Raw genomic sequence first — 56,638 nt, forward strand, 5'->3', positions numbered from 1 at the left:
AATTCTCAAACCCAGTCACAAAGACCAGGCCGAGGATAATTTGGCATTTGACAAGTGCACGCTGTTGAGTTCTCAAGGATCAGACGCACCCAGCCCCACGACTCCCGCCGTGGCCCTCCGGGGCAACCATCCACCCCCCGCAACAAGACCAGAAGCCTCGAACCGGGGAGTTATGTTTTGTGTGTGTCGCTGACCTGGGGCGGGGAACCTTCCGGCTCAACCTCGCTGCTTGGCGGCGACAAGAGACAACATTACGCTCAGCCCCCCACCCCCGCAAACCCACCAGGCCCCCGGGCGTGTCGCGCCGGCGGTGTCCGAGCGGCAGCGCGGACACCGGCCCCCGCTTCCGCCTCCTCGCACCTTCGCGCTCGGACAGCGTCCGCCACGCGCGGGCCCGGAGCGACGGCGCAGTTTCAGAGCCTCCGCGCTGCCTGCAACCGACTGCGCAGCCGACGAGCGACGCGGCAGCCTCGGAGCGACCGCGGGCACTCGAGTGCAAGCACCGCGCCATCCCGCGCGCTCACTCCCGACCTGCACGGTTCACGCGCATCCCGCGTGCGGCCGCGCTGTCTCAGAGCGGCCGCGCAGTCTCAGTGCGGCCGCGCAGTCTCGGATCGGCAGCGCGGTCTCCGACCGGCAGCGCGGTGATCGAGGTAATGCGCGACCACGTGAGCAGCACCCCGCCGCGCGAGCGAGCAGCACCCCGCCGCGCGCGAGCAGCACCCCGCCGCGCGAGCGAGCAGCGCCGGGTGCGCGAGCAGCACTGCGGTCCTGAGCGGCGCCGCAGCCACCCGCTTGTGCCTTGCCTCCTCGGAGCCCGCCGCCGTAGCGCCTCGTCCACCGCGGGGCACACTGGAGGGCATGGACGCCTCCGCACTCGCATCGGTCGCACTCGAGGTCGGCGAGCAGTTCCCTTCCGTCGCCCGAGAGCAGCCGTTCGGCCCGGACGTCGAGGTGCTGAAGGTCCGCGGGCGCGTGTTCCTTCTCGTCATGGGCACGGCGGAGCGTCCGCTGGTGACCCTCAAGGCCGACCCGTACGACGCCGAGCAGTTGCGCACCGCCTTTCCCGACATCGCCCCCGGCTATCACATGAACAAGCGCCACTGGATCTCCGTCTCCCCCGGTGGCGATGTGGACGAGCAGATGCTGGGCGAGCTCGTGACGGACTCCTACCGGCTCGTCGTCGCCGGACTCCCCGTGCGTGAGCGTCCGGTCGACCCGGAGAGGTTCGGCCTGCCCGGGTGATACGCGAGATGGCCGCCCACGTGGTGGGCGGCCATCCTCGAGGGCATACGTCAGTACGCGGCGGTGAAGCGCGCGCGCTGGTGACGCGGGTTCTCGATCTCCTCGACGATCGCGAGCGCGAGGTCGGCGCCCGAGATGAACGACTCCCCGTCCTCGTCGACGAGCAGCACGTCCCCGCCGAGACGGTACGACCCGGTCTCCTCGCCGGGGTTGAAGGCGCCGAAGCCCGCGGCCGGGCTGACGAAGAACCAGTCGAGCTCGTCCGAGCGGCCGCGCAGCGCCTCGAGGACCTCGGTCATCTCGAGCGCCTCCGGCTTGAACTCCTCGGGGAAGCCGGCATCCAGAAGGCGTGGACCGTCTTCGGAGACGAACAGCGATCCCGCCCCGCCGATGACGCCGAGCCGGACCCCCGCCGCACGCGCCTCCTCGGCGGCCTCGGCCAGCGCGGGTGCCACGCGCCCGGCCATCTCGCCTCGGGGCGCCACGGCGCTCACCACGACGTCCGCACCGGCGAAGGCCTCCGCACGGGTGTCGGCGTCGAGAAGCGAACCGGTCCGGTACTCCACACCGGCCACCGGCTCGGCGGGCTCAGACCGGCTGTAGGAGACGGCCGAGTGACCTCGCTCTGCGGCGATGCGGACGATGTGCGAGCCGGCGAAGCCGGTGCCGCCGAAGACGACGATGCGTGTCATGGAAGATTCCTCCTGAGGTCGATGCGGCCTCGATCGAGGCCATTACTCACTCTAGGAGAGTCGGTTACTGTGGGAAACCAGGCACTTTCCGGTGCCCTGGTCACCCCGAGGTAAGCGAGGCGGCATGGACGGGAAGCAGGACTGGGACCCCTACGCACGCGACTGCCCGAGTCGGCAGCTGCTCGACCGCATCGGCGACCGCTGGACCGTCCTCGTGCTCGGCACCCTCGAGGATGGCCCGCTTCGCTTCTCTGAGGTCGCGCGCCGAGTGGAGGGCGTGTCTCAGAAGATGCTCACGCAGACCCTGCGCGCGGCCGAGCGGGATGGGCTGGTGACGCGCACCGTCTTCGCCGAGGCCCCTCCCCGCGTGGAGTACGAGCTCTCCGCACTCGGTCGGAGCCTGCGCGAGCCGCTTCGCGCCCTCGAGAACTGGGCGACGACTCACATGCCGGACGTGCTCGATGCGAGATCCCGCGCGGACGTGTGAGCTCAGACCTCGACCCCGCGCATCCGGGGCTGCGCGAGCAGGTCGCGCACCCGCTCGGCGGCCTTGAGGCCGGAGCCGCTCAGCATGACGACGGTCGTCTCGTCCGCTCGGATGGCGCCGCGCGCGACGAGCGCGTCGAAGGCGGCCGCCGCCGTCGCGCTCGTCGGCTCTACGAAGAGTCCGTCCGCGCACAGCCGGCGCAGCGCCGCGACGATCTCCTCCTCTCGGATCGCGACCGCGTCGCCATCCGTCTCGCCGATCGCCTGCAGGATCTGGGCCATCCGCAGGGGCGAGCGGATGGCCGTGCCCTCGGCGATCGTCGGGGCGACCGGCCGCCCTCCCTCGCCACGCAGCTCCGCCTCGACGGGCGAGCAGTTGCGCGGCTGCGCGGCGAAGAGGCGGGGCAGCCGCGCGATCTGACCGGCCGCGCGCAGCTCGCGGAACCCGAGCCAGCAGCCGAGCAGGCTGCTGCCGGCGCCGACCGGGACGATGACGTTGTCGGGCGCGCGGAACCCCAGGTCCTCCCAGAGTTCGTACGCGAGCGTCTTGGTGCCCTCGAGGAACAGTGCCTGCCAGTTGTGGCTCGCATAGAACGCCTCGTCGGCGGCGCGGATGGCCGCCTCCTGCGACGCCTCGCGCGGCCCGTCGACGAGCTCGACATCCGCGCCGTACGCGCGCACCTGCGCGATCTTCGCCGGCGAGGTCGATGAGGGCGCGAAGATCCGCACCCCCATTCCGCCGGCAGCCGCGTACCCGGCGACGGACGAGCCGCCGTTGCCCGAGCTGTCCTCGAGGACGGACGCGACGCCGCGCTCGCGCAGATACGACAGCATGACGCTCGTGCCGCGGTCCTTGAAGCTGCCCGTCGGCTGGAACCAGTCGAGCTTGAACAGGGGGCGATGCCGGCCGCGCTCCCGCTCGATGAGCGGCGTGCATCCCTCGCCGAGCGTGATCGGCCGTGCGATGTCGACCGGCAGCGCGGCGCGGTAGCGCCACAGCGACCGCTCCCGCGTCGCGATGTCGCTGCGCGAGATGCCCGGCTGCGCGGACACCATGAGCGGCCGCCCCGCGTCGGAGCGCCAGCGCGGCTCTGCGAGCGGGAAGGTGCGTCCGTCGACCGGATCCACGTAGGTCGCGACCATGGGCATCCCCTCTCGGATGGCCGCTGGCGCGACCGAGGACGATGCTCTCACGCGACGTGCTCACGGCACCGACCTCGACCATCCGCCGTCAACCCCTCGCTCAGGCCGAGCGCCGCGCCTAGCGTGAACGGCATGACGGATCTCACCGCGCCGACCGGGCGCGAGCCCGACCTGCGCGCTCAGCCCCGAGCCGACGGATCGGCGCCGCGAGCGCTCGTGCTGGGCGCCACCGGCTACATCGGCGGGCGGCTCACGCCACGCCTGCTGGCGGCCGGCTACCGGGTGCGCGTGCTCGCGCGGGACGCGGCGCGGGTCGCGGCGTTCCCGTGGGGGAAGGACTCCGACGTCGTCGAGGGGTCCGCGGACGAGGCGGAAGCCGTCGCCCGCGCCTGCGCGGACGTCGACGTGATCTTCTACCTCATCCACTCGATGGGCGCCGGCCGGGACTTCGAGGCCGCCGATGCCCGTGCCGCGAGCACCGTGGCGAGCGCCGCCGCGACGGCCGGAGCCGGGCGCATCGTCTACCTCGGCGGCCTGCATCCGGACGACGCCGAGCTCTCACCGCACCTGCGCTCGCGCGTGGAGGTGGGGCGCGCCTTCCTCGAGTCGGGGGTGCCGACCCTCGTCCTGCAGGCCGGGGTGGTCATCGGATCGGGCTCGGCGTCGTTCGAGATGATCCGGCACCTCACCGAGGTGCTTCCGTACATGCCGGCGCCCCACTGGGTGCGCAATCGGATCCAGCCGATCGCTGTGCGCGACGTGCTGCACTACCTCCTCGGCGCCGCGCGCGTGGACCCGTCGGTCAACCGCGCCGTCGACATCGGCGGCCCCGACGTGCTCCGCTACGGGCAGATGATGAACGGCTACGCGCTCGAGGCCGGGCTGCGACAGCGGGCGATCGCGGCGCTCCCCGTGCTGACGCCGGGTCTCGCGTCGCACTGGGTGAACCTCGTGACCCCGGTGCCGCGTGCGATCGCGCGGCCGCTCATCGCGTCGCTGCAGAACGAGTGCGTGATGAAGAGCCACGACGTCGACGCGCTGATCCCACCGCCCGACGACGGCCTCACGCCGTACCGCAGCGCGGTCGCCCTCGCGCTGGGTCGACTCGAGAACGACCTCGTCGAGACGAGCTGGAAGGACGCGGAGGTGAGCGGCGCGCCGAGCGACCCGCTTCCCAGCGACCCCGACTGGGCCGGACGCACCGTCTACACCGACGAGCGCGCCGTCCAGACGGATGCGAGCCCCGAGGACCTCTGGTCGATCATCATCGGCATCGGCGGCGACAACGGCTGGTACTCGTCACCGCTCCTCTGGGCGGCCCGCGGGTGGATGGATCGGCTCGTCGGCGGCGTCGGTCTCCGGCGCGGGCGCCGCAGCCGGAGCGAGGCGCACGTCGGCGACGCCATCGATTTCTGGCGGGTCGAGCAGGTCGAGGAGGGCCGGCTGCTGCGGCTGCGGGCGGAGATGAAGGTGCCCGGCGACGCGTGGCTCGAGCTGCGCGCCGAGCCGGATGGCCGGGGTGCGCGGTACGAGCAGCGTGCGGTCTTCTTCCCGCGCGGACTAGCCGGGCGCCTCTACTGGTTGAGCGTGCTGCCGTTCCACGGCGCCATCTTCGCGGGGATGGCCGCGCGCATCGCGCAGGCGGCCGAGGCGCTGAACCGGAGGGAGCGCGTCAGGAGCTGAGCGGCGCCAGAGTGCGGAACGCGCGGTCCACGTACACGACCGTGTCGCCATCCTCACCCTGGATGACGTCGAGCACCTCCGCGAGGACCAGCGACGAGTCGCCGACGGGCGTGATGTTGAGCGGACGGCAGCGCAGCGCGTACCGGGCGCTCGGCAGGTGGGGCTCGCCGGTCTCGAGGGTCGCCCACCCCTGCTCGGGGGTGAAACGGGGCGCCCCGGAGATGGCGAAGGCCTGCGCGGTCTCGACGTCGCGCGCGGTGATGAGGTGCACGAGGAACGTCTCCGCGCGCAGGATCCCGCCCGCACTCCCCCGGGCGCGCGTCACCGAGAAGGCGAGCGCAAGCGGGTCGACGCCGACCGAGGCGACGCTCGACGCGGTGAGGCCGACCGGCCCCTCGGGGGTGCTCGCCGTGATGAGCGCCACGCCGGCGGGGTGCAGGCGGAACGCGGTCTTGAAGGCATCGACGGAGGAGCTGTGCATGCCTTCGACGCTAGATGCTTTTGCGAGCTCCTCGTCGCATCGACGGCGGCTGTCGAAGAGGACGCACAGGAATCGTGCGCCCTCTTCGCCCCCGGATCCGGGTGTCAGTCGTTGGAACGGCCGGTCTTCTCCTGCAGCCGGTCGATCTGCTCGGATGCCTCCGCCTTCGTCATGTCGGCGGAGATCTCCTCGCCCGCCTCGCGAGCGAGGGTGTCGATGTAGCTGCGCTGCGGCGCGGTCATGGGCTCGTCGCCCGTGACCCACGTCGACGGATCCTTCTCGGCCGAGCTGTCCGCGTCTCCGGTCGCGCCGAGGGTTTCGCCAGTGGGGTTCGTGTCAGACATGTCGGCGATGCTACGCGGCGGCGCAGACGAGCCCACGGGGGTTGACACGTCCCCGCCGAGGTCACCCACCTAGCGGGGTTCCCTCCGCTCGTCCAGCCGCTTCCTGTGGTCGGGCGCTCGCGCCATCCTGATCTCCACGCACCGCCCCGCGGAACAGGAGAACACCATGGCCACACTGCCCCCGCCGAGCGAATCGGCGATGAAGACCGCCAAGCACCCCCGCACCGCCCTCGCCGGCCCCTACGGCCACCCCTTCCACGCCATGATGGTGACGATTCCGATCGGCGCGTGGACCGCCGCGATCGTCTTCGACATCATCGCGCTCGCCCGCGACGACGAGGCCTTCGCCACCGGCGCCTTCTGGCTCATCGTCATCGGCATCGCCGGCGCCGCCGTCGCCGCGGTGCTCGGACTGATGGACTTCACGGTGATCGCCAAGGGGACGCGCGCCCACAAGGTCGCGCTCACGCACATGGTGCTCAACACGCTCGCCCTGCTGCTCTTCGTCGGCAGCGTGCTGCTGCGCCTGCGCGAGCCGGACGAGCCGAGCGTCTGGGGCTTCGTCGTGGCGGTCGTCGCGTTCCTCGTCGTCGGCGCCTCCGGATTCCTCGGCGGCGAGATCGCGTACCGCTTCGGCGTGCGGGTGGCCGACGAGTCCACGCAGCGGACCTACTTCGAGCCGGTCCAGCGCGACGAGCCCTGACCCGACGGGATCTTCAGGAGCGAGGCGCCGCCGACCTCAGCAGGTCGGCGGCGATCGCGCGAGCGCGCCGGAGGCGACTCGAGTCGCCGTCCACGCCCTGGTGCGCGATCGCGCCCTCCAGCAGGAGGAAGAGGTGCTCGGCGAGGACGGTCGGCTCGACGATGCCGTCCTCACCGAGCAGCTCCTCGATCCGCGCGCGCACGCGGCGCTTGTGGTCGCGGATGATCACGAAGCCCGCGTCCGCCGGGGAGAGCTCGGCAGCCGCGTTGAGGAACGCGCAGCCCCGCCCCGACGGCTCGGCATCCTCGACGTACGCGTCGAAGACGGTCAGGACGCGCGATGCGCCGGCCGCCTCCAGGCGCTTCTCCCAGCGCGCCCACCACTCCTCGTCGCGCCGACGGAGGTAGGCCGCGACGAGCGCGTCCTTGGACCCGAACCGGTCGTACAGGGTGCGCTTCGTGACGCCCGACTCCGCCGCCACGGCGTCGACCCCGACCGCGTGGACGCCGCGCTCGTAGAACAGCGTCGTGGCGGCGTCGAGGATGCGGCGAGCGCCCGGTGTCATCGCCGGCTGCGTCTTCGTCATCGTGCCACCTCCCTTGACTTCACCGATCAGTGTACTAGCGTGGCACTTCACAGGTCGGTGAAGCAGGAGGAGGTGCGCATGACGGACACCTCCGCGCTCTCGCACCGCGGCACCATCCGGATGGCCGCGGCCGGGCTGGCGCTGATCGCCGTCTGCTACGGCCTGGCGCGGTTCGCCTACGGGCTCTTCGTCCCGAGCTTCCGCGCCGCGTTCGACCTCGACGCGGGCACGGTGGGCCTCATCGCCTCGGGCAGCTATGTCGCCTACTGCGCGGGAGTGACGCTCGCGACCGTCGCGACCCCGCGCCTCGGATCCCGCCTCACGGCGGTGAGCGCGGGCGTCGCCGCCACCCTGGGCACGGCTCTCATCGCCCTCGCACCCGACGCGTCGCTGCTCGCCGTGGGCGTCCTCATAGCGGGCTCCAGCACCGGCATCGCCTCCCCGCCGCTCGCGCATGCCGTCGCCCACCGCGTCGCCTCGCCCGCCCGCGATCGCGTGCAGAGCATCGTCAACGCCGGCACCGGACTCGGCGTCGTCGTCTCCGGTCCGGTCGCGCTCGTCGTCGCCGACCAGTGGCGGATGGCGTGGCTCGCATTCTCCGCGGCCGCCGCGGCGGTCACGGCGTGGGTCGCCTTCGTCATCCCCGCCGCGCGCGACTCGTCCGCCCGCGTCTCCCGTTCGCCCTCGCCACTCCCACCCGGTGCCCCTCGCCTCGGGGCGGCCGCCGCTCTGATGGGCGTCGGCAGCGCCGCGATGTGGACGTTCGGCCAGGACCTCGTGAGCGCCCATGCCGGGCGCGGCGCCGCCACCATCGCCTGGATCGTCCTCGGCGCTTGCGGCCTGCTCGGCGCTGCCGCCGGCGACCTCGTCGACCGGTGGGGGATGGACGTGGCGTGGTCCGCCCTCATGGTCGTGATGGCGGCCAGCACGGCAGCGCTCGCCCTCGCGCCAGAGGCCGCGGGCATCGCCCTCGTGGCCTCCGGCGTCTTCGGCGCGGTCTACATCGCCGCGACCGGGGTGCTCCTCGTCTGGAGCACGCAGGTGTTCCGGGAGGCTCCCGCCCGCGGGGTCGGCCTGGCGTTCCTCCTCCTCGCGGTCGGACAGGCGGCCGCCGCGCCGGGGTGGGGCGCGCTCGCGGACCTCACCGGGCTCCGCACCGCCTTCTGGGGAGCGGCCGTCCTGTCCGCCCTCGCCGTGCCGCTGCGGCCGCGAGCCCGGCGACCGTGAGGACGATCGAGCGTCACTCGTCGCAATCGACGTCGCCCGCGAAGCGCAGCCACTCGGGGAGGTCCGCGGCGAACTCGGCGGCGGTCGTCTCGTCGCCGAGGACGGACCAGGCGACGGTGTCGTCGACCTCGGGCTCGTGCTTCGTCCATTCGAACCAGTTGACCATCCGCAGCATCGGGAAGACCTCGCGCGTCTCGGGCGCGAAGATCTGGCGCCACCACGCCTGCTTGATCTCGGCTTCGCTCTCGGGGTCGCCCCGCTCGACGACGAGCGCGGCGGTCTCGGGGATGGCCAGCGGCTTGCCGCGCTGCTCCCCGTACTCGGTGTAGAAGTCGGGCACCCCGCTCTCGTCGCCGCCGAGACCGTCGTAGGTCCCGGTCAGCTGAGCGGCGAACTTCCCCTCCTCCGGGAGCTCGTTCTCGCCCCACGGGTACGCGGATCCCCAGTGATAGAGCGACATGCCGACCCAGTCGACGTACTCGTCGCCCGGGTAGTACGGGGCGTAGGGGTCGTCGGCGTCGGTCACGGCGCCGTCGCCGTCGGTGTCGAGCGCCTCCGCCGCGGAAGAGCCCGCCTCGGCGGTGTACGCGCCGCCCGTGAAGGGATAGCCGCCGCCGTAATTCGGCGCCCACATCATCGCCGCTCCCGGCACCTCGTCGTGGACGGCGGACGCCACCCGTCGGAAGGTGTCGACGTATTGGTCGGGCTGCTGACCCCAGGCATACCAGGAGCCGTTCATCTCGTGTGCGAAACGCAGCACGACCGGCACGCCGAGCTCGGTGATCTCCTGCAGCAGGGTCACGAGATCCGCGACCGCCGCATCGTCGACCGCCGCCAGGCCATCCTGCGGCTCGATCGTCAGCAGATGCGCGGACCCGGCGACGGCTGCCTGCTGTGCCGCCTCCAGCACCCACTGACGCTCGTGGCCGTCCCACGGGAGCGGGACGAAGGAGACGACGTCCGCCGGCTCCCGGCCGAGGAGGTCGGCGTACTCCCTCACCGACTGGCTGCCCCAGTCGAGGTTGACGCCGAAGGCCACGCCCTCGGGGTCGGCGAGCGCGTCCACGGCGCAGGTCGCACGCTCACGCAGCTCGGCGGTCGTCGGCGAGTCGGGGCTGACGGTGGGCGGGGCGGCGCTGGAGCAGGAGGCGAGCGACGCGGCGAGGGCGGCGACCACCCCGGAGACGAGAGCACGACGAAAGAGCATCCCCTCCAGTGTGCCGGTATCTCGCGCGGAGGGGGTCGGATTGACAGCGAAGCGCCGGAGCCCTCATGCCCTCGGGGCGAGGTGGATCGACCGGACGGATGCCGTCGACTCCGCCCCCAGGAAGACGAACGACCCTGCGACGAGCTGCAGCGCCGTGCAGGCCGGATCGCCGATGCGCGGAGACGGCGCGTCGGCGGGGGAAGGGGGCGAGTGGACGAGGTGAGCGGGCACGGGATTCCTTTCGGCGCGGTCGATGTCTCAACCCTCCCGTGCCCGCTCCGCGCGGTCATCGTCCTGCGGAACGAACTCCGGTCATCCGCTCGGAGGAGATCGCCGGCCCTACGCCGGCACGACCTCCGGTCCCACCGGCGCGGCCGGGGCGGGCTGCGCGGTCGGCCGCCCCGTCGCGCGCCGACGGCGCAGCACCGATGCGAGGAGGGTGAGGAGCAGCGCGCCGACCAGCCAGCAGGCGAGGACCAGCACGGACTGCGCGACACCGATCGCGCCGCCGGCGATGAGGGAGCGGAACGCCTCCACGCTGTAGGTCAGCGGAAGCACGCCGTGGATCGTCTGGAAGAACGCGGGCGCGGTCTCGATCGGATACGTGCCGCCCGCGGACGAGAGCTGCAGCACGATCATGAGGAGCGCGAGGAAACGACCCGGCGCATCCAGCAGGGCGATGAGCGCCTGGTTGATCGCGATGAAGGTCACGCTCGTGAGCACGGCGATGCCGATGAGCCCTGGCAGGTTCGTCGCCTCGATCCCCACCGCGAAGCGGAGCACGAGGGCCGCCAGCACCCCCTGCGCGACCCCCATGAGCGCGCCCGGCAGGAAGCTGCGGAGGGCGACCTCCCACGAGGGCCGGCGCAGCACGATGAGGCGCTCCCGCAGCGGCGAGCTCATGAGATAGAAGGCGAGGGCTCCCACCCACAGCGCGAGCGCCATGAAGTACGGGGCGAGGCCGTAGCCGTAGCCGGGCACCTCGTTGATGCGGTCGGCGTCGAGCGTCACCGGCGTCGCCGCGATCCCGCTGAGCGAGCTCGCCTCCTCGTCCGTGTAGGTCGGCACCTCATCCACGCCGTCCTCCAGGCCGTCGCTCAGCGCCTGGGCGCCGCCGACCAGCGAGCCGAGCCCATCGGCGAGCGTCTGCGCGCCGCTCGTCGCCTCGCTCGATCCCGCCGCGGCAGAAGCCGCACCCGCAGCGAGGGTGCTCGCCCCGTCCGCCAGCGCGCCGTTGCCCGACGCCAGCTCCTGGGCGCCGCTCGCGGCATCGGAGATGCCCGTCGTGAGCGGACCCATTCCGCTGACCAGCGCGCTCGTGCCATCCGCGACCTGGCCCGCGCCGTCGTCGAGGGCGGCGGCGCCGTCTGCGGCCTGCTGCGCGCCGGCGACGAGGGAGTCCGCGCCGTCGTGGAGCGTCGCCGCGCCGTCGGCGAGCGAGCGGGTGCCCGGGGCGAGGTCCGCCGCGCCTCCGGCGACCGAAGCGGCGCCGGCGTCGAGCGCGGTCAGCCCGGACGCCTCGTCGCCCACGAGCGCGTGCGCACCGGCCGCGAGACCGGACGCGCCGTCGTCGACGGCGTGCGCTCCCGAGGCGAGCTGCTCGGAAGCGGCTTCGAGCTGCGTGAGCGCGGCCATCCGCTGCTCATCGGTCATCGCGCCGTAGCCCGCGACGAGGTTCTGCAGGCCGGCGGACACCGCGTCGGCGCCCTCGCCGAGGGCGGGGGTGCTCTCGGCGAGCTGGCCCGCACCCGAGGCGAGCTGCTGCGCTCCGGCGAGCGCGCCATCCACCCCGTCACGCAGCGAGGCGGTGCCGGTCGCGAGGCTATCCGCCCCGGTGGCGGCGTCCGCGGCACCCGCCGCGAGCGCGCCCGCACCGTCGTCGAGGGAGGTGGCGCCGGCGACGAGATCGCCGAGCCCGGCGTGCAGAGTCTGAGCGCCCGTCGCGACCGCCTGCGCGCCGCCGTCGAGCTGCGTCACTCGGTCGGGAAGGGCCGCGGCGGCCGACTGCAGCTGACCGAGGCCGGCCGAGAGCGACTGCGCACCGGTCGAGGCGTCGGCCGCGCCGGCGGCGAGGTCGCTCGCGCCGTCGGCGAGCTGCGTGGTGCCGTCCTGCAGCGACGTGAGTCCGACCACGAGCTCGGACGAGCCCGATGCGGCGTCGGTCGCGCCGTCCGTGAGCTCGCCGGCCCCCTCCGCGGCGTCCTGCAGACTCGCGTGGACGTCGGTGAATCCGAGGTAGACGTTCTCGAGGTAGGTCTCGCTGACCTCCTCCTTCAGGCTCTCCGTCACGGCGGTGCCGATGTTGGCGGCGATGGTGCCGACGATGAGGTTGGCGCCGTCGTTGGTCTCGACGGTGAGCGTGCCCGCGACGGCGGCGTCGGGATCGTCGCCGCCGATCGATGCGACGTTCTCGGAGAAGTCGGCGGGCACGGTGAGCACGGCGTAGACGTCGCCGGACTCGAGATCGGCGGCAGCCTGCTCCGCGCTCTCGGCCGACCACCGGAAGTTCGACTCCGAGTCTGTGGATGTCAGCTCATCGGCCAGCGAGTCGCCGAGATCGAGATCCGACCCATCGGCCGACGTGGCGCCCTGGTCTTCGTTGACGATCGCGGCCGGCACGCTGTCGAGGTGATGCGTCGGGTCCTCGTTCGCCGATGTCAGCAGCCCCGCGTAGATCAGCGGGATGAGCGCGATCGCCGAGAAGACGACGGCGCTGCGCGGGTTCAGCTTGCCCTTGAGGCCACGGGTCACGCTCACAGCAGGGTCCTCACTTCGTGGATGCGGCGTCGGCCGCGGCACGGCGCTGGGCGGTGATGCTGGTGACGAGGAGGTCCGCGATCTCCTCGGCCCCTTCGGGTACGGATGGCCGCCGCTCGGCTTCCAGAAGCCATCCGACGACCAGCCAGGTCGCGCCGGCGGCGAGGAAGGTGGCCGACCGCTGCATGCGGCGCTCGTCGGCGCCCGCGCGGACGGCGTCGCCGAGCGGCGAGAAGGCCAGCAGACGCGCGGCGAGGAACTCCACCACGCGCTCCTGGAAGGCATGGGCGTTGGAGCTGCGGAGCACCCGGCCGTAGAACTCGGCGTCTGCGAAGAGGCTGGCCAGGAGTTCGCTCACGATGCGGGGCATCGCCGCCTCCCACTGCTCGCCCGCAGGATCGGGCACGACGCGGTCGAACAGCACCCGCAGCCGTTCCACGGCCGCGGCCTGGACCAGCGACGAGACGTCGGCGAAGTGCTGGTAGAAGGTCGGGCGACTCACCCCCGCGGCCGAGCAGACGTCGGTGATCGACGGCAGGCGGTCCTCGCTGTCGGCGAGGAGGTCGCCGATCGCCGCCGTGAGCGCCTCTCGCGTGCGCACCATGCGAGCATCCATGACACCCCCCTTTCTTACGAACGTAAGACAGCTTACATCCGTAAAAGAGGAGGGGCAACGGGCGCTGGCGGACTCAGCGGACGGGTCGCGAGCGCACCGCGTGAATCGACGCCTCGTGCACCTCGAGCAGCGGCTCCGTCGCGCGCGGGCGCACGCGCGGATCGACGTGAACACCGGATTCCGGCGACCAGGCGAAGCCGCGGAGGGTCAGGCCGTGCCGGCGGATCAGGTCGCGATGCGGCAGCAGGTCGACCTCGAGCGCACGACCCGACCAGAACTGATCCATGATCAGCAGGTCGCCCGCCGAGACGCGGAGGACATCGCCGATCCAGCGCAGCGAGAGGACGAGGCGCTCCGCTTTCTCGAACCACTCGTCGCGGACGTCCACGCGCACCGGCTCCAGGGCCTCGAAGTCCTCCTCCGGCGGCGCCGACAGCCGTCCCGCCGACCCGCCGACACGAACCGGCGCGACGCGCTTCTCAGCGAAGGACGGCGTCGGAAGCACGCGCCGGCCATCCGCCCCACCCACGGGCACGTCCGTGAAGCGGCCGTCCTCGCGAGTGAGAGCGGGGTGGATCAGCAACCGGCGGCCATCCGAATCGGGAACGACCCGGAAGCCGGCGCTGTCGAACCAGCCATCGCCCCGCCAGAGGACGACGCGCTCCTCGCCCGCGACCGTGCCCTTCCAGACGGTGTCCGCCGTCTCCGGATCGAGGATCACGAAGGTGGTCCCGCGCGCGGTGACCCGGCAATCGAGACCCGGGCGAGCGTCCGGCGTCACGACGACGCCGTCCTGCGCCGCCTCCTGCGCCGACACCTGCTCCGACACGACGCGCGCGCCGCTCACCTCGTCCGCGCTCACTCCTCCGAGCTGCAGCTCGACGGGCACGCCGGGTGTGGCCGCGAGGAAGACCGTGACGCCCTCGTCCGTCGCCACCTGCGTGATGGGCTGCGCGGTGGCGGTCACCGCCGGGAGGTCGCCGAACCGCTGCCGCAGCGGCCAGACCGCGAAGACGCCGCACCGCAGGGTGAACGGCTCCCTCGGCACGGCGACAGCGGCGGCGGCGAGCTCCACGCGGAACTGCACGTGCGCCACCTCGCCGAGCGGCGCGGCGGCGGGCTGATGGTTGTTGATGAAGAGCCACCCGCTCTCCTCGCCCGCGCGCACCGCCCACCGCACCTCGCTCTCCTCGGGGATGGCAGCCGGCCAGGGCGCGATGCGGTCGCCGAAGGCCTCGAGGAGCAGGTGCTGGCGCCGCAGCGCGTGGAAGTGCGGCCGCTGCTGCCCGGCGCTGCCGATCGGCGCGAAGAAGTCGTAGTCACGCACCGGGACGTCGTTCGGGTACCCGGTCGCCTGCGACTCCTGCGTCGTGGAGCGCTGGCCGAGCACCTGCGTGCCGCCGTGATAGAGGTAGTAGCCCGGCCAGGCCGAACCGCTGCCGAGCTTGACGAGCGCGAGCGCCGCGACGTCCGCCGGGTCCACGAGCGGTCGGCGGTGGTACGCGACCTGCATCCCGCCCCCGAGCTCGCACGTCGCGAACGGCCACGGGTCCTCGGCGGCGTCCGCGGCGACACCGGTCGCCGGCGCATCGCGGAGGTCGGCGCCGACGGAGAGGTCGTCGCGGACCGTCGAGAAGGTGAAGTGCATCCTCCCGAACTCCGGCCATCCGGTGGTCGACTCCTCCCAGAAGCCGTCCGAGTAGCCCGCGTACACGGGCAGCACCCGCCGCGCGGGGAGCTGCGCCCCGCCCCATCCGGTCGCTGTCCAGAGCGAAGCGCGCATGCCCGCCGCCTCGGCCAGGTCGCGGAGCGTGGCGAGGTGATCGGGCTGGTCGTAGAGCTCGTTCTCGACCTGCACGCCGATGATCGGGGCCGCGGGATTCCGCTCGTCGTGGAACAGCCCGGCCACCTGCCTGCCGATCGCATCGAACCAGTCCCTCACCAGGGCGAGGTACTCGGGGTCATCGGTGCGGTGCGCGATGGGCAGCTCCTGCAGCCAGTCGGGGAAGCCGCCGTTGCGCGTCTCGCCGTGCGCCCACGGTCCGACCCTCAGCACGACCTTCAGTCCCACGCGGTGCGCGGTCTCGACGAAGCGGCGCAGGTCGTTCGGCCCGTTCCAGCGCACGTCGCCGCGGGTCTCCTCGTGCAGGATCCAGAGCACGTACGTCGCGACGACGTTCACCCCGCCCGCGCGCATCTTCCGGAGCTCGGTCTCCCAGCGCTCGGGGAGGTCTCGACTGAAGTGGTACTCCCCCATGATCGGGAGCCACGGCCGGCCGGCGCGCTCCACGAAGCGGGTGGTCAGGCGGATGGCCTGGCCCCCGTCGACGGGGTCGCCCATGTCGAGAGGCGCCGGCTCCGGCCAGCGCGGAGCGGGAACGCGGAGGTGAAGCGGACGTCGGGCGGCGGGGCTGGCGGTCACCCCTGCGACTGTAACCACCCCGCGCCGAACGCGCCCGCGAGCTACCGTGGAGGCGACCATCCGTCCCGACCCGGAAGGGGCCATCCATGTCACGCTCGCGGCGCTTCGCGCAGGTCGACGTCTTCTCCGCCACGCCCTATCTCGGCAATCCCGTGGCGGTCGTGCTCGACGCCGAGGGTCTGGACGCCGACGACATGCTGCGCGTCGCGCGCTGGACCAATCTGTCGGAGACGACGTTCGTGCTGCCGGCGACGGTGCCGGGCGCCGATTACCGGCTGCGCATCTTCACGCCGGGCGGCGAGCTGCCGTTCGCCGGCCACCCCACGCTCGGCTCGGCGCATGCGTGGCTGGAGAGCGGGGGCGTACCCGCGGACGGCGCGTTCGTGGTGCAGGAGTGCGGTGCCGGGCTGGTGCAGATCCGGCGCGGACCGGGCGAGCTCGCCTTCGCCGCTCCCCCGACCCGGCGCGAGGGCGCGCTGGACGACGACCACCTCGAGCTGCTCATCCGAGCGTTCGGGGTCGCCCGCGAGGACGTCGTCGATCACCAGTGGGTCGACAACGGCCCGGGATGGGCGGTGCTGCGTCTGAGCTCGGCAGACGCGGTGCTCGCGCTCGACCCCGACCTCTCGCTCATCCCGGACGCCATGGTCGGCGCGGTCGGCGCCTACCCGCCCGGATCTTCCCACGCCTTCGAGCTGCGCTCGTTCGCGCCCGCGATCGGCGTCGCCGAGGATCCCGTGTGCGGGTCGATGAACGCCTCCGTCGCGCAGTGGCTCATCCGCAGCGGAGAAGCCTCTGACACCTACCGGGTCTCGCAGGGCAAGCGCCTGGGTCGGGCCGGCGACATCGCGATCACGGCCGACGAGGACGGTGCGGTCTGGGTCGGCGGTGCGACGCAGACGCTCTTCCAGGGCACCGCGCTCATCTGATCGGACCGATCGTGAGCGCGGGCTCGGGCGGCGCACTGGTGCAGCGCACCGACTGCGTCGTCGTGGGCGGCGGACCGGCGGGGCTCGTCGTCGGGCTGATCCTCGCTCGCGCCGGGGTTCGGGTCACGGTGCTGGAGAAGCACGCGGACTTCCTGCGCGACTTCCGCGGCGATACCGTGCATCCCGCCACCATGGATCTCCTCGAGGGCCTCGGGCTCTTCGAGCGGTTCGATGCGCTGCCGCATTCGCGCGTCCGCCGTGTCGCGCTGCCGGGGGCGGATGGCCGCGAGGTCGCCCTCGTGCAGTTCGACCGGCTGCCCGTGCGCCACCCCTACATCGCGATGGTGCCGCAGTGGGATCTGCTCGACCTCCTCGCGGCGGCGGGCGATGCGGAGCCGACCTTCACGCTCCTCACCGAACATGAGGCCACCGGCGTGCTGCGGGATGGCGGCCGCGTCATCGGCGTCGAGTACGCGTCGCCGTCCGGCACCGGCCAGGTCCTCGCGGACCTGACGGTGGCGTGCGACGGCCGCACCTCGACGGTCCGCCGCGCGGTCGGCTTCCCCGTGAGGGAGCACACGGTCGGATTCGACGTCTGGTGGTACCGGATCCCCACCGAGCGGCACCTCCGGGAATCCCTGCTCCCGCGCATGAAAGACGGCTCAGCGGCCATCGCCATCCCTCGCGACGGATACGTGCAGGCTGCCGCGCTCGGCAGGAAGGGGACGGACGCGGAGGTCCGGGCTCGGGGCATCGAAGCCTTCCGCGCCGAGAGCGCGGCGCTCTTTCCCGAGCTCGCCGACGACGTCGATGCCATCGCCTCCATGGACGACGTGAAGCTCCTCGGCGTGCGCCTCGACCGATTGCGCCGCTGGCACGCGCCGGGCGTGCTCTGCATCGGCGACGCCGCTCACGCGATGTCGCCAGTGGGAGGAGTGGGGATCAACCTCGCCATCCAGGACGCCGTCGCGACCGCGCGCATCGTCGCGGGACCGCTGCGCCGGGGCGAGATGCGGGAGCGGCGAGCAGACCGTGTGCTGGCTCGCGTGCAGCGGCGGCGCATCCTCCCGACCGTGATCATCCAGAGCCTGCAGCGGGTCATGCACGCGCGCATCATCGAGCCCGCCCTCCGCGGCGAGCGCGTCGCGGCCTCACCGCGGCTCGCGTCGATCGTGCGCCGCTTCCCCATCGTCACGGTGCTCCCCGCGCTCCTCGTCGGAGTCGGTCCGCGCCCGGAGAAGGCGCCACGATGGGCTCGACGGAACCGCTGACGCGGGGCGCCTCGCTGGACGACGGCTCGACGACCTGCAGCCCGGGCTGCCCGCGGAGCCCTTCTAGTCGCTCGATTCCGCGGGCACGCGCACGGTGAGCTTTCCGGGCTCCACCCACGTGCGGATGGCGGTGGCGCGGCCGAATTCGTCGCCGTCGAGCTCGATCAGCTCGGGCCGGCTCACGGTCATCGTGAAGCGCTCGCCCCTGATGTAGTTCAGCGCCTCCACCTCCTTCGTCCGGAACTTGCGCCCCAGCCGGGTGCGACTGAGAACACCGTTCTCCCAGATGATCTTGCTGGCGATCTGCGCCCAGCTGACGATCCCCTCTGGACGGAGCAGCACGATGTCGAGCTGCCCGTCGTCGACGGCGGCATCGGGCAGCAGCAGCACGTTGGCCTGCAGCGAACCGCAGTTGCCGATGATGACGGTGTGCGCGCGCATCGAGCGGGTGCGCTCGGCGTCCAGCTTGTATCGGATGCGCAGCTGATTCTTGTCACGCAGCGCGAGCACGATCGCCTTCACATACGCGAGCCAGCCGATCTTCGCCTTCAACTCGTCGTCGGTGTGGGCGAGCATCTTCGCATCGAGCCCGAAGCCCGCCATCACGAGGTAGGCGTGCCGGTCGGTGCGGGAGTCCTCACGGCGGATCTCGACCATCGCGAGATCGATCTGCCTGTCGTCGCCGGTGAACGCCGAGTGGATCGAGTGCTCGAGGTCGTCGAGGGTCAGCTTGAGGTTGCGGGCGAGCAGGTTCCCGGTGCCGGATGGCAGCAGCGCCAGTGACACGTCGTGCTCGCTCACCGCTTCGGCGACCGCGCGCACGGTGCCGTCGCCCCCGGCGACGATGATCATGTCGACGTTCTCGGCGAGCGCCGCGTCAGTCGCGCCCTTGCCGGGGTCCTCCGCCGTGGTCTCGAACCAGAGCGTCTCGCCCCACCCCGCCGCGGCCTGCTCCGCGGCGACGACCTCCTGGATGGCGGGCAGGTCCACCTTGATCGGGTTGTAGACGACGGCGGCGACGCGCCGCCGCCCCTCCCCGGGCGTGTGGGTCGGCTGGTCGGACTGAGCCTCATCGGTCATTCGGGCACCTCACTCCGGATGTATTGCGCTTCCTGCCATGATGACCCCTCCGCGGCATCGCCGCGCACCGCGTGCACGGCGAGCCAGGGCGCGGAGCGCCTCGCGACGTCCCTGAGCACGGCAGCAGCTAGAAGTCATTCGTGCTCCCCCGCCCGGAGGGTGCGCCGATGTGGACATTCCTCGTGAGCCGGATGACCGGCCGGATCAGCAGCTCCACCGACCCGATGAGGAACAGCCACGTTCCCGCCGTGGTCGTGGCCTCGCTGAAGAAGAGCACGCTGCCGATGATGAACCACAACGCCACCATCACGTCGTTGACGATGGAGAGCGTCTCGTAGCGGTTGTGGAGGATGAGCTCCCGGTCGCCGAGCGGTATCTCCAGGTTCTTCCCCACCTCAGTCCCCTCGCCGATCGCGGCCCTACTCTACGCCTCTGGAGGACGGCAACCCCCTTCGGACGGCACGCTCCGCACCCGTAACCTCGCGTGAGCCGTCGCGCTGCACCAGGCACAGAAGAGAACGGAGCGCGCAGATGTCGGGTCTCGAGATCCTGAACGTGCTCAGCGGCATCCTGGGCGCGGCACTCATCCTCCTGTGCCTGGACGACGTCTTCCACAACCTCTTCCATCCCGCAGGGCAGGGGCGTCTGAGCGGGTTCGCGATGAGGGGGACGTGGCGGCTGTCGCGCAGGCTGCGCAGGTGGCCGTCCCCGATGACCGGGCCCGTCGGCATCATTGCGGTGATCGCGATGTGGGTCCTCCTGCAGGTCATCGGATGGGCGCTGGTCTACCTTCCACAGGTGCCCGCCGGCTTCGCGTACTCCACCGGGGTCGATCCCTCTCACTATCCCCCCTTCTTCGAGTCCGTCTATCTCTCCCTCGTCGCGCTCACCACCCTCGGATTCGGCGACGTGGTCCCCACCCATCCCGCGCTGCGCATCCTCGCACCGCTGGAAGCCCTCACCGGCTTCGTCCTCTTCACGGCGTGCGTGTCGTGGATCATGCAGCTCTATCCCGCGCTGAACAGACGACGAACAGCCGCCCTGACGCTCGGGAATCTCATCCGCGCAGGCTTCCTCGCGCGCTTGCGCCACGGCGAGGAGCGTGACGCCGACGCGATCGTGCTCACCGAGCTCGCCGGGACTCTCGCGCAGGCGCGCGCCGATCTCACGCAGAACGGGGAGACCTACTACTTCGTGGACGCGGACCGATCGACGGGACTCGCTCCCGCGATGGCGTCGGCATGGCGATTGGCATCGGCGGCCGAGCGGGCGCAGAACCCGAGCGTGCGATCCGCCGGCGCAGCGCTCGCCGGCGCGACGGCGAACCTCACGCAGCTCCTCGAGGCCGAGTACCTCAGCACGGACCATGTCGGCACAGTCGCCCTGATCGCGGCATGCTCTCGTGATCGCAGAGAGCCCACCGTGCTGCGTTCCGACTGAGTTCCTGAGCCCTTCCTTTGCGCCGGTGAGGAAATCACAGAAAGGTAACGCCACCTCTTGCCTGCGTTACCTCGCCGTTATAGAGTCATCGCACGGCAGCTGTTTTGCTGTGGCAGCTGCCGACATGTGATTGCAGGACACTCTTGGTGCAAGGGACAAGGGCCGGGCGGCTTCCTCTCCGCCCGGCCCTTACTTGCGTCAGCAGACCTATGAGCGCGCATAGACCGCTACCCTGAACGCATGGGGGACCGAAGACTCGCGATCGAAGCGTGGGAAAGCCTCTTCCGAGCGCAGCACGAGGTGTTCGGCAAGCTCTCCGGCGACTTCATCGGCACCGACCTCTCGCAAGCGGAGTACGACGTGCTCCTCACCGTCACGCGCGCGCCCGACATGACCGCCAGGCTGCGCGATGTCACCGCCAACATGCTCATCAGCCAGCCCAGCGTCTCACGACTGGTCGATCGGATGGTCGGGCGGGGCCTCGTGACGAAGTGCAGCGATCCCGATGACGGTCGCGGCGCGCTGGTCACCGCCACAGAGGAGGGCGCGCACGCGTTCCGCGTCATCGGCGCCGCACACGGGCGCAGCATCGCCGAGCACATGTCGTGCTTCGACGACGAGGAGCTGCGGACGCTCCTCACGCTCACCGAGAAGCTGCGCGGCTACCGCTCGGGAGAGTGATGCGGCGGGGCGGGTTCGTCGAACCCGGCCCGCGCCTCGACCGGTGAGACGAGACCGTCCCTCGCCGCGGGCTCGCTCGACGCAGGCTCGCTCGCGGCCGCACCCTGGCCATCCGTCATGAACTGCTTCGAGAGCATCCGGTAGGCGGGCAGCAGGAATCCGGAGAGCGCGAGGGCGACCGCGACGATACCCGCCACGAGGAACACCAGTCCGATGCCGCGGGCGTCTCCCTGACCCAGCAGCCACGACCAGCGTCGCTGCCCGTCTTCCGACCGCATATACGGGATGACCCACAGCTGCGCGATCGGCGCGATGAGGAACGACGTGATCGGCGCGGACGCCGCCTCGAACGTCATCGCGAATCCGAACACGCGCCCCTGCTTCTCGTACGGCGTCACCTTCTGGATGACCGTCTGCTCGGCCGCCTCGACCGCCGGCACGAAGCACATGTAGACCCACATCCCCGCGATGTACAGCCACGCCCACTCGCGGAGGGCGAAGACCGCGCCGACGAGGCCGATGAACGCCGCGATGAGGAGCATCGTCCGGATGGGGTTGCGCCCGAGCCCGACCTTGGCGATCACCATGCCGCCGACGATGAAGCCGGTGGAGGTCACCGCGAGCCAGACGCCCCACATCTCGACGGAGAACATCTCCAGCCCGTACGGGTCCATCAGCGCCATGTAGACGCCGCCGACGAGGTTGTTCAGCGTCGTGAAGAGGATGAGCGTCAGAAGTCCCGGGACGAGGCGCACCGCTCGCACGCCGCCGGCGACATCCACCCACCGCGGCTGCCCCTCCGCGTGCACGATCTCCCGCTCGGGGATGCGGATGGCCAGGAGATGCACGAGCGAGAGGGCGATCGCGACGAGGGCGATCAGGATGGTCCCTCCCATGCCGAGGAAGCCGATCGACAGGCCGCTGAAGACGCTCGTGACGAGGAACGCGAGCCCCTGCACCGTGCCCACGAGCCCGTTCGCGTTCGCGTGCTTCTCGACGGGGACGAGCAGGGTGACCGTGGTCGACAGCGCGATGTTGCGCAGCTGCTCGACGACCGCGCCCGCCAGCATCACGACGGCGAAGATCCAGAACCACGGCCGAGTCAGATCGACCATCCGCTCCTCGCCGAGCAGGAAGTAGAACACGGCGTCGAGGCAGAAGACGACGAAGGCGGCGAGCGTCGCCCATGCCATGACCGCCTTCTTGCGGAACCGGTCGACGAGCGTGCCGAAGAACATGCTGAACAGCGCGATGAAGAGCATGTACGCGCCGCCGATGACGCCCGTCGCGATGACGTTCTCGGTCTCAAGGTAGATCCAGAACGTGAGCCCGAACCACAGGTAGCTCGTGGTGATGTTCGCGAACGCCGTGTTCACGAGCACGTGCACGAAGCTGCGCATGCCGTTCTCGGGTGGCGCTGGCGCGCCCGGATGAGTCTGCTGATCGGCCATGATCGTCCCGTCGTCGCACGCCGTCGCGAGGATGATCCCAACCGCCGCTCAGGCCGTCAAGAGGATCAGTGCGCGTCGGCCTCGACGTCCCGGATCGGGCGTAACGTCGATGACGACGGAGCAGACGCGAGCGGAGGCAGGACCCATGACCAACGTGGCAGAGAACATCGTCGAGGTGCTGAAGGCGAACGGCGTGGAGCGGGTGTACGGCATCCCCGGCGACTCCCTGAACGGCTTCACCGACGCTCTGCGCAAGGACGGGTCCGTCGAGTGGGTGCACGTGCGCCACGAGGAGTCCGCCGCCTTCGCGGCCGCGGCCGACGCCGCCCTCACCGGGGAGCTCGCCGTCGCCGCCGGGTCCTGCGGCCCCGGCAACCTCCACCTCATCAACGGGCTGTACGACGCGCAGCGCTCGCGCGTTCCGGTGCTCGCGATCGCCGCGCACATCCCCACCTCCGAGATCGGCACCAACTACTTCCAGGAGACGCATCCGCAGGAGCTGTTCCGCGAGTGCAGCGTCTACGTCGAGTACGTGGCCGACCCGAGTCAGATGCCCCGCATCCTCGAGATCGCCATGCGCGCCGCGATCGAGCAGCGCGGCGTCGCGGTCATCGTCATCCCGGGCGACGTGGCGCTCGCCGACGCCGCATCCGAGCGCGTGACGGTCATCGAGCGCACGCACCCTGTCGTGGTGCCGAGTGAGGAGGAGCTCACTCGCGCGGCGCGCATCCTCGACGGGGCGAAGAAGGTCACCATCCTCGCCGGAGCGGGAACCCAGGGCGCGCACGACGAGGTGGTCGCCCTCGCCGACCGGCTCGCGGCTCCCATCGTCCACGCGCTGCGCGGCAAGGAGTTCCTCGAGTACGACAACCCGTTCGATGTGGGACTGACCGGTCTCCTCGGCTTCGCTTCCGGCTACCGCGCCATGGACGCGGCCGACGCCGTCCTCATGCTCGGCACCGACTTCCCGTACCCGCAGTTCTATCCCGATCACGCGAAGACCATCCAGGTCGACATCCGCGGCTCCCAGCTCGGGCGACGCCATCCGCTCGATCTCGGCCTCGTCGGCGACGTCAAGGCTACCGCCGCCGCCCTCCTCCCCAGACTGGCGGATGGCCGCTCCCGCAGCCACCTGGAGGACGCGCGCGATCATTACACCAAGACGCGCCGGAAGCTCGACGAGCTCGCCGTTCCCCGGCGCGGCTCGCACCCGATCCATCCGCAGTACCTCGCCCGCCTCATCGACGAGGCGGCGGCCGACGACACGGTCTTCACCGCCGACGTCGGATCCCCGGTCGTGTGGGCGAGCCGCTACCTCACGATGAATGGACGGCGCCGGCTCGTCGGCTCGTTCAGCCACGGCTCCATGGCGAACGCGCTCATGCACGGGATCGGCGCGCAGGCCGCCGACCGCGACCGGCAGGTCGTCGCCCTCGCCGGCGACGGCGGGCTCGCGATGATGCTCGGCGAGCTCATCACGCTCACGCAGAACAAGCTGCCGGTGAAGACGGTGGTCTTCAACAACTCCTCGCTGAACTTCGTCGAGCTGGAGATGAAGGCCGCCGGCTTCGTCACGTACGGCACCGATCTCGCCAACCCCGACTTCGCCGCGGTGGCGGCCGCGCTCGGCATCAAGGGCATCCGCGTCGAGCGGTCGGACCAGCTGCCAGACGCCGTGGCCGAGCTGCTCGCGCACGACGGGCCGGCCCTCCTCGACGTCGTGACCGAGCGGCAGGAGCTCTCGCTGCCGCCATCCATCACGGCCGACCAGGTCGGCGGATTCGCGCTCTACGCCATCCGCACGGTGCTGTCCGGGCGGGGCGACGAGCTGCTCGACCTTGCCCGTGCGAACTGGCGGCAGCTGTTCTGACTGCCCGGCATACTGGTCTCGTGGGAGCGCAGAACGATCACGTCGAGCAGCCTCTGGTGCTCACCGACGCGGGGCGCGTGCGCGGGTTCTGGCGCAACGGGTGCGCGACGTTCCTCGGCATCCCGTACGCTCGGCCACCGCGCGGAGCCCTCCGATTCCAGGCGCCGATGCGGCCCGAGTACCGGGAGGACGTCTACGACGCCACGCGCCAGGGCGCGACCCCGCAGCGCGGCGCCACCGGCATCACGCTGATCCCGGAGCCGTCGGTGCCGGGGCCGTCGACTCTCAACGTCAACGTCTTCACCCCGACGACCGACCCGCACGCGGCGCTGCCCGTGCTCGTCTACTTCCACGGCGGCGCGTACGTGTCGGGCTCCATCGCGAGCCCCTGGTACGACGGGCGGTCGTTCACCCGCGACGGGGTCGTGGTCGTCACCGCGTCGTATCGGCTCGGATTCGACGGCTTCGGCTGGATCTCCGATGCGCCGAGCAACCGCGGCGTACGCGACTGGCTGGCGGCGCTCGAGTGGGTGCAGCGGAACATCCGCGGCTTCGGCGGCGACCCGGCGCAGGTCACGATCGCCGGACAGTCGGCCGGTGCGGGCGCGGTCCTCACCCTCCTCGGCATGCCCGCCGCCCAGCACCTCTTCGCGGCGGCCTGGGCGATGTCGGCCACGATCGGCGCGATCATGCCCGACGAGGCGGAGCGCTTCGGGCGGATGGTCGCGCAGGAGGGCGGCGTCGAGCCCACGGTGGCCGGATGGCGGAGCCTCACGGAGAAGGAGGTGCGCCTCGCCGCGCAGGATCTCATCGGCATGCACGACCTGCACGGCGCGCAGGCCGTCCTGTCGGGCGGGCTCCGCCTCGGGCCCGTGGTCGACGGCGATCTCATCCCCGAGCCGACCATCCGGGCGCTCGCGAACGGCGTGGGCGCCGACAAGCCCCTCGTCCTCGGCACGACCGACGACGAGTTCTCGATGATCGTCGACGACTACCGGACCTGGCTGCGGTGGATCCCCGCCGGCCTCGTGCTCGCCATCCTCGGCCTGCCGTGGAAGCGTCGGCGCGCGTATCTGCGCGCGAACGCGGAGCTGCGGCGAGAGCACGGCGTTCCCGCCGCGATCGGCCGCTTCGTCACCGATGCGCTCTTCCGCCGGCACGTCGTCCGGATCGGCCGCGCGCGTTCGGCGGCGGCCGGCGCACGGACGTGGGCGTATCGGTTCGAGTGGGTGTCCCCCGTGCGCGGATGGTCGCTGCACTGTCTCGACGTGCCGTTCTTCTTCGACGTGCTCGATGCCGAGGGCGTCGAGATGATCGCCGGCGAGGACCCGCCGCAGGACCTCGCCGACGACGTCCACGGCGCGGCGGTGCGATTCGTCCGCGAGCACGCGGCGGACTGGAGCCCGTGGACGGAGGGCACGGCGCCGTCACGGGTGTTCACCCATCCCCGCCCGGCAGCGCGAGAGGACCTGCACGCCTACGACGGGGCCATCCCGCTGGCGTGAGCCTCAGCTGAGCGCGGGGATGACCTTCTGCTCGAAGAGCTCGATCCCCGAGCGGTCGTACGCGGCCTCCGGGAAGTAGTGGATGGCGTACGCCAGTCCCTGCTCTCCGAGCGTCGCGAGACGCTCGGTCACCTGCTCCACCGTGCCGACCGCGACCGCTCCTCGGTACTCGCCGATGAAGCCATCCGTCGCATCCCCCAGGTGCGGACGCACCCGAGCCTCGATCGCGGCGAGACGGTCGTCGACCTCCGCCTCGGTCTCGCCGATGACGGTGTTGTAGTTCGCGGAGCGCACGATCTCGGAGAAGTCGCGTCCGATCGCGTCGCAGTGCTCGCGCAGCACCGCGCTCTTGTGCGCGAAGTCATCGGGCGTGCCGGCGAAGTTCGTGTACTGCGCGTACTCGGCCGCGATCTTCAGCGTCACCTTCTCGCCACCGCCGGAGATCCAGAACGGGATGGCCGGCTGCTGGATGGGTCGGGGCTGGATGATCGCGCCATCGACCTGGTAATAGCGGCCGTCGAGCGTGGCCTGCCCGGTCTCCCAGCCCTGCTTCATGATCTCGACGCCCTCACGGAGCATCCGCAGGCGATCGCCGATCCTCGGGAAGCCGTAGCCGTAGGCGCGCCACTCGTGCTCGTACCAGCCGCCGCCGATCCCCATCTCCACGCGCCCGCGGGAGACGTGGTCGACGGTCGCGGCGACCTTGGCGAGGTACGCGGGGTTCCGGTACCCCGTGCACGTGCACATCTGGCCGAGGCGGATGCGACTCGTCGACGCCGCGAACGCCGCCATCAGCGACCAGGCCTCGTGAGTCGCCTCCTGCGAGGGGACGGGCACGGTGTGGAAGTGGTCGTAGACCCAGAGCGACTCCCACGAGCCGGCGTCCGCCCGCTCCGCGAGGGACAGCATCGTCGCCCACTGGTCGGTGGGATCGATGCCGACGAGGTCGTGACGCCAGCCCTGGGGGATGAAGGTTCCGAAGCGCATGCCGCCAGATTAGGGCCTGCGCAGCACCACCCGGGCGTCGGGGATGCGATCTCCCATGATCCGGATGGCGTCGGGGTTGTCGTCGATGAGCACGGCGTCGCGGCCGAGCGCGGCGGCGACCGCGCCCGTCGTCCCGCTGCCGGCGAACATGTCGAGCACGCGGTCGCCCGGGCGCGACGACGCCTGCACGATGCGCCGCAGGATGCCCTCGGGCTTCTGCGTGGCGTAGCCGGTGCGCTCGCCGCCACTCGTCGGGACGATGGTGTGCCACCACACGTCGGTGGGCAGCTTCCCCCGCCGCGCCTTCTCGCGCGTGACGAGCCCGGGCGCCATGTACGGCTCGCGGTCGACCGCCTCCGAGTCGAACCAGTAGCGGTCGGGATCCTTGACGTAGACGAGGATCGTGTCGTGCTTGGTCGGCCAGCGCCGCCGGGACTTCGCCCCGTAGTCGTACGCCCAGATCAGCTCGTTGAGGAACGAGTCCCGCCCGAACACCGCGTCGAGCATGACCTTCGCGTAGTGCGCCTCGCGGTAGTCCAGGTGGAGATAGAGCGTGCCGTCGTCGGCGAGGAGGCGCCAGGCCTCCTCGATGCGGGGCATGAGGAACCCCCAGTAGTCGTCGAACCGGTCGTCGAACGACCGCAGCGCCCCGCGCACGCGCTCGTAGCTGCGCCCGTGGAAGCCGGTGTGCGACGCCGCGCGGATCTCCGCCTCGCGGGTGTCGACCGCCGCGATGTCGGCGCCGTCGGGGCTGCCGAACAGCGCGCCGTCCTCGAGCTCGACGACCACCGGCTCCTCGGGCTCCAGCGCGGCCGCATCGGGGACGTGCACCGAGAAGCCGCGTCTGCTCTCGTCGGTCTCACGCCCCCGCCCGGTGTTGAACGGCGGGTCCAGATAGGCGATCGTGAAGGCGCCGTCGGGCAGCGCGGCGGCGACATCGAGGTTGTCGCCGTAGTGGATGGCCACGGCGCCGCGTCCCGGCGTGAGCGCCGCGAGCGGCTCGCCGTCGAGGATGTCGGAGGTCACGGGACGCGGTGCAGCCAGGCGTCGGTGGAGAACTTCGTGCGCACGAGCTCCTCCGCCTCCGCGAGCTCGTCCGGCGTCACGTGACCGCGCTCGGCACCCGTGAACTTCTGGAACGACGCGATGAACCGGTCGAGGATCTCGCGCCGCGCCATCCCCGTCTGACTGCGGATGGGATCGACCCGCTTCGCGGCGGACGTCGTGCCCTTGTCGCTCAGCTTCTCGCGCCCGATGCGGAGCACCTCGGTCATGACCTGGCCGTCGATGTCGTAGGAGAGCGTCGCGTGGTGCAGCACGCCGCCGTTGGCGAGGCGCTTCTGCGCGGCGCCGCCGATCTTGCCCGACGGGCTCGCGATGTCATTGAGGGGCTGGTAGGTGGCGTCGATGCCGACCTCGCGCAGCGCCTGCAGCACCCAGTCGTCGAGGAACGCGTAGGAGTCGGCGAACGTGAGGCCCGCGACGAGGGACGACGGCACGTACAGCGAGTACGTGATGATCTGCTCGGCGCCCATGAGCATCGCGCCGCCGCCGGAGATGCGGCGCACGACCTGGAAGCCGTGCCGCTTCGCTCCCTCGGGGTCGACCTCGTTGCGGTACGACTGGAACGAGCCGATGACGACGGCCGACTGGTCCCACTCCCAGATGCGCAGCGTGGGCTTGCGGCGCCCGTCGCCCACGCGACCGGTGAGCACCTCGTCGAGGGCGAGGTTCGTCATGGGCGACACGGCGGGGTCGTCGATGACCTCCCACTCGAAGTCGCTCCAGGTCGATGCGGTGACGAGAGCCCGCCGGACGGCCGTGCCCACCGCCTCGGGCGTGAAGCCGAGCATCTGCACCCCGTCGGGAAGCTGCGCGCGGATGGCGGCCGCGATCGTCGGCACCTCAGCGGTGTCGGGCAGGCCGGTCACGGCGCGGTTGATGTCCTCGAGCGCGGTGTCGGGCTCCAGGAAGAAGTCGCCAGCGAGGTGAAAGGACGAAATCCTCCCGGCCTCGACCTCGAGGTCGACGACCACGAGCTTTCCACCGGGGACCTTGTACTCGCCATGCACCCGACCAGCCTACGTCGTCCCTCCCCTGCGCCGGCCGGGAGCTGCGCGGCTAGGAGCGGGCAGGGATGCGCGCGTCGAGCCAGGCGCGGATGTCCGCGCGCACCTGCCCCTGCACCGGCTCGTTGAGGATCTCGTGGCGTCCGTCGTAGACGAGCATCGTCACATCCGACATCCCCGCGCGCTCCCGGTAGGCGCGGGCGAGGCGGTGGACGCCGCGGGGCCCGCCGACCGAGTCGTCGCGCCCGACGAGCAGGAGGAGCGGCACGTCCCGCCCCGCCCGCTGCCGGAGGTCGCGCCGCGGCCGACCGTACAGCCGCGCCGCCTCGGCGGGGCCGAAGAGCTTGAGCAGCGGCGTGTTCACCGCGAGCGGATCGTCGAGGAACGCCTTCTGCACGGCTGGGTCGACCGAGAGCCACTCGACGCCCGTGGCGCCGACGGCCTTCCACCGCGCGTTGAGATCGCCGGCGTTGAGCGACCCCGGCCAGCGCAGCGAGGAGCCGACGAGGATGACGCCGTCGTACGCCTCCGGGTGCGCGTCGAAGAGGATCTGCGCGAGGAAGGATCCCCACGAGTGACCGAGCAGCACGAGCGGCAGCCCCGGGCGCTCCGCACGGATCCGCTGGCTCAGCTGCCACACCGCATCGACGGCCGCTCGGTGGCCGCCCACGCCCAGTCGGCCGAGCTTCGCCGCCTCGCCGTGCTGGCGCATGCCCGTGCGGCCGTGCCCGCGGTGGTCGTCGGCATAGACCACGTAGCCCGCGGCGGTGAGCGCCGCCGCGAGGGCGGCGTACCGCCCGGCGTGCTCGCCGACGCCGTGCAGCACCTGCACCACGCCTCGCGGCTGCCCCTCGGGCTCGTGCACGTCGTAGACGATGACGACGCCGTGCGCGTCGGCGAACTCCGGCATGCGGCGATCCTACACACCCCTTCCCTTAGCATTGCTAATGAGCTATGCTAATGATTGACATGGCTAAGCAATCCGCATCCTCGAAGCTCTCCGCCGACGCCTCCGAGCTGCGCGCCGCCGTCTTCCGCCTGTCCCGCCGCCTCAAGCAGCAGCGCGCGGTGTCGGACATGACCGACGGGCAGTTCGCGGTACTGGTGGCCCTCAAGCTGCACGGGCCGCACACCCTCTCGGCTCTGGCCGAACGCGAGGGCGTCACCGCGCCGTCGATGAACCGCACCGTCAACTGCCTCGAGGAGTTCGGCCACCTCAGCCGCACGGAGAACGGCACCGACCGCCGCAAGGTCGACATCGTCATCACCGACAGCGGCCGTCGCGTCGTCGACGAGACCGTCCGGCGGCGCGACGAGTGGCTGTCGAAGGTCCTGTCGGGGCTCGACGGTGACGACCGGGAGATCCTGCGGCGAGCCGCCGCGATCATCATGAGGGAGGTGGAGCGATGAACGCGATGTTCCGGTCGTTCGCGTCGTACAACTACCGCATCTGGTTCCTCGGCGCGCTCATCTCGAACGTGGGCGGATGGATGCAGTCCACCGCGCAGGACTGGGTCGTCCTCACGGAGCTGACGAACAACGACGCGACCGCGATGGGCGCGACGATGGCGCTGCAGTTCGGCCCGCCGCTCGTGCTCGTGAGCGTCACGGGCTGGGTCGCCGACCGCTTCGACCGGCGACGCCTGCTGGTCGTCACCCAGTCAGCGCTGCTCCTCCTCGCGATCGCGGTCGGCGCGCTGCTGCTCGCCGGGGTCATGACGCTCCCCCTCATGCTGCTGTTCGCGCTCGGCTTCGGCATCGCCAATGCCTTCGACAGCCCCGCGCGGCAGGCGTTCGTCTCCGACGTCGTCGAGCGCCGGTACGCGGCCAACGCCGTCGCCCTCAACTCCGCGTCGTTCAACATGGCGCGGCTCATCGGCCCCGCCGTCGGCGGCCTGCTCATCGTCGCGGTCGGCAGCGGCTGGGTGTTCTTCCTCAACGCCGCGACCTTCCTCGCGATGATCGTCGCGCTTCTCGCCATGCGCACGCGCGAGCTCGTGCCCCGGGTGCGCAGGCAGGGGGCCGCGCGCCTCGCCGACGGCTTCCGCTATGTCTCGCGCCGCCCCGACCTCATGGTGGCGTTCGCGATGGTGTTCCTCGTGGGCGCGTTCGGCATGAACTTCCCGATCTTCGCCTCGACGATGGCCCTCGAGTTCGGGCGCCAGGCCGACGGCTACGGCGTGCTGAGCTCGGTGCTGGCGATCGGCTCGCTCGCCGGCGCGCTGCTCGCCGCCCGTCGCGAGCGCGCCCGCCTCCGCGTGGTGATGTTCGCCGCCGGCGGCTTCGGCGTCGCGTCGATCGTCTCGGCCATGATGCCGAGCTACTGGACGTACGCCGCCCTGCTCGTCTTCGTCGGGTTCGGCACCGTCACCATGCTCACCACCGCGAACGGGTACGTGCAGACGAACTCCGACCCGGCCCTCCGGGGCCGCGTGCTCGCGCTCTACATGGCGGTGATCATGGGCTCGACCCCGATCGGCGCGCCGATCGCGGGGTGGGTCGCGGACACCTTCGGTCCGCGCGCGGCGATCACCCTCGGCGGCGTCGCCGGCCTCCTCGCCTGCCTCATCGGGCTCGCGTGGGTGCTCGGCTCCGGACGCCTCCACCGCGAGAGCGGGCACCGCTTCGGCGTCGCGCTCGAGGAGACCCGGCCCCTGGAGATCATCACGAGGGCGACGCCCACCGTCGCACCCGAGGAGTTCAGCGATCAGGTCGCCCAGACCACAGCCATCCGCATGGACGAGGACGACGAGCGGATGGCCGACGGCCGCCCCTGACGCCGTGCTTACGATGGTCTTCACCGTGAGAGAGGCCCGTATGAGCACCGACACCACCCCGCAGCGCGTCTGCTTCCGCCTCCGCGTGAAGCCGGAGATGCTCGACGAGTACATCGAGCGGCACAGCCCGGTGTGGCCGGAGATGCTCGAGGAGATCGCCGCGTCCGGGCGTCGGAACTACTCGATCTTCCACGTCGGCGGCGGGGAGCTCGTGGGCTTCTACGAGACGGACGACGACGCGGCCTCGCAGGCGTACCTCGCGGCGTCCGAGGTCGCCGCACGCTGGGAGGAGTCGATGGCGCCGTTCTTCGTCGCGCTCGACGGCCGTGCGGACCAGAACTCCGAGCAGTTCCCCGAGGTGTTCCACCTCGAGTCGCAGCTCGCCGCCGCGCGCGGCTGAACACGAAGCGGGGCCATCCGGACCCGGATGGCCCCGCTTCGTGTTAGCGGCCGAGTACGACGTGCAGCTGCTCGAGCGCCCAGTCGAGCTCGGTGGCGCGCACGACGAGGGGCGGGGCCATCCGGATCGTCTGACCGTGCGTGTCCTTCACGAGCACGCCGCGCGCCATGAGCGCCTCGGCGACCTCGCGCCCGGTGGCGACGGCGGGGTCGATGTCGATCCCGGCCCAGAGACCCGCGACGCGGATGGCGGTGACGCCATTGCCGACGAAGCCCTCGAGCTTCTCGCGGAGGTGCTCGCCGAGCAGCTGCGCGCGCTTCTGGAACTCGCCGGTCGCCAGCAGCTCCACGACGCGGTGCGCCACGGCGGCGGACAGCGGGTTGCCGCCGAACGTCGAGCCGTGCTCGCCGGGACGGATGACGCCCAGCACGTCGGAATCGGCGACGACGGCCGAGACCGGCAGGATGCCGCCGCCGAGCGCCTTCCCGAGCAGGTAGACGTCGGGCACGACACCCTCGCGGTCGCACGCGAAGGTCTCCCCCACGCGTCCGAGACCCGACTGGATCTCGTCGGCGATGAGGAGCACGTTCCGCTCGCTGGTGATCTCGCGCACGCGACGCAGGTAGCCGCTCTCGGGGATGACGACGCCCGCCTCGCCCTGGATCGGCTCGATGAGCACGGCGGCGGTATCGTCGTCGATGGCGGCGGCGAGCGCGTCGGCGTCGCCGAACGGCACCGCCACGAACCCCGGCGCGTACGGACCGAAGCCGTCGTGCGCTTCGGGGTCGTCGCTGAAGCCGACGATCGTCGTGGTGCGCCCGTGGAAGTTGCCGTGCGCGACGACGATCTTCGCGCGCCCCTCGGCGATCCCCTTCACGCGGTATCCCCACGCGCGGGCGACCTTGATGCCGGTCTCGACGGCCTCCGCGCCCGTGTTCATCGGCAGCACGAGGTCCTTGCCGCAGAGCTCCGCGAGCGCCGCCGCGAACGCCTCGAGGCGGTCGTTCTCGAACGCGCGGCTCGTGAGCGTGATCCGCTCGAGCTGCTCCTGCGCGGCTGCGACGAGCTTCGGGTGCCGGTGCCCGAAGTTCAGCGCCGAGTACCCGGCGAGCATGTCGAGGTACCGCTTGCCCTCGACATCCGTCACCCAGGCGCCCTCGCCGGTCGCGAGGACGACGGGCAGCGGATGGTAGTTGTGCGCGACGTGGGAAGCGGTCACGGTGGCGACGTCGGTCACTTCGCGCCTCGCAGCTCGAGCGTGCAGCACTTGATCCCGCCGCCGCCGAGGAGCAGCTCGGACAGGTCGATCAGCACGGGGTTGTACCCGCGCTCGCGCAGCTGCGCCTCGAAGCCCGTCGCCCGCGGCGAGATGAAGACGTTGTACCCGTCGCTGGCGGAGTTCAAGCCGAACACCGCGCCGTCCTCATCCGAGACGAGGATGGCATCGGGGAATCGCTCCTCGAGGATGGCCCGGCTGCGGTCGTCGAAGGCGCCAGGCAGATAGGCGATGTTCGCCGGGCCGGTCGCGTCGTCCTGCACCGGGTCGAGCACGCTGAGCGCGGTGTCGAGGTGATAGAAGCGCGGGTCGACGAGGTTGAGACTCACGACCTCGCGGCCGAAGACGCGGCCGACCTCGGCGTGGCTGTCGCCGGTGGAGCGGAAGCCGGTGCCGGCGAGGATGAGGTCGCCGGCGAGGAGGAAGTCGCCCTCGCCCTCGTTGACCTCCTCGGGCAGGACGGTCTCGTAGCCGTTCGCGCGGAACCAGTCGATGAACGCGGGCGCCTCGCCCTGGCGCTCGGCGAAGCGGAAGCTCGGCGCATAGGCGACGCCGTCGATCACGAAGCCGCCATTGGCGGTGTAGACCATGTCGGGGTAGCCCGGCAGCGCGTCGATGAGCTCGACCTCGTGGCCCAGCTCGCGGTACGTGTCGTAGAGCGTCTGCCACTGCTGCACCGCGCGCACGGTGTCGGTCGGGCGGGTCGGCTCCATCCACGGGTTGATGGAGTACGACACCGTGAAGTGCTCGGGACGGCACATGAGGTAGCGGCGCTTGTGCTGGGTGCGCGCGCGGGACTCGGTGGGTGCGGTGATCGTGTCGGACATTTCGCTCCTCGTTGCGATAACGGGCGGCGGACGCTGTCCAGAGGCCCGGCGGAGCTATGGGAAGCCACGACCCGGGCACGCCTGCTTCATTCTTCCACGCGCACCCCGCGCGCCCCATGAGAACGCGGCGTCAGTCGTCCCAGACGCTCGGCGCCGAACGCCGCGGCGTTCGGGAGGAGATGCGCACTGCGGAGGACGCTTCCGCAGCAGTACCTCCTCTCGACGGCACATCTCCTCCCGAAGTGCCTCAGTCCCAGACGCTCGGCGCCGAGCGCCGCGCCGAGGGCAGCGCGGATGCCTCGGCCCATGCGTGCAGCCAGTCGTCCACGTCGGGAAGCCCCTGCGGCACATCCACCGCCTGGAACAGGTCGTCGTGGGAGACCGGCCCCTCGGGCCCGAGGATGCGCGCGCGGACGATCGCGCGCGCATGGATCTCGCCGTCGACGACGGCGCGGTGCTCCATGTACAGCGCGCGGTCGTCGTGTCCGATCCAACGCGTCTCCAGGTCGAAGCGCTGCCAGAGCTTCAGGGAGCGGCGGAACGTGATCGTCTCGTTCGAGACGACCGCGTACCACCGCCGCCCGCGGAAGATGCGGGTGAGCCCCGTGCGCTCCAGCATGTCCCAGCGGCCGAGGTCGAACAGCGACAGGTACCGGCCGTTGTTGAGGTGCCGGAGCACGTCGATGTCGGTCGGCAGCACCCGCACGCGGATGCGGTGCACCTCCGTGAGGGGGCGCAGGCCGGCGCGGGCGCGCAGCCGGGCGCGCAGGATCACGAGGAGGGTTCGCCAGAAGACGTTCACGAGGGCCGACGCTACCCCTCGCGAGCCGCCACCTCGTGCCCCTTGTCGACGTCGCACAATGCTCCGGCCATCCGGGTGACGGCTCGATTTCGTCCCGCCTCGGGCCGCGCGTACTCTGACGGCATGTCCCCCCACATGCACACCGAAGTGCTCATCCGGCCCGTTCGCGACGTCGACGTCGAAGCGCTCGGACGGGTGCACGCGAAGGTCTGGCACGAGACCTACGACCAGCTCATCAGCAGCGCGACGCTCGAGAACGTCTCGCCGCGCCGCCTCGCGGAGCTGTGGACCCACTACACCGCGCTCGGCCCCGAGTACCGGATGGCGGCCGCCCTCGTCGACGGCGAGATCATCGGCTTCGCCGGGTCAGGCCCTGCACGCGACGCGGATGCCCCCGCTCCCCGCGAGCTCTACTTCGTCTACCTCCTGGACTCCTGGCACCGGAAGGGCATCGGCCGCGCCCTCTTCGACGCCGTCGTCGAGCCCGACGAGCCGCTGTACCTCTGGCTCGCCGAGCGCTACCCCGGCGCGCGGGACTTCTACGAGAAGCGCAACCTGCGTCTGGACGGCGCACGCCGCGAAGAGCCGTTCCTCGGTGAGATTCTCACCGAGGTGCGCTACTCGCGCTGATCCGGCGTGCTCCAGGTCTGGGCCCTCGAGGGCATCGGCGAGGTGCGCTCGGGGGACGACCTGCGCGCGATCGTGGGCGACGCTCTCGCGTCGTCGCACGAGACGGTGGCGGATGGCGACATCCTCGTCGTGACGAGCAAGGTCGTCTCGAAGGCGGAGGGTCGCTTCGTGATCGCGGACGACCGTGAGGACGCGATCACCCGGGAGACGGTCCGCGTCGTCGCCTCCCGCGTGTCCCCCTCAGGGCATACGACGCGGATCGTGGAGAACCGGCTGGGCATCGTCTCCGCTGCGGCGGGCGTGGATGCCTCGAACACCCCCGAGGGCACCGTCCTCCTGCTGCCCGAGGACCCCGACGCCTCGGCACGGGCCTTGGCGGCCGCGCTGCGTGAGCGCTTCGGCGTGCGGATCGGCGTGCTGATCTCCGATACCCTCGGGCGCGCGTGGCGCGATGGGCAGACCGACCACGCGATCGGCGCGGGCGGCGTGCACGTGTTCGACGATCTGCGCGGTCAGGTCGACGCGCAGGGCCGCCCGCTCGTGGTGACCCTCCCGTGCGTCGCCGATGAGCTGTGCGCGGCGGCGGACCTCGTCAAGCGCAAGGCGACCGGGCTCCCCGTGGCCGTCGTGCGCGGCAGAGCGGACCTCGTCGGCGAGCTCGACCTCCCCGGTGCGCGCTCGATCGTCCGGACGGGCGAGCGCGACATGTTCCGCCTCGGCGCCGACGAGGCGTACGCCGAGGGCTACGCCGCCGGTCGCGCGGAGGCCTGAGCGCCGGGAGAACTCGCTCTCCCCAAATCTCCTCCGAGTCGGCAGGATGTCTCCTGTGCGCCCCGTGCGCCATCCTTCACCCCGACCAGAGGACGACGATGCCATCTCCCTTCCCCAGACGCGCGATGGGCGCGACGGCCGTGACGGCCGCGTGCGCGCTCGCGTTCCTCCCCGCGGCCGCGAACGCCGCCGTCGAACCCGACACCACCACGGCCATCCGGGTGCTCACGATCAACGACTTCCACGGCCGGATCGAGGCGAACGGCGACGAGGTCGGCGCCGCGGTGCTGGCCGGCGCGGTCGCGCAGTTCAAGGCCGAGAACCCGAACACGATCTTCGCGTCGGCTGGCGACAACATCGGCGCCTCGACGTTCACGTCCTTCATCCAGGACGACGAGCCGACCATCGACGCCCTCGTCGCGGCGCAGCTCGATCTCAGCGCGGTGGGCAATCACGAGTTCGACCAGGGCTTCGCAGACCTCCGCGACCGGGTCATTCCGCGCTACGGCAGCGGCGACTACGCGCTCGGGGCCAACGTCTACGCTGCCGGCACGACCGATCCCGCCCTGCAGGAGTACGCCATCCGAGAGGTGGACGGGGTCCGGGTCGGCTTCATCGGCACCATCACGAGCGACACCGAGACGCTGGTCAGCCCGGCCGGCATCTCCGAGCTCGACTTCGGCGACCAGCTCGAGGCCGCGAACCGCGTCGCCGCGGAGATCGCCGACGAGACCGACGTCATCGTGCTGCTGACCCACTCCGGTGCCGCCGGCGAGGACTGCGCCGCCCTCGCCGACGAGCAGTCGGAGTACGGCGACCTCATCCGTGGCGCCTCGGCCGACATCGACGCGATCGTCTCGGGCCACACGCACCAGCTGTACAGCTGCGACGTCGACGGTCGCCCCGTCATCTCCGCGCACCAGTACGGCACGACGCTCGGAGCCCTCGACATCCAGGTCGACGCGAGCACGAGCGAGCTCGTCTCCATCGCCGGATCGACCGTCGACCTCGCGATTCCGGGAACGGACGAGAACGGCGAGGAGATCGACGTCCCGCAGTTCCCCGCCGATGAGGACGTGCAGGCGATCGTCGACGACGCAGCCGCGGAGGCCGACGTGCTCGGTCAGGAGGTCGTCGGGCAGATCAGCGGCGACATCCTGCGCGGCGGGAACCCTCCCGGCGACGACCGCGGCGTGGAGTCCAGCATGGGCAACCTCGTCGCCGACATCTACCTGTGGTCCACGACGGAGTACGAGAACTACGGCGGCGCCCCGGCCGACATCGCGGTGATGAACCCGGGCGGTCTGCGCGACGACCTGCTCTACGGCGAGGACGGCACGGTCACCTACGAGGAGGTCGCGGCCGTGCAGCCCTTCGGCAACACGCTGACGACCACGACCCTCACGGGCGCGCAGCTCGAGGAGCTGCTGGAGCAGCAGTGGCAGCCGGGCAGCGAGCGGCCCAAGCTCCACCTCGGCATCTCGGATGGTCTCTCATACGAATACGTGGACGATGCGCCCGCGGGCGAGCACGTCGTGTCGATGACGTTCGAGGGTGAGGCGATCGCACCCGAGGACAGCTTCCTGGTGACGACGAACTCGTTCGTCTCGTCGGGTGGCGACGGCTTCACGGCCTTCCTCGAGGGCACCGGCACCGCCGACACCGGCCTCATCGACCTCTCCGCGACCGTCGACTACTTCGCCGCGCTGGATGTCGTCGACCCGGCTCCACTCGGCCGCGCGGTGGCCTTCGAGGAGCCCGCGCCGTCTCCCACGCCGGAGCCCACCGTCGAGCCCACCGCTGAGCCGACGGCCCCGCCGACCGCGCAGCCGACGGCTCAGCCGCAGCCGACGACGCCGCCCACGCGCGAGCCCGACCAGGAGCTCATCCCCACCGACGGCGACATGACGGGCCTCCTCGCGGGCGGCGCCGGCGTGCTCGTCCTCGGCGGCGCACTGCTCGTCGCCCTGCGACGCCGCACGCACGCGTAACGGGAACGCCCGACCACAGCGCCCCGCGGCCGTCTCGGTCGCGGGGCGCTGTGCTGTTCGCCTGGCGTTCACCACGACGACACCTCGCCTCGGCAGGGTGAGCGCGCCGGGGTCCCGACCCGGCGCTCAACTCCCGCGATCACGAGGACAGCGATGCCTTCTCCCTTCTTCAGACGCGCCGTGGGCGCGGCCGCCGCCACGGCGACCGCCTGCGCGCTCGCCATCGTGCCGGTCGGCGCCGCCAGCGCCGCCCTGGTGCCCGACCCCATCGTCGGCGCAGCCTCCGACGCCCCCTTCTCCCTCACGCCCACCGGCACCTTCGAGACCGGAGTGTTCGACGAGGGCGCGTCGGAGATCGTGCAGGCGCACGGCGACCGGCTCTTCTCCATCAATGCGGCGGAGGGATCGGTGAGCGTCCTCGACATGAGCGACCCGACTGCTCCCGCCCTCCTCCACACCGTCGGCGCCGCCGGCTACGTCGCGAATTCCGTGGCCATCCGAGAAGACGGTCTGGGCGTCGTCGCGCTCGAGGTCGCGGCCGACAAGACCGCGCCCGGCGCGCTGCTGTTCTTCGACGCGAACGCCGACGAACCCACCGTCCTCGGTCAGGTGACCGTCGGCGCCCTGCCCGACATGGTGACGGTCTCCCCCGACGGCTCCTACGCGCTCGTGGCGAACGAGGGCGAGCCGGCCGACGACTTCTCCAGCGACCCGGAGGGCTCGGTGGGCGTCGTCACGCTCCCGGCGCTCGGCACCGTCGCCGCTCCCACGCAGGCCGACGTGCGGATCGCGGACTTCCACGCGTTCGAGAACGGCGCGCTGCCCGCCGACGTCCGCGTCTTCGGCCCTCGCCCGCATGGCGACGATCTGCCCGTGTCGCGCAACCTGGAGCCGGAGTACATCACGGTCTCGGGCGGCACCGCCTACGCGGCGCTGCAGGAGGCGAACGCGGTCGCGGTCATCGACCTCGCCACCGCCGCCGTCACCGACATCTGGTCGCTCGGCTTCAAGAACTGGGGTGAGGTCGCCCTCGACCCGTCGGACCGCGACCCCGAGGACGCCCCGACCATCGATCTGCGCTCGTACGACAACCTCTACGGCATGTACATGCCCGACGGCATCTCGTCGTACGAGGTGGATGGCGAGACGTACCTCGTCACCGCCAACGAGGGCGACGCGCGCGAGTGGGGCGAGTACGTCGAGCCGGCTCGGGTGAAGAACCTGGCAGAGGATGGTCTGGGCCCCGTCTGCGAGACCGCCTTCGACGCCGCGCTGCTGGCCGACGACGAGCTCGGCCGCCTCGAGGTCAGCACCGAGATGGGCTTCGACGAGGAGCAGGGCTGCTACGACGAGCTCTACGCCTACGGTGCGCGCTCGTTCTCGATCTACACGACCGACGGCACGCAGGTGTTCGACTCCGGCTCCCAGTTCGAGGAGATCACCGCCGCGCTGCTCCCCGAGCACTTCAACGCGGGGCACGACGACAACGAGTTCGAGAGCCGGAGCGACGCGAAGGGCGTCGAGCCCGAGAACCTCACGATCGGCCAGGTGGACGGCCGCACCTACGCCTTCGTGGGCTTCGAGCGTCTGGGCGGCGTGATCGCCTACGACATCAGCGACCCGGCCGCGCCGCGGTACGTCACCTACGTCAACAACCGCGACTTCTCCGTCTCGGCGGCCGACGACATCGAGGCGGCGCCCGAGCGGCAGGCGGAGATCCTGTCGCAGGCCGGCGACCTCGGACCCGAGGGCCTCGACTTCATCCCGGCGAGCGAGTCCCCCACGGGCAAGCCCCTGCTGGCCGTCGGCAACGAGGTCTCCGGATCGACGACGCTCTACACGATCGACGACGGCACGACCGAGGCGCAGATCCTCACGATCAACGACTTCCACGGTCGCATCGAGTCGAACGGCGACGAGGCGGGCGCGGCTGTGCTGGCCGGCGCCGTCGCCCAGTACCGCGCCGAGAACCCGAACACGATCTTCGCGTCGGCGGGCGACAACATCGGCGCCTCGACGTTCACCTCGTTCATCCAGGACGATGAGCCGACCATCGACGCCCTCGTCGCGAGCGGCCTCGACGTGAGCGCCGTGGGCAACCATGAGTTCGACCAGGGCTTCGCCGATCTCACCGACCGCGTCATCCCCCGCTACGGCAGCGGCGACTACGCCCTCGGCGCGAACGTCTACCGCAAGGGCACGACGACGCCCGCGCTGCAGGAGTACGCGGTGCGCGAGGTCGGCGGGGTGCGCGTGGCCTTCATCGGCACGATCACGCCCGACACCGCGACGCTCGTGAGCCCGGCCGGCATCGCCGACCTCGAGTTCGGCGACCAGCTCGAAGCGGCGAACCGCGTCGCCGACCGCATCACCGCAGAGGACGCCGCCGACGTCATCGTGCTGCTGACCCACTCGGGCTCGGCCGGCGAGGACTGCACGGCCATGGCCGACGAGCAGTCCGACTACGGCGACCTCATCCGGGGCGCCTCGGCGGACATCGACGCCATCGTCTCCGGACACACCCACCAGCTCTACGACTGCGAAATCGGCGATCGACCCGTCATCTCCGCGCACCAGTACGGCACGACCCTCGGCGCCCTCGACCTCCAGGTGGACGACGCCACCGGCGAGCTGCTCTCGATCGAGGGCTCGACGGTCGATCTCGTCACCCAGGAGGTCGACGAGAACGGCGAGGAGATCGACGTCCCGCAGTTCGAGGCGGATGCCGCGGTGCAGGAGATCGTGGACGCGGCGGCCGCCGAGGCGGACGTGCTCGGTCAGGAGGTCGTCGGCCAGATCAGCGGCGACATCCTGCGCGGCGGCACTCCTCCGGGAGACGACCGCGGCGTGGAGTCGACGATGGGCAACCTCGTCGCCGACATCTACCGCTGGGCGACCTCGTCCGAGTACGACAGCTACGGCGGGCAGCCGGCGGACATCGCGATCATGAACCCGGGTGGACTCCGTGACGATCTGCTCTACGACGAGGACGGCACCGTGACGTACGAGGAGGTGGCAGCCGTGCAGCCCTTCGGCAACACCCTCGTCACCACCACCCTCACGGGTGCGCAGCTCGAGGCCATCCTCGAGGAGCAGTGGCAGCCGGGCAAGGAGCGCCCGAAGCTGCACCTCGGGATCTCCGACGGTTTCGCCTACGAGTACATCGAGGACGCCGCCGCCGGCGAGCACATCGTCTCGATGACGTTCGAGGGCGAGGCGATCGCCTCCGAGGACGAGTTCCTCGTGACGACGAACTCGTTCCTCGCCTCGGGCGGCGACGGATTCACGACCTTCGCGGATGGCGTGGGCACCGCCGACAGCGGTCTCATCGACCTGTCGGCGACGGTGGACTACTTCGACGCGCAGGATGTCGTCGACCCCGCTCCTCTCGGCCGCGCCGCCGTGTACGCGGCAGCGCCGGAGGAGCCGGGCGAGGAGACCCCGGGCGAAGAGACCCCGGGCGAGGAGACCCCGGGCGAGGAGACGCCGGGCGAGGAGACGCCGGGCGAGGAGACCCCGGGCGAAGAGACCCCGGGCGAAGAGACCCCGGGCGAAGAGACGCCTGCGGAGGAGGCACCCGCGGAGGAGCCCGGCGAAGAGACCCCGGGCGAGGAGACGCCCGCCGAGGAGACCCCGGGCGAAGAGGTGCCCGCGGAGGAGACCCCTGCCGAGGAGGCACCCGCCGAGGAGGCACCCGCGGAGGACGCACCCGCCGAGGACGCACCCGAGGCAGACCCGGCTCCTCAGGCCGACCCTGCTCCCCAGGGCGAGACGGAGGAGGAGCTGGCCCCCACCGGCAGCGACCTCACCCTGATCAGCGCGGTCGCTGCGGCCCTGCTGGTCGGCGCGGGAGTCCTGCTCCTCGCGCTGCGACGTCGCCGGGCGTAATCCGCCGGCCAGAGGGGCCGTCGTCGCGACCACGAGTCGCGGCGGCGGCCCCTTCGTCGTCGGGGCCGGTACATGTCGCAGAAGATCCGGCTCCGGCGCGGAGCGCCACTCCCGTAACCGGGCGGCGATCCCCACCGCCCGCAGTTCTCCTGCGGCCTGTCCCGCCCCGCCGCCTCGCGCGCCGGAATTCCCCTCCCCTTCGGCCTGTTGCACCGGGCATGAGCACCCCGCGTCCCGTCGACGTCGTCGTCATCGGCGCGGGACAGGCCGGGCTCTCGGCGGCGTACCACCTGCGCCGCATCGGGCTCACGCCCGTCGACGCCGGCGGTGCCGAGACCTTCGTCGTCCTCGACGGGGATGCCGCACCGGGCGGCGCGTGGCAGCACCGCTGGGCCTCGCTCCGGATGGCCACGGTCAACGGCATCCACGAGCTCCCCGGTCATCCGGTTCCCCCCGCCGACCCCGAGAGCGCCAGCCGGGACATCCTGCCCGCCTACTTCGCCGACTACGAGCGGATGTTCGACCTGCGAGTGCGGCGCCCCGTCCGGGTGCGCGCGGTGCGTCGTGAGGATGACGACCCGGATGGCCGCCTCCTCGTCCAGACCGACGCCGGCGACTGGTCCGCGCGATACGTCGTGAACGCGACGGGCACGTGGACGAGTCCCTTCATCCCGCGCTATCCCGGTCAGGAGCGATTCCGAGGCCGACAGTTGCACGTCGCGGACTACGTCTCCGCGGATGAGTTCGCGGGAAAGCGGGTCATCGTCATCGGCGCCGGCATCTCGGCCGTGCAGCTGCTCGAGGAGATCTCGCACGTCGCCGAGACGGTATGGATGACCCGTCGCGAGCCGCAGTGGACGGACGAGGTCTTCGACGAGCCCGCCCGCATCGCCGCGGTCGCCGGTGTCGAGGAGCGCATCCGCCGGGGTCTCCCGCCCGCGAGCGTCATCTCCGTGACCGGCATGCATTGGACACCGTGGGCGATCGCCGCCCGCGAGCGCGGTGTGCTCGTGCGGCACCCGATGTTCGCCTCGATCGAGGAGGAGGGGGTGCGGATGGCCGACGGCACCTTCATCGCGGCCGACGCCATCCTGTGGGCGACGGGCTTCCGACCCGCCCTCCGGCACCTCGCGCCGCTCGGACTGCGCACGCCGAAGGGCGGGATCCGCGCGTCCCGCAGCCGCGCGCTCGACGAGCCGCGCCTCTTCCTCGTCGGGTACGGGCCATCCGCCTCGACAGTCGGCGCGAACCGGGCCGGCCGGGCGGTGGCCAGGGCCATCCGATCGGCGCTGCGGGAGCGCCGCGAGCGGGCGGCGTAGCATCCGCTACGCTGTGCGGAACGATTCCCGCACCCGGGACCGCACCGAACGGCACGACCCCTGCCGGCACCTCTCCGCCGCTCCTCCCCGAGCGACCGCTGCCGCCAGGAGGCATCATGAGCCGTACCCGCATCCGCGACTTCCACGACGACGACCTCGACGGCATCGTCCGTCTGTGGGAGGAGTCCGCCCAGGACGACGCCCCTCCCGTCTACGCCCTGTCGGAGGTGATCGCCTCCTGCCAGGCCGACCATGCCGTGGTCGCCGTGCGCGATGACCGCCTGGTCGGTGCGGCGGTGGGGCGCGCCGCCCACGCTCAGGGGTGGGTGGTGTTCTTCGCCGTCGCGCCGCACGAGCGCGACGACCGTGTCGAAGCCGGGCTCCTCGATGCCCTCGAGCGGCGGATGGCCCCGCTGGGGCTCGGCAAGCTGTCGATCCTCGTCGCCGATCACGCCGGGGCCCTCGATGGGCTCACCGCCAACGGCTTCGAGCCGCGGACGCAGCTGCGGTATCTCGAGCGGCAGATGCCCGTGCAGCGTCGCGAGCTGGACCTCCTCAAGGACGTCGGCGGACGCATCCTCCCGCGGCACCTGTGGGATGCCGTCAGCGGCATGCAGCTGGAGAAGGACCTCCTCGAGGAGCGTCTGGTCGTACCGCTGTCGCGTCCGGACCTCGCCGACCGCTTCGGGGTGGTCCCTCCGCGCGCGGTCATGCTGTTCGGGCCTCCTGGCACCGGCAAGACGACCTTCGCGAAGGCCGTCGCCTCGCGGCTCGACTGGCCCTTCGTCGAGCTGTTCCCATCGCGCCTGTCGGGTGAGCCCGGCGGGCTCGCGGCGGCGCTGCGTGCGACGTTCGAGGTGATCGGCGAGCTCGAGCACGCCGTCGTGTTCATCGACGAGGTGGAGGAGATCGCCGCGCGGCGAGGGGGCGAGCCGCCATCGCCGATGCAGGGCGTGACGAACGAGCTGCTGAAGCTCGTGGCGGAGTTCCGCGAGCGGGAGGGACGCCTGCTCATCTGCGCCACGAACTTCGTGCGGGCGCTCGACGCGGCGTTCCTCCGGCACGGGCGCTTCGACTACGTCATCCCGATCGGGCTCCCCGACGACGAGGCGCGCTGCGCGATCTGGCACCGCTACGTGCCGGAGCAGGTCGTCGCGGGGCTCGACTTCGACGCGCTCGTGGCCGCGAGCGACGGATTGACGCCGGCCGACATCGAGTACGCCGCGCGTCGGGCGTCGCAGGAGGCACTCGCCCGGGCTCTTCGTGACGGCGACACCGCGGACGCGTCGTTGCACACCGAGGACTACCTGGCCGCGCTGGGTGCTACGCGCGCGACGGTCTCCGAGGCGACCGCGCGGGAGTTCGGCGACGACGTGCAGACGCTCGCGCGGCTGTAGCGTCCGCCGCCGCCGGGACGCCGCTCCGCCCCCTACGCGATAGACCGAGCCGCGACAATCCATTCGGGCCGCGAGAATTCACATGCCGACGGGATTCTCGCGGCGCGGGTGGATTGTCGCGGTCGTGGGCGGCCGCAGGGCGCGGGCGCGCTACTTCCGCAGCCGCACGTCGCCGAAGCGGCGCGCGACCGCCGCGATCCAGCGGTCGTTGCGGATCGCGAACCACGCGGCCACCAGCACGACGACCGACAGCGCGAACAGGCCGAACCCGAGCCATCCGTCGCCGTCGTTCCCCGCGTAGATCGTGTTGAGGTTGCGGCGCGCGCCGGTGGTCAGCACGAGGCCGACGTGCACGACGACGAAGGCCACGAAGAACAGCATCGTCGGCCAGTGCAGCGCCTTCGCGATGCGCTCCGGGAACGCGCGGTTCAGCCGCTCGTTCTGCCGCGGCCAGAACGCGCTGAGCCGGAACCCCGTGATGGCCGCGACGGGAGCGGCGAGGAACACGATCGCGAAGTAGCTCAGCTGCTGCAGCGCGTTGTAGTTCGTCCACCCGTCGTGCGTCGGCCAGTCGAAGGAGGCATACTGCACGAGCGCCGACAGCGCGTTCGGGATGATGTCCCAGCTCGTCGGCACGATCCGCGCCCAGTGCCCGGAGGCGAACAGCAGCACGACGAAGACCAGCCCGTTCACGAGCCACAGCACGTCGACGGCGATATGGCCCCACAGGGCGAGGCTCATGCGGCGCTTCTTCACCCGCTTGGACGACCACAGCCCGCCGGCCACCTTCTCGTTCCGCACGCGCAGACCCGAGCGGATGATGAGGACGAGGAAGAACGCGTTGAGGAAGTGCGTCCACGAGACCCAGGCGGGGATGCCCGGGGTCACAAACTCGGGGAGCGTCGATTCACCCGGGTACGCGCGGACGAGGTCGGCGACGACGCCGAAGCTCGCCAGCCAGCGGACGGCGCACACGCCGACGAACGCGAGAATGAGGAGCCCGGCCGCGCCCAGCAGGAGGGCGAGCGCACGCGGCCACGGCGTGCGGGGGCGAGGGGACGTCACCAGACGATCATGCCAATCGGATCGGCCCTTCCGGAAACCGGGTGAAACACAACGCAGACGGATGGCCCGCGACCGTCGGTCGCGGGCCATCCGTCATGAGGCGGTCAGACCAGGCGCGACTTCGGCGAGACCTCGTACGTGTCCGCGGCGTCGTCGTTCACGACCCCCGCCAGGGCGCTGTCGATCGCGGCGAGGACGTCGGCCTCGAGCACGACCCCCGACGCCTTCACGGTGTCGGCGAGCTGCTCAGGGCGCGAGGCGCCCACCAGCGCGGCGGCCACGTTCTTGTTCTGCAGCACCCACGCGATCGCGAGCTGCGGCATCGACAGGCCGAGGTCGGCCGCGATGGGCTTGAGGTTCTGCACCGCGGTGAGGACGTCGTCCTTGAGGAAGCGCTGGATGAAGTCCGCGCCGCTCTTCTCGTCCGTCGCGCGGCTGCCCTCGGGCACGGGCTGCCCCGGCAGGTACTTGCCGCTCAGCACGCCCTGTGCCATGGGCGACCAGACGATCTGCGAGATGCCGAGCTCCTCGGCGGCCGGCACGACCTTGCCCTCGATCACGCGATGCAGCATCGAGTACTGCGGCTGGTTCGAGACGAGCTGGACACCGAGCTCCTTGGCGAGAGCGTGCCCCTCGCGCAGCTGCTCAGCTGTCCACTCCGAGACGCCGATGTAGAGCGCCTTGCCCTGACGGACGACGTCGGCGAACGCCTGCATCGTCTCCTCGAGCGGCGTCTCGTAGTCGTAGCGGTGCGCCTGGTAGAGGTCGACGTAGTCGACGTTCAGGCGACGCAGCGACCCGTGGATGCCGTCGAAGATGTGCTTGCGGCTGAGGCCGGTGTCGTTCGGGCCCTTCGGGCCGATCGGGAAGTAGACCTTCGTGAAGATCTCGAGGCTCTCGCGGCGCTGGCCCTTCAGCGCCTCGGCGAGCACCTCCTCGGCGGCGGTGTTGGCGTACGTGTCGGCGGTGTCGAACGTCGTGATGCCCGCGTCCAGTGCCGCGTGCACCGTCGCGATCGCCGCGTCGTTCTCGACCTGCGAGGCGTGCGTCACCCAGTTGCCGTAGGTGATCTCCGAGACCTTGAAACCGCTGTTGCCGAGATAGCGATAGTTGACCATCCCCCTACGCTAGCGGCCGCCGACGGCACCGCGGCCCGTCACGAGGAAACGCTTACTGAACGGCGTCGACGAGCTCACGGAACCGCGCGGCCGCGCGGGCGAGCGCGGCGTCGTCGGCGTCGGCCACGGGGAAGCCGTCGGGGAGGGCCGCGAGCACCTCCGCGACGAGAGCGCGCCGCCGGGGCGAGCGCACCGCTGCGGGCAGCACCTGCAGCCGCTCCTGCAGCAGGTCGGTCACCGCGGGCGGGAAGGCCGCATCCCACCGGTCGCGTTCCGCGCCGAGGCTGTGCCCCTCGGGGCGGATGGCCGGGGCCCGGACTCCCTGCGAGCGCCGTTCCCCGGTCGCCTCCTCGTCCACCTCGCCGTCGACCAGCACGACGCCGTACGCGTCGCGCGCGTGCTCGGCCGTGATGAAGCCGGCCTCGACGTCGTCGCGCACGGCGGCGGGGTCGCGCTCGAGCGGGTCGCCGTAGCCACCCGCCCCCGCGGTGCGCAGCACGACGCGGTCGCCCGCCCGCAGCGGGTGGACGTCGACGATGGAGAGGCGCTCCTCGCGAGGCGTGCCCTCGTTGACCACGAGCTCGGTGGCCGCGCCGGGCGATCCGCCGGCGAAGCCCCAGGGGCGGAAGCGCAGTCGCTCGAGCCCGCGAGCGAGCAGCGCGCCGTCGGCGAGCGCCTCGAACTCGAGCTCGAGGCCCGAGCCGCCGCGCCAGCGGCCGGCGCCGCCGGAGTCGGGGCGGGTCGCGTAGCGCAGGACCCGCACCGACACGTCGGACTCCACGATCTCCACGCTGTTGTTGGACAGGTTCGAGATGCCGGAGTCGCGGCCGTCGGCGCCGTCCGAGCCCTTGCGAGCGCCGGTGCCGCCGACCATGGGCTGCACGACGTCGATGCGCGAGCCGTCGCGAGCGGCGAACACCACGGGGACGACGAGGCCGCTCGACGCCGCGGGCAGCACCTCCGGCGCCGCCTGGATGAGGGCACCGGAGACGACGTCGTTGACGCGCGACGTCGTCGCGTGGCGCACACCCGTCGCTGCCGAGCCGACCGCGTTGAGCAGCGTGCCCTCCGGCGCCTGGAAGCCGATGGCCTCCATGAGGCCGCCGCCGAGCGGGATCGTCGGATCCAGCGTGCCGATGAGGGCGAACAGGCGGGTGACCACCCAGGAGTGCGCCTCGCCGAACGTCACCATGTTGAGAGCCGCCTCCACCTGCGGGTCGGTGCCCGTGAGGTCGAGGTGCACATGCCCATCCGCCACGGTCGCCGTGACGACGATGCGCAGCGGCGTCTGACCGACCCCGTCGTTGTCGAGGTAGTCCTCGAAGCGATAGGTGCCGTCCTGCAGAGTGCGGAGCGCCGCCCGCGCACGTGCGGCGCTCTGCGCCCTCGCGAACGCGCCGACCTCGGCGAACCCGTCGGATCCGAGCTCGCCCGAGAGCTCGGCGATGCGGCGGCGCCCCGTCGTGAGCGCCGCGAGCATGGCGTGGAGGTCGCCGCGGTTGGCCTCCGCGGTGCGCGAGTTGGCGGCCAGGATCGCCTCCACCTCCGGAACGATCGCCCCGGCTCGGACGTACCGCAGCGGCGGGATCCGCAGCCCCTCCGCGAAGATCGAGTCGTTCACGACGCTCACCGACGACGGCACGCGGCCGCCGACATCCGACACGTGGACGAACGCCCACCCGTAGCCGATGAGCTCGTCGCCCTCGAAGTACGGGGCGATGGCGTGGATGTCGGGCAGGTGGGTCGACAGGCCGTGCGAGAGATACGGGTCGTTCGTCAGCAGGACGTCGCCGGGACGCAGCGGCTCGTCGGCTGTCGCGGTCTCGATCGTGCGGCGGAGGTCGAGACCCAGGAATCCGGAGACGCCGACGTGCTGCGGGTAGGCGATGAACCGCCCGGAGAGGTCGGCCACCGCGCACGCGAAATCAGCCGCATCGCGCACGTAGAGACTGCGGCTCGCACGCTGCAGCGTGAGGCACATCTCCTCGACGGTCGCCTGCAGCCGCGTGTGGGCGACGTCCTTCTCGACGGTGTTCATTCCGCCGGTGTTCATTCCGGCAGCGCTCGTTGCGGCGGCGCTCGTTCCGTCGGCGCTCGTTCCGTCGGTGCTCAGCATGCGTCCTCCTTGGTGCTCCGCTCGAGGCGGATGCTCCCGGCTTCGCCGGCCGCGGCCATCCAGCCCGCCGGCACCAGCACGGTGGTATCGGGTCTCTCGATGACGGCCGGCCCCGCGATCCGGCCGCGCTCGCCCTCGGCGACCAGCTCGTAGACGTCGGCCTCACGCGAGGTGCCGTCGTAGCGGATGGCCCGCGTCGCGATCGCGCGGAGGGCGCCGCCGCCGGTTCCCTGCTGCACGTCACCCATCCGCACTGTCGCGCTCACGCGGACGGTGCTCGTGAGCACGCGGGCCGCGCGGTCAGCGAACCCGTACACCTGCTCGTGGCGGTCCGAGAAGCGGGCGGCGACGCCTGCCGCATCGACGGTCGGGGCGAATCCGCTGTCGCCGACCTCGGCGAGCGGGATCTCCAGCGTCGTCGGCTGACCGGCGTAGTGCAGGTCGGCGGTGAAGAGGAGCTCGGCGTCGGCGTCCTGCTGCTCGCGGCGGAGCCACGCGCGCGCTTCGTCGCGCAACTCGGCGCAGGCCTGCTCCAGGTCGGCCCTCGTCGCCTCACCGACCTCCACGCGCAGCGTGCGCGCCCAGTCCCGGCGGATGGGGGCGATGGCAGCGCCCAGCGCGCAGAACGTGCCCGCCGCGGCCGGGATGAGCACGGTGCCGATTCCCACCTCCGCTGCGAGGAGTGCGGCGTGGGTGCCGCCGGCGCCGCCGAACGCGACGAGGCTGTACCGCTCGGGGATCTCGCCGCGAGCGGCGAGGACCCGCCGCAGGCGTGCGGCCATCCCCGCGGAGGCGATCTTCAGTGCGGCCTCGACGACGCCGTCGGCCCCGCCGACGGCTTCAGTGCCGTCAGCCGAGCGGCCCGCCGCGGCATCGAGGTCGAGGGCGACGGCGGCGAGCGCGGCGGTCGCGAGCTCAGGGCGCAGCGGGAAGGTGCCGCCGAGGAAGTGCGCGGGGTCGATGACGCCGGCGTGGACGTAGGCGTCGGTGAGGGCCGCGGCCTCGCCGCCCTCGCCGTAGCTCGCCGGGCCGGGGACGGCGCCGACGCTCTCGGGGCCCACGCGCAGCACGGGCTCGGCCGCGCCGCGGTCGCCCCAGATCACCGATCCGCCGCCGGCGCCGATCGCGGAGACCTCCACCACCGGCATGATGAGCGGGTGCGGGCCGACGGTCGCGGCGGTCGTGAGCACGGGCTCGCCGCCGTGGAGCACGCCGATGTCGCTGCTCGTGCCGCCCATGTCGAAGGTGACGAGGTTCCGGTCCGACCACATGGCGGCCGCGGCGGAGACGCCCGACGCGGGCCCGGAGAGCACGGTCTGGATGGGCTGAGCGACCGCGGCATCGATGGAGACGGAGCCGCCGTTCGAGGTGCTGATATAGAGCGGGGCCGTCACCGCGAGTGCCTCGAGTCGCCGCTGCAGCGACGTGAAGTACCGGGTCATCAGCGGCGTGATCTGCGCGTCGAGCAGGGCGAGCGTCACGCGCTCGTACTCACCGGCCTGCGGCCACAGGGCGGCGGCGGAGCGCACCGGGATGTCCAGCAGCTCGCCGAGGCGCCGCGCCACCTCGATCTCGTCGGCGCGGGCCGCGTATCCGCCGATGAGGCTCACGACGACGACCTCCGCCCGCGCGTGGGCGAGCCGCTCCGCGAGCGCCATGATGTCGGCGTCAGCGCCGGGGGCGGCGCCGCCGGCGGAGTCGAACCGCCGGTCGAGTTCGAACACCCGCGAGCGAGGGATGATCGGCGCGGCCGGGAGGGCGTGGAGGTCGAAGCTGCGCGGCATGCGCGCGCGGGCGATCTGCAGCACGTCGCGGTGACCGCTGCTCGTGACGAGCGCCGCGCGGGCGACCCGCCCCTGCAGGATCGCGTTGAGGCCGATCGTGGTGCCGTGCGTGATCGCAGCGACCTCGTCCGCGTCGATGCCGAGCGCGAGCAGTTCGCGCAGCCCGCGCTCCACCCCCTCGGAGGGGTCGTGCGGCGTGCTGGCGACTTTGTGCGTGACCGCCTCGTCCAGGTGCCACGCTGTCCCGTCCCCGGGAACGGCGACCAGGTCGGTGAACGTGCCGCCGACGTCGATGCCGATCCGCCAGGTGCGACCGGAATGGAGTTCTGCCATCAGAGGAACCTCGAGATGTGGATGGTGCGGTCGAGCACGGCGATCGTGATGACGCTCAGCAGCAGCAGGAGCGTCGACACGGCGGCGACCGTGGGCTCCAGCTGCACCTGGACCGCGGAGTAGATGCGCACGGGCACCGTCGTCGTGTTCGAGCCGGCGACGAAGACCGAGACGGCGACCTCGCCCAGGGAGATGACCGCCGCGAGGAACGCGCCGGCCACGATGCCCGGCCGCATCAGCGGCACCGTCACGGTGAGGAAGGCGCGGATCCGCGAGGCGCCGAGCACGCGAGCGGCATGGACGAGACGACGGTCGAGCGACGCCGCGCTCACCGCGGCGACCCGCACGCAGAAGGGGAAGGTGACCACGAGGTGGGCGATCCAGATGCTGAGCAGCGTCCCCCGTGCCCCGGTCGTCTGGAACTGGTAGAGCAGCGCGAGGCCGATCATGATGCCCGGGACCGCGAGCGGCGACAGGAACAGGACAGCGAGCGCGCGCTGCCCGGGGAAGCGCCCCGCGCCGATCGCGTAGCCGCCGAGCGTGCCCAGCACCACGACGACGGGTGCGACGAGCACCGCGAGGCCGAGTGAGGTTCCGAGCGACGTGAGCCACTCACGGGAGGAGAACACCTCGACGTACCAGCGGGCGGACAGGCCCGACGGCGGGAAGCGGAAGTTGCTGGCGGTGTTGAGCGAGCTGACCGCGACGACGACGAGCGGCAGGAGCAGGAAGGCGCAGACGAGCACGACGGGGGCGAGCGCGAGGGCGCGGCGCCACCACGGAGCGCGGACGGATGCCGGGGCGTGCTCAGGCATGGCTCCTCCTTCCCGCGAGGCGGCCGGGTTCGGCGAGGCGGCCGAGGCCGCCCAGCAGCCCGCACACGACGAGCGTGACGACGAGGAGGACGAAGCTCAGCGCGGCCGCCGCCGGCTGGTCGAAGGTCGTCATCGCCTCGGTCTGGATGCGCAGGCCCGCGAGCGACTGATTCGCGCCGCCGACGAGCATGGGCGTGACGTAGACGCCCATCGACAGGGAGAAGACGATGACGAGCGCCGCGACGATGCCGGGGGCCGACAGCGGCACGACGACCGAGAAGAAGGTGCGCACGCGCGAGGCGCCGAGGACCGCCGACGCCCGCAGCATGTCGTTGTCGATCGCCCCGAGCGACGCCGACAGCGCGATGACGGCGAAGGGAAGCATGACGTGCACCACCGCGATGAAGACGGTCCACGGCGAGCGCAGCAGCGACAGCTGCTCGTCGATGATGCCGAGCGCCTGCAGCACGACGTTGACGGGACCCTCCCCGCCCATCACCACGCGCCATCCGAACGACCGGACGACCTCGCTGGTGAGGAGCGGCGAGAGCGTGATGATGAAGACGATGCTCTTCCCCACGCGCGAGGTCGAGCGCGCGAGGTACCAGGCCATCGGGAACGCCAGCACCAGGCACGTCACGCTGACGCGCACCGCCAGCCAGAGGCTCTCGACGACCGAGCCCCACAGGTAGCCGGTGGTGAACACCTCGACGTACTGGTCGAGCGCGAAGCCGGGCAGCGGGTTGTTGAGGTCGTCAGTGGGGCGCAGACTCAGCAGGAGCAGGCCGACCAGGGGCACGAGGAACGCCACCACGACGAAGGCCGTGGGGACGATCGCGGCGACGAGTCCGGGGTGCCGGTCGGCGGCGCGAGAGCGACGCGCGGCCATTCAGCGCCCGCCGATCACGATCGGCTCGTCGTCGTCCCAGTCCACGCCCACCGCGGCGCCCGGGGCGATCCGGTGCTGCGCGTCGGGCGGCGAGGCCAGCAGCTCGGTGCCGTCCGCGGTGCGGACACGGTACTCGTAGCGCTCGCCGGCGAAGCCGACCGAGAGGACCTCTGCGGGCACGCGTCCCGTCCCCGCCGCCACCAGACGCAGGTGCTCGGGACGCAGGGCCACCGCGTCGGCTTCCGCTGTCGCGCCGATCATCGGGGCGCCGAGCACGGTGCCGTCGACGACGGGGACGACGTTCGCCGCGCCCACGAAGTCGGCGGCGAAGCGCGTGCGCGGCGAGCGGTACAGCTCCTCCGGCGTACCCAGCTGCTCGAGCCCTCCCTGCGCGAGGAGCACCACGCGATCCGACAGCGCGAGGGCCTCGGCCTGGTCGTGGGTGACGAACACGGTGGTGGTGCCCACCTCGCGCTGCAACTCGCGCAGCTCGTGCCGCATCTGCCGACGGAGCTTGGCGTCGAGGTTCGACAGCGGCTCATCGAGGAGCAGCACCTTGGGGCGCGTAACGAGGGCGCGCGCGATCGCCACGCGCTGCTGCTGACCTCCCGACAGCTGCTTGGGGGCGCGGTCGGCGAACTCCTCGAGGTCGACCAGTCGCAGCGCGTCGCGCACCCGCTCGTTGCGCTCATCGCGCGGCAGCCGGCGGATGCGCAGGCCGTACTCGAGGTTCCGCCGAACCGTCATATGCGGGAAGAGGGCGTAGCTCTGGAAGACCAGGCCCGTCTCCCGATGGTTCGGGGCGAGGCGCGTGACGTCGCGTCCGTCGATCCGGATGGCTCCCTCGTCGACCGAGACGAAGCCGGCGAGGGCGCCGAGCAGGGTCGACTTCCCACATCCGGAGGGGCCGAGGACGGAGAGGAACTCCCCCGCCTCGATGGTCAGCTCGTCGAGCTGAAGGACGGGGCGCCCTCCGTACCCGACGCTCAGCCCCTCGATCTCGACCCTGCCCCGGCCATCCGCTCGCTGTTCGCCCGCCATCATCACTCGAAGATCTGCTGCCAGCGGGCCTGCAGGTCGCCGAGCTGAGGGGAGAGCGTGGCGTAGTCGATCCACACGAAGTCGTCATACGCACCCTCGCCGTGCGCGATCTGCTCGGCGAACTGGTCGGGATAGACGTTCTCGTCGTTCGACGCCGCGTACCAGGTGCCCTCGGAGAAGGTGGGCTGGTAGTCGCTCGACGCGATGTAGTTGAGGAACTCGTAGGCGAGGTCCTCCTGGGCGGTGCCCTCCGCGACGAACAGCGAGGTGAGCGCTCCGACCGACCCCGACTCGGGGTAGGAGTAGCCGATCGGCTCGCCCGCGTTCGCCTGGACGAAGGCACGGCCGTCCCAGTGCGCGGCGATCCACGCGTCGCCGTTGGACAGCGCGCTCTCGACGCTCGTGCCATCGGCGGGGAACGCGGACGCGCAGTCGGCGATGCCCTCGAGCTGGGTGAAGGCCTCGTCGACGTCGTCGGGGTTGGAGATGCTCCCGCCGTTCTCGTTGATGAGCCCGGCGAGGAACTCCACGCCCGTGTTGAAGGTCAGCGGCGAGATCGCCACGTGGCCGCAGTACGCGGGGTCGAGGAGATCGGACCAGTCGGTGGGCGGGGTCTCGACCTGGTCCGTGCGGTACGCGATGCCGGTCGCGCCGACGGTGAGCGGCACGCCGTACTGCGTGTCGTCGACGTTGCTCTGCGCGACGAGCGTGTCGTTGAGCTGGTCGAACGACTCGATGCGGTCGGTGTCGAGCGGCGCGACGACCTTCGAGGCGACGGCGTTGGGAACGACGTTCGGCGTGAAGGCGACGACGTCGAACGCGGGCTCGCCGCCCTGGCTCGAGCGCAGCGACGTGAGCCAGTCGGCGGGTCCGCCGGGGACGACCTCGACGGTCGCGCCGGTTTCCTCCTCGAAGGGCTGGATGAACGCCTTGTCGAACGACTCGCCCCACGATCCGGCGTAGACGGCGACGGTCAGGGTCTCGCCGCTGCCGTCGGCTGCGCCCTCGCCATCGGCTCCGCCGGTGCCTCCCGTGCAGGACGCCAGCAGGCCGACGACGGTGATCGATGCCGCCGCGAGGACGCCGCGGCGGAGCGGTGCGGATGTTCGGGTCATGATGCTCGCAATCGAGGTGGTGGGGATCAGGAGAAGACAGCGGGCCGACGGCGGTCCCACCGGTGGCGACGTTCGAGGGCGCGGCCCACACGGAGGAGCAGGGCCTCCGACCGCTGCGGGCCGACGATCTGCGTGCCGAGGGGCAGGCCGTCCGCGTCGAGGTGCGCGGGCACCGTGAGGGCGGGCAGGCCCAGCATGCTGGGAACCGTCGTGAAGGCCAACGTCTGCTCGTACACCGCGCATTCCCGCGACGGGGCGTTCTCCGTCAGCTCGGCCAGCACGACGCCGATCTCCGGCACGCGCGTCGCGGTCGTCGGCGTCAGGACGAGGTCGACCTCGCCGAGCAGGTGCTCGGTCGCACGGCGGGCGAGCGCGCGCATCGCGATGGCTTCGCGCACGTAGTCGGCCGCGCTCAGACCGTCTGCCTGCGCCATGACGCGTCGGATGTAGGGCTGGAGCCGCTCGGGATGCGCGAGCGGGGTCTGCTGCAGCCACGCGGGGATGATCGTCCGCGGGTAGATGTCCATGAGCTCGGCCCCGTCGACCGGTGCGGAGACCGCCACGACCACGTGCCCGAGGGCGCGCAGGGTGTCCGCGACGTCCGCCGTCGCGGCGGCCGCCTCGGCGTCGACGGGGATCCGCGGGTCGAAGGCCTCGGTCAGGAGGCCGATGCGCAGCGGCGCGGGCTCCTCCTCGAGGCGGGTGAGGGCGTCGACGGGGCGCGCGTCGGCCGGCGCCCATCCGAAGCGATCGGGAGCGCTCAGGGCCTGCAGCATCAGGGCGGTGTCGCGGATGGTCCGGGTCACGACGCCCTCGGTGGAGCCGCCCTCCCAGCCCTGCACGCGCTGAGGGAGCACACCGCGACCCGGCTTCAGCCCGACCAGACCGCAGAACGCGGCAGGGACGCGGAGGGAGCCGCCGCCGTCGCTCGCGATCGCGGCGGGGACGATGCCGGCCGCGACGGCCGCCGCGGACCCGCCGCTCGAGCCGCCAGGCGACCGGCCGAGGCGCCAGGGATTCTGCGTGATGCCGTAGCGCGGACTCTCGCACGACGTCGTCATGGCGAGCTCGGGGACGGCAGAGCGCCCGAGCTGCACGCAGCCGGCGGCGAATGCGGCGGCCGGCAGGAGATCGGTGGTCTCAGCGGGAGCGTCGCTCACCGCGTTCGACCCGCGCGTCCAGGGCTGGCCCTCGACGGCGAACGTGTCCTTCACGGTGACGGGGATGCCCGCGAGCGCGGGCAGTGGTTCCCCGGACTCGCGGCGCCGGTCGAGTTCCGCCGCGGCGCGGAGGGTCGCCGAGTCGTCGCGCCAGACCAGCGAGCGGATGGTCGGGTCGACGGCATCCGCCCGGGCGATCGCCTGCTCGGCCAGCTCGCGTGCGGTCGCCCGTCCGGTGCGGACAGCCAG

At 71.6% G+C, this 56,638-nt stretch carries 49 protein-coding genes (1 of these 49 cut by a window edge); 20 read left to right on the forward strand and 29 right to left on the reverse strand.

Annotation, left to right across the window (positions count from 1 at the left end; genetic code table 11):
* Window positions 1-861: 861 nt before the first annotated feature.
* Window positions 862-1,245 (forward strand): MmcQ/YjbR family DNA-binding protein, encoded by a 384-nt coding sequence (locus QWJ90_RS07605; RefSeq protein WP_290107093.1) that lies wholly within the window; start codon window positions 862-864, stop codon window positions 1,243-1,245.
* Between the two features lie 50 nt (window positions 1,246-1,295).
* On the opposite strand, the gene QWJ90_RS07610 is transcribed toward QWJ90_RS07605, so the two are convergent.
* Window positions 1,296-1,937, reverse strand: coding sequence for an NAD(P)-dependent oxidoreductase (locus QWJ90_RS07610; protein WP_290107094.1), 642 nt, complete (start codon window positions 1,935-1,937; stop codon window positions 1,296-1,298).
* A 124-nt stretch (window positions 1,938-2,061) separates the two neighbouring features.
* On the opposite strand from QWJ90_RS07610, the gene QWJ90_RS07615 reads away from it, so the two are divergent.
* Window positions 2,062-2,424 (forward strand): winged helix-turn-helix transcriptional regulator, encoded by a 363-nt coding sequence (locus QWJ90_RS07615; RefSeq protein WP_290107095.1) that lies wholly within the window; start codon window positions 2,062-2,064, stop codon window positions 2,422-2,424.
* A 2-nt stretch (window positions 2,425-2,426) separates the two neighbouring features.
* On the opposite strand, the gene QWJ90_RS07620 is transcribed toward QWJ90_RS07615, so the two are convergent.
* The gene (locus tag QWJ90_RS07620) at window positions 2,427-3,566 is read right to left on the reverse strand and encodes a threonine synthase (RefSeq protein WP_290107096.1); all 1,140 of its coding nucleotides are present in this window, start codon (window positions 3,564-3,566) and stop codon (window positions 2,427-2,429) included.
* 132 nt (window positions 3,567-3,698) lie between these two features.
* Here QWJ90_RS07620 and QWJ90_RS07625 point away from each other — a divergent pair, with 132 nt between their 5' ends.
* Window positions 3,699-5,249 carry an SDR family oxidoreductase gene (locus QWJ90_RS07625; protein WP_290107097.1) on the forward strand — a complete coding sequence of 517 codons (1,551 nt, stop codon included), beginning with the start codon at window positions 3,699-3,701 and terminating at the stop codon, window positions 5,247-5,249.
* On the opposite strand, the gene QWJ90_RS07630 is transcribed toward QWJ90_RS07625, so the two are convergent.
* Window positions 5,239-5,730, reverse strand: coding sequence for a flavin reductase family protein (locus QWJ90_RS07630; RefSeq protein ID WP_290107098.1), 492 nt, complete (start codon window positions 5,728-5,730; stop codon window positions 5,239-5,241). The genes QWJ90_RS07625 and QWJ90_RS07630 overlap by 11 nt on opposite strands.
* A 104-nt stretch (window positions 5,731-5,834) precedes the next feature.
* Window positions 5,835-6,074, reverse strand: a complete 240-nt coding sequence (locus QWJ90_RS07635) for a DUF3072 domain-containing protein (protein ID WP_290107099.1) — start codon at window positions 6,072-6,074, stop codon at window positions 5,835-5,837.
* Window positions 6,075-6,240: 166 nt separating this feature from the next.
* Between QWJ90_RS07635 and QWJ90_RS07640 the strand changes: the two genes are divergently transcribed.
* Entirely contained in the window at window positions 6,241-6,777 is a 537-nt protein-coding gene (locus QWJ90_RS07640) for a DUF2231 domain-containing protein (RefSeq protein ID WP_290107100.1), read from the forward strand.
* 13 nt (window positions 6,778-6,790) lie between these two features.
* Here the strand turns inward: QWJ90_RS07640 and QWJ90_RS07645 are convergent, their stop codons facing one another.
* Window positions 6,791-7,363, reverse strand: a complete 573-nt coding sequence (locus QWJ90_RS07645) for a TetR/AcrR family transcriptional regulator (protein WP_290107101.1) — start codon at window positions 7,361-7,363, stop codon at window positions 6,791-6,793.
* A gap of 78 nt (window positions 7,364-7,441) precedes the next feature.
* On the opposite strand from QWJ90_RS07645, the gene QWJ90_RS07650 reads away from it, so the two are divergent.
* On the forward strand, window positions 7,442-8,590 hold the full coding sequence (locus QWJ90_RS07650) for a YbfB/YjiJ family MFS transporter (RefSeq protein ID WP_290107102.1): 1,149 nt from the start codon (window positions 7,442-7,444) through the stop codon (window positions 8,588-8,590).
* A gap of 13 nt (window positions 8,591-8,603) precedes the next feature.
* Here the strand turns inward: QWJ90_RS07650 and QWJ90_RS07655 are convergent, their stop codons facing one another.
* The 5 genes from QWJ90_RS07655 to QWJ90_RS07675 form a co-directional block, all read right to left on the reverse strand.
* The gene (locus QWJ90_RS07655) at window positions 8,604-9,797 is read right to left on the reverse strand and encodes a glycoside hydrolase family 26 protein (RefSeq protein ID WP_290107103.1); all 1,194 of its coding nucleotides are present in this window, start codon (window positions 9,795-9,797) and stop codon (window positions 8,604-8,606) included.
* Between the two features lie 63 nt (window positions 9,798-9,860).
* Window positions 9,861-10,028, reverse strand: coding sequence for a hypothetical protein (locus tag QWJ90_RS07660; protein ID WP_290107104.1), 168 nt, complete (start codon window positions 10,026-10,028; stop codon window positions 9,861-9,863).
* Between the two features lie 108 nt (window positions 10,029-10,136).
* Entirely contained in the window at window positions 10,137-12,554 is a 2,418-nt protein-coding gene (locus tag QWJ90_RS07665; RefSeq protein ID WP_290107105.1) for a YhgE/Pip domain-containing protein, read from the reverse strand.
* A 10-nt stretch (window positions 12,555-12,564) separates the two neighbouring features.
* Window positions 12,565-13,158 (reverse strand): TetR/AcrR family transcriptional regulator, encoded by a 594-nt coding sequence (locus QWJ90_RS07670; RefSeq protein WP_290107106.1) that lies wholly within the window; start codon window positions 13,156-13,158, stop codon window positions 12,565-12,567.
* Window positions 13,159-13,243: 85 nt separating this feature from the next.
* Window positions 13,244-15,592 (reverse strand): beta-galactosidase, encoded by a 2,349-nt coding sequence (locus tag QWJ90_RS07675; RefSeq protein WP_290107108.1) that lies wholly within the window; start codon window positions 15,590-15,592, stop codon window positions 13,244-13,246.
* Window positions 15,593-15,678: 86 nt separating this feature from the next.
* Here QWJ90_RS07675 and QWJ90_RS07680 point away from each other — a divergent pair, with 86 nt between their 5' ends.
* Window positions 15,679-16,521 (forward strand): PhzF family phenazine biosynthesis protein, encoded by an 843-nt coding sequence (locus QWJ90_RS07680; RefSeq protein WP_290107109.1) that lies wholly within the window; start codon window positions 15,679-15,681, stop codon window positions 16,519-16,521.
* Between the two features lie 11 nt (window positions 16,522-16,532).
* The gene (locus QWJ90_RS07685) at window positions 16,533-17,792 is read left to right on the forward strand and encodes an FAD-dependent oxidoreductase (protein ID WP_290107110.1); all 1,260 of its coding nucleotides are present in this window, start codon (window positions 16,533-16,535) and stop codon (window positions 17,790-17,792) included.
* A gap of 63 nt (window positions 17,793-17,855) precedes the next feature.
* Here QWJ90_RS07685 and QWJ90_RS07690 read toward each other — a convergent pair whose 3' ends face one another.
* Window positions 17,856-18,872, reverse strand: a complete 1,017-nt coding sequence (locus QWJ90_RS07690) for a diacylglycerol/lipid kinase family protein (RefSeq protein WP_290107111.1) — start codon at window positions 18,870-18,872, stop codon at window positions 17,856-17,858.
* 127 nt (window positions 18,873-18,999) lie between these two features.
* Window positions 19,000-19,266: a YrhK family protein gene (locus QWJ90_RS07695; protein WP_290107112.1), complete on the reverse strand. Its 267-nt coding sequence runs from the start codon at window positions 19,264-19,266 to the stop codon at window positions 19,000-19,002.
* Window positions 19,267-19,403: 137 nt separating this feature from the next.
* On the opposite strand from QWJ90_RS07695, the gene QWJ90_RS07700 reads away from it, so the two are divergent.
* Window positions 19,404-20,312, forward strand: coding sequence for a potassium channel family protein (locus QWJ90_RS07700; protein ID WP_290107113.1), 909 nt, complete (start codon window positions 19,404-19,406; stop codon window positions 20,310-20,312).
* A 240-nt stretch (window positions 20,313-20,552) separates the two neighbouring features.
* Complete coding sequence (locus tag QWJ90_RS07705; RefSeq protein ID WP_290107115.1) at window positions 20,553-20,993, forward strand: MarR family winged helix-turn-helix transcriptional regulator; 441 nt, start codon at window positions 20,553-20,555, stop codon at window positions 20,991-20,993.
* Here the strand turns inward: QWJ90_RS07705 and QWJ90_RS07710 are convergent.
* On the reverse strand, window positions 20,975-22,444 hold the full coding sequence (locus QWJ90_RS07710; protein WP_290107116.1) for an MFS transporter: 1,470 nt from the start codon (window positions 22,442-22,444) through the stop codon (window positions 20,975-20,977). The genes QWJ90_RS07705 and QWJ90_RS07710 overlap by 19 nt on opposite strands.
* Window positions 22,445-22,589: 145 nt before the next feature.
* On the opposite strand from QWJ90_RS07710, the gene poxB reads away from it, so the two are divergent.
* Together poxB and QWJ90_RS07720 are read left to right on the forward strand one after the other, a co-directional pair.
* Entirely contained in the window at window positions 22,590-24,314 is a 1,725-nt protein-coding gene (poxB, locus tag QWJ90_RS07715) for a ubiquinone-dependent pyruvate dehydrogenase (RefSeq protein ID WP_290107117.1), read from the forward strand.
* 20 nt (window positions 24,315-24,334) lie between these two features.
* Complete coding sequence (locus QWJ90_RS07720) at window positions 24,335-25,819, forward strand: carboxylesterase/lipase family protein (RefSeq protein ID WP_290107118.1); 1,485 nt, start codon at window positions 24,335-24,337, stop codon at window positions 25,817-25,819.
* 3 nt (window positions 25,820-25,822) lie between these two features.
* On the opposite strand, the gene QWJ90_RS07725 is transcribed toward QWJ90_RS07720, so the two are convergent.
* Genes QWJ90_RS07725 through QWJ90_RS07740 form a run of 4 tightly spaced genes read right to left on the reverse strand, consistent with a single transcriptional unit; the run spans window position 25,823 to window position 29,785 of the window.
* Window positions 25,823-26,806 carry an LLM class F420-dependent oxidoreductase gene (locus QWJ90_RS07725; RefSeq protein ID WP_290107119.1) on the reverse strand — a complete coding sequence of 328 codons (984 nt, stop codon included), beginning with the start codon at window positions 26,804-26,806 and terminating at the stop codon, window positions 25,823-25,825.
* A gap of 9 nt (window positions 26,807-26,815) precedes the next feature.
* On the reverse strand, window positions 26,816-27,832 hold the full coding sequence (locus QWJ90_RS07730) for a DNA-methyltransferase (RefSeq protein WP_290107120.1): 1,017 nt from the start codon (window positions 27,830-27,832) through the stop codon (window positions 26,816-26,818).
* The gene (locus tag QWJ90_RS07735) at window positions 27,829-28,878 is read right to left on the reverse strand and encodes a lipoyl protein ligase domain-containing protein (RefSeq protein ID WP_290107122.1); all 1,050 of its coding nucleotides are present in this window, start codon (window positions 28,876-28,878) and stop codon (window positions 27,829-27,831) included. Before QWJ90_RS07735 ends, QWJ90_RS07730 begins: the two co-directional genes overlap by 4 nt.
* A 49-nt stretch (window positions 28,879-28,927) precedes the next feature.
* The gene (locus QWJ90_RS07740) at window positions 28,928-29,785 is read right to left on the reverse strand and encodes an alpha/beta fold hydrolase (protein ID WP_290107123.1); all 858 of its coding nucleotides are present in this window, start codon (window positions 29,783-29,785) and stop codon (window positions 28,928-28,930) included.
* A gap of 59 nt (window positions 29,786-29,844) precedes the next feature.
* Here QWJ90_RS07740 and QWJ90_RS07745 point away from each other — a divergent pair, with 59 nt between their 5' ends.
* Genes QWJ90_RS07745 through QWJ90_RS07755 form a run of 3 tightly spaced genes read left to right on the forward strand, consistent with a single transcriptional unit; the run spans window position 29,845 to window position 32,052 of the window.
* On the forward strand, window positions 29,845-30,285 hold the full coding sequence (locus tag QWJ90_RS07745; RefSeq protein WP_290107124.1) for a MarR family winged helix-turn-helix transcriptional regulator: 441 nt from the start codon (window positions 29,845-29,847) through the stop codon (window positions 30,283-30,285).
* A gap of 5 nt (window positions 30,286-30,290) precedes the next feature.
* A complete protein-coding gene (locus QWJ90_RS07750; protein ID WP_290107337.1) occupies window positions 30,291-31,652 on the forward strand; it encodes an MFS transporter in 1,362 nt (453 codons plus the stop codon).
* A gap of 40 nt (window positions 31,653-31,692) precedes the next feature.
* Window positions 31,693-32,052 (forward strand): L-rhamnose mutarotase, encoded by a 360-nt coding sequence (locus tag QWJ90_RS07755; RefSeq protein ID WP_290107125.1) that lies wholly within the window; start codon window positions 31,693-31,695, stop codon window positions 32,050-32,052.
* A gap of 43 nt (window positions 32,053-32,095) precedes the next feature.
* Here the strand turns inward: QWJ90_RS07755 and rocD are convergent, their stop codons facing one another.
* From rocD to QWJ90_RS07770, 3 genes are all read right to left on the reverse strand, one after another.
* The gene (gene rocD / locus QWJ90_RS07760; RefSeq protein ID WP_290107126.1) at window positions 32,096-33,289 is read right to left on the reverse strand and encodes an ornithine--oxo-acid transaminase; all 1,194 of its coding nucleotides are present in this window, start codon (window positions 33,287-33,289) and stop codon (window positions 32,096-32,098) included.
* On the reverse strand, window positions 33,286-34,155 hold the full coding sequence (gene ddaH, locus QWJ90_RS07765; protein WP_290107127.1) for a dimethylargininase: 870 nt from the start codon (window positions 34,153-34,155) through the stop codon (window positions 33,286-33,288). The genes rocD and ddaH overlap by 4 nt, the downstream gene beginning before the upstream one ends.
* A gap of 247 nt (window positions 34,156-34,402) precedes the next feature.
* Window positions 34,403-34,957, reverse strand: a complete 555-nt coding sequence (locus QWJ90_RS07770; protein ID WP_290107128.1) for a thioesterase family protein — start codon at window positions 34,955-34,957, stop codon at window positions 34,403-34,405.
* A gap of 123 nt (window positions 34,958-35,080) precedes the next feature.
* Here QWJ90_RS07770 and QWJ90_RS07775 point away from each other — a divergent pair, with 123 nt between their 5' ends.
* The 6 genes from QWJ90_RS07775 to QWJ90_RS07800 all read left to right on the forward strand — a co-directional run bounded on the left by QWJ90_RS07775 (window position 35,081) and on the right by QWJ90_RS07800 (window position 44,953).
* The gene (locus QWJ90_RS07775; protein ID WP_290107129.1) at window positions 35,081-35,587 is read left to right on the forward strand and encodes a GNAT family N-acetyltransferase; all 507 of its coding nucleotides are present in this window, start codon (window positions 35,081-35,083) and stop codon (window positions 35,585-35,587) included.
* A gap of 6 nt (window positions 35,588-35,593) precedes the next feature.
* A complete protein-coding gene (gene cofE / locus QWJ90_RS07780; RefSeq protein ID WP_290107130.1) occupies window positions 35,594-36,358 on the forward strand; it encodes a coenzyme F420-0:L-glutamate ligase in 765 nt (254 codons plus the stop codon).
* A gap of 98 nt (window positions 36,359-36,456) precedes the next feature.
* On the forward strand, window positions 36,457-38,349 hold the full coding sequence (locus tag QWJ90_RS07785; RefSeq protein ID WP_290107131.1) for a 5'-nucleotidase C-terminal domain-containing protein: 1,893 nt from the start codon (window positions 36,457-36,459) through the stop codon (window positions 38,347-38,349).
* A gap of 153 nt (window positions 38,350-38,502) precedes the next feature.
* The gene (locus tag QWJ90_RS07790; protein WP_290107132.1) at window positions 38,503-42,237 is read left to right on the forward strand and encodes a choice-of-anchor I family protein; all 3,735 of its coding nucleotides are present in this window, start codon (window positions 38,503-38,505) and stop codon (window positions 42,235-42,237) included.
* 218 nt (window positions 42,238-42,455) lie between these two features.
* Window positions 42,456-43,556, forward strand: coding sequence for an NAD(P)-binding domain-containing protein (locus QWJ90_RS07795; protein ID WP_290107133.1), 1,101 nt, complete (start codon window positions 42,456-42,458; stop codon window positions 43,554-43,556).
* 116 nt (window positions 43,557-43,672) lie between these two features.
* Window positions 43,673-44,953 carry an ATP-binding protein gene (locus tag QWJ90_RS07800; protein ID WP_290107134.1) on the forward strand — a complete coding sequence of 427 codons (1,281 nt, stop codon included), beginning with the start codon at window positions 43,673-43,675 and terminating at the stop codon, window positions 44,951-44,953.
* 150 nt (window positions 44,954-45,103) lie between these two features.
* Here the strand turns inward: QWJ90_RS07800 and QWJ90_RS07805 are convergent, their stop codons facing one another.
* The 9 genes from QWJ90_RS07805 to QWJ90_RS07845 all read right to left on the reverse strand — a co-directional run.
* A complete protein-coding gene (locus tag QWJ90_RS07805) occupies window positions 45,104-46,018 on the reverse strand; it encodes a cytochrome b/b6 domain-containing protein (protein ID WP_290107135.1) in 915 nt (304 codons plus the stop codon).
* Window positions 46,019-46,122: 104 nt separating this feature from the next.
* Entirely contained in the window at window positions 46,123-47,136 is a 1,014-nt protein-coding gene (locus QWJ90_RS07810) for an aldo/keto reductase family protein (RefSeq protein ID WP_290107136.1), read from the reverse strand.
* Between the two features lie 52 nt (window positions 47,137-47,188).
* Window positions 47,189-49,252, reverse strand: coding sequence for a hydantoinase B/oxoprolinase family protein (locus tag QWJ90_RS07815; RefSeq protein WP_290107137.1), 2,064 nt, complete (start codon window positions 49,250-49,252; stop codon window positions 47,189-47,191).
* Window positions 49,246-51,369, reverse strand: coding sequence for a hydantoinase/oxoprolinase family protein (locus tag QWJ90_RS07820; RefSeq protein ID WP_290107138.1), 2,124 nt, complete (start codon window positions 51,367-51,369; stop codon window positions 49,246-49,248). Before QWJ90_RS07820 ends, QWJ90_RS07815 begins: the two co-directional genes overlap by 7 nt.
* Window positions 51,369-52,184, reverse strand: a complete 816-nt coding sequence (locus QWJ90_RS07825; RefSeq protein WP_290107140.1) for an ABC transporter permease — start codon at window positions 52,182-52,184, stop codon at window positions 51,369-51,371. Before QWJ90_RS07825 ends, QWJ90_RS07820 begins: the two co-directional genes overlap by 1 nt.
* Entirely contained in the window at window positions 52,177-53,073 is an 897-nt protein-coding gene (locus tag QWJ90_RS07830; RefSeq protein WP_290107141.1) for an ABC transporter permease, read from the reverse strand. Before QWJ90_RS07830 ends, QWJ90_RS07825 begins: the two co-directional genes overlap by 8 nt.
* Window positions 53,074-54,117: an ABC transporter ATP-binding protein gene (locus QWJ90_RS07835; protein WP_290107142.1), complete on the reverse strand. Its 1,044-nt coding sequence runs from the start codon at window positions 54,115-54,117 to the stop codon at window positions 53,074-53,076.
* Window positions 54,117-55,229, reverse strand: a complete 1,113-nt coding sequence (locus QWJ90_RS07840) for an ABC transporter substrate-binding protein (RefSeq protein ID WP_290107143.1) — start codon at window positions 55,227-55,229, stop codon at window positions 54,117-54,119. The genes QWJ90_RS07835 and QWJ90_RS07840 overlap by 1 nt, the downstream gene beginning before the upstream one ends.
* A 26-nt stretch (window positions 55,230-55,255) precedes the next feature.
* Window positions 55,256-56,638: the 3' portion of an amidase gene (locus tag QWJ90_RS07845; protein ID WP_290107144.1), read on the reverse strand. Its footprint extends 45 nt past the window's final position; only the last 1,383 of its 1,428 coding nucleotides appear in the window; its start codon lies off the right edge, out of view; the stop codon is at window positions 55,256-55,258.

Origin of the sequence: Microbacterium oryzae, assembly GCF_030406385.1 — a bacterium.
GTDB lineage: Bacteria > Actinomycetota > Actinomycetes > Actinomycetales > Microbacteriaceae > Microbacterium > Microbacterium oryzae_A.

Excerpts from the sequence above, each read along its gene's own strand:
- QWJ90_RS07635 (WP_290107099.1), bottom strand. The coding sequence starts at position 6,074 with ATGTCTGACACGAACCCCACTGGCGAAACCCTCGGCGCGACCGGAGAC.
- QWJ90_RS07825 (WP_290107140.1), bottom strand. The coding sequence starts at position 52,184 with ATGCCTGAGCACGCCCCGGCATCCGTCCGCGCTCCGTGGTGGCGCCGC.
- QWJ90_RS07605 (WP_290107093.1), top strand. The coding sequence starts at position 862 with ATGGACGCCTCCGCACTCGCATCGGTCGCACTCGAGGTCGGCGAGCAG.
- QWJ90_RS07645 (WP_290107101.1), bottom strand. The coding sequence starts at position 7,363 with ATGACGAAGACGCAGCCGGCGATGACACCGGGCGCTCGCCGCATCCTC.
- QWJ90_RS07700 (WP_290107113.1), top strand. The coding sequence starts at position 19,404 with ATGTCGGGTCTCGAGATCCTGAACGTGCTCAGCGGCATCCTGGGCGCG.
- QWJ90_RS07690 (WP_290107111.1), bottom strand. The coding sequence starts at position 18,872 with ATGACCGATGAGGCTCAGTCCGACCAGCCGACCCACACGCCCGGGGAG.
- QWJ90_RS07840 (WP_290107143.1), bottom strand. The coding sequence starts at position 55,229 with ATGACCCGAACATCCGCACCGCTCCGCCGCGGCGTCCTCGCGGCGGCA.
- QWJ90_RS07800 (WP_290107134.1), top strand. The coding sequence starts at position 43,673 with ATGAGCCGTACCCGCATCCGCGACTTCCACGACGACGACCTCGACGGC.
- QWJ90_RS07740 (WP_290107123.1), bottom strand. The coding sequence starts at position 29,785 with ATGCCGGAGTTCGCCGACGCGCACGGCGTCGTCATCGTCTACGACGTG.
- QWJ90_RS07705 (WP_290107115.1), top strand. The coding sequence starts at position 20,553 with ATGGGGGACCGAAGACTCGCGATCGAAGCGTGGGAAAGCCTCTTCCGA.
- QWJ90_RS07650 (WP_290107102.1), top strand. The coding sequence starts at position 7,442 with ATGACGGACACCTCCGCGCTCTCGCACCGCGGCACCATCCGGATGGCC.
- QWJ90_RS07830 (WP_290107141.1), bottom strand. The coding sequence starts at position 53,073 with ATGGCCGCGCGTCGCTCTCGCGCCGCCGACCGGCACCCCGGACTCGTC.
- QWJ90_RS07655 (WP_290107103.1), bottom strand. The coding sequence starts at position 9,797 with ATGCTCTTTCGTCGTGCTCTCGTCTCCGGGGTGGTCGCCGCCCTCGCC.
- QWJ90_RS07795 (WP_290107133.1), top strand. The coding sequence starts at position 42,456 with ATGAGCACCCCGCGTCCCGTCGACGTCGTCGTCATCGGCGCGGGACAG.
- QWJ90_RS07815 (WP_290107137.1), bottom strand. The coding sequence starts at position 49,252 with ATGCTGAGCACCGACGGAACGAGCGCCGACGGAACGAGCGCCGCCGCA.
- QWJ90_RS07745 (WP_290107124.1), top strand. The coding sequence starts at position 29,845 with ATGGCTAAGCAATCCGCATCCTCGAAGCTCTCCGCCGACGCCTCCGAG.
- poxB (WP_290107117.1), top strand. The coding sequence starts at position 22,590 with ATGACCAACGTGGCAGAGAACATCGTCGAGGTGCTGAAGGCGAACGGC.
- QWJ90_RS07630 (WP_290107098.1), bottom strand. The coding sequence starts at position 5,730 with ATGCACAGCTCCTCCGTCGATGCCTTCAAGACCGCGTTCCGCCTGCAC.
- QWJ90_RS07615 (WP_290107095.1), top strand. The coding sequence starts at position 2,062 with ATGGACGGGAAGCAGGACTGGGACCCCTACGCACGCGACTGCCCGAGT.
- QWJ90_RS07790 (WP_290107132.1), top strand. The coding sequence starts at position 38,503 with ATGCCTTCTCCCTTCTTCAGACGCGCCGTGGGCGCGGCCGCCGCCACG.
- QWJ90_RS07785 (WP_290107131.1), top strand. The coding sequence starts at position 36,457 with ATGCCATCTCCCTTCCCCAGACGCGCGATGGGCGCGACGGCCGTGACG.
- QWJ90_RS07725 (WP_290107119.1), bottom strand. The coding sequence starts at position 26,806 with ATGCGCTTCGGAACCTTCATCCCCCAGGGCTGGCGTCACGACCTCGTC.
- QWJ90_RS07670 (WP_290107106.1), bottom strand. The coding sequence starts at position 13,158 with ATGGTGCGCACGCGAGAGGCGCTCACGGCGGCGATCGGCGACCTCCTC.
- QWJ90_RS07620 (WP_290107096.1), bottom strand. The coding sequence starts at position 3,566 with ATGGTCGCGACCTACGTGGATCCGGTCGACGGACGCACCTTCCCGCTC.
- QWJ90_RS07680 (WP_290107109.1), top strand. The coding sequence starts at position 15,679 with ATGTCACGCTCGCGGCGCTTCGCGCAGGTCGACGTCTTCTCCGCCACG.
- QWJ90_RS07710 (WP_290107116.1), bottom strand. The coding sequence starts at position 22,444 with ATGGCCGATCAGCAGACTCATCCGGGCGCGCCAGCGCCACCCGAGAAC.
- QWJ90_RS07755 (WP_290107125.1), top strand. The coding sequence starts at position 31,693 with ATGAGCACCGACACCACCCCGCAGCGCGTCTGCTTCCGCCTCCGCGTG.
- QWJ90_RS07750 (WP_290107337.1), top strand. The coding sequence starts at position 30,291 with ATGTTCCGGTCGTTCGCGTCGTACAACTACCGCATCTGGTTCCTCGGC.
- ddaH (WP_290107127.1), bottom strand. The coding sequence starts at position 34,155 with ATGTCCGACACGATCACCGCACCCACCGAGTCCCGCGCGCGCACCCAG.
- QWJ90_RS07610 (WP_290107094.1), bottom strand. The coding sequence starts at position 1,937 with ATGACACGCATCGTCGTCTTCGGCGGCACCGGCTTCGCCGGCTCGCAC.
- QWJ90_RS07775 (WP_290107129.1), top strand. The coding sequence starts at position 35,081 with ATGTCCCCCCACATGCACACCGAAGTGCTCATCCGGCCCGTTCGCGAC.
- QWJ90_RS07625 (WP_290107097.1), top strand. The coding sequence starts at position 3,699 with ATGACGGATCTCACCGCGCCGACCGGGCGCGAGCCCGACCTGCGCGCT.
- QWJ90_RS07640 (WP_290107100.1), top strand. The coding sequence starts at position 6,241 with ATGGCCACACTGCCCCCGCCGAGCGAATCGGCGATGAAGACCGCCAAG.
- QWJ90_RS07810 (WP_290107136.1), bottom strand. The coding sequence starts at position 47,136 with ATGGTCAACTATCGCTATCTCGGCAACAGCGGTTTCAAGGTCTCGGAG.
- QWJ90_RS07820 (WP_290107138.1), bottom strand. The coding sequence starts at position 51,369 with ATGGCAGAACTCCATTCCGGTCGCACCTGGCGGATCGGCATCGACGTC.
- QWJ90_RS07835 (WP_290107142.1), bottom strand. The coding sequence starts at position 54,117 with ATGATGGCGGGCGAACAGCGAGCGGATGGCCGGGGCAGGGTCGAGATC.